This window comes from Limimaricola sp. G21655-S1, assembly GCF_027213785.1.
Lineage (GTDB): Bacteria > Pseudomonadota > Alphaproteobacteria > Rhodobacterales > Rhodobacteraceae > Limimaricola.
This window is the reverse complement of the sequence record NZ_JAPWGO010000020.1, coordinates 1-53,205: the sequence shown is the minus strand read 5'-3', so window position 1 is coordinate 53,205 and position 53,205 is coordinate 1. Positions and strand designations below refer to the sequence as shown.

Annotated in this window: 63 protein-coding genes (1 of these 63 only partly in view); 32 read left to right on the top strand and 31 right to left on the bottom strand. The window is 68.5% G+C overall.

The window, feature by feature from the left end; all coding sequences use genetic code 11:
- From soxZ to O4G76_RS16830, 5 genes are all read right to left on the bottom strand, one after another.
- Nucleotides 1–317, bottom strand: the 5' portion of a protein-coding gene (soxZ, locus tag O4G76_RS16850; RefSeq protein WP_085897779.1) for a thiosulfate oxidation carrier complex protein SoxZ. Its footprint begins 13 nt before the window's first position; 317 of the gene's 330 nt are visible here — the first part of the coding sequence; its start codon is at nucleotides 315–317; the stop codon falls past the left edge of the window.
- 23 nt (nucleotides 318–340) lie between these two features.
- Entirely contained in the window at nucleotides 341–763 is a 423-nt protein-coding gene (gene soxY / locus O4G76_RS16845; protein ID WP_269398411.1) for a thiosulfate oxidation carrier protein SoxY, read from the bottom strand.
- 23 nt (nucleotides 764–786) lie between these two features.
- Nucleotides 787–1,263 (bottom strand): sulfur oxidation c-type cytochrome SoxX, encoded by a 477-nt coding sequence (soxX, locus tag O4G76_RS16840; RefSeq protein WP_269398410.1) that lies wholly within the window; start codon nucleotides 1,261–1,263, stop codon nucleotides 787–789.
- A gap of 115 nt (nucleotides 1,264–1,378) precedes the next feature.
- Nucleotides 1,379–1,939: a thioredoxin family protein gene (locus O4G76_RS16835; RefSeq protein WP_269398409.1), complete on the bottom strand. Its 561-nt coding sequence runs from the start codon at nucleotides 1,937–1,939 to the stop codon at nucleotides 1,379–1,381.
- A gap of 12 nt (nucleotides 1,940–1,951) precedes the next feature.
- Nucleotides 1,952–2,692, bottom strand: coding sequence for a cytochrome c biogenesis CcdA family protein (locus tag O4G76_RS16830; RefSeq protein ID WP_269398408.1), 741 nt, complete (start codon nucleotides 2,690–2,692; stop codon nucleotides 1,952–1,954).
- A gap of 95 nt (nucleotides 2,693–2,787) precedes the next feature.
- On the opposite strand from O4G76_RS16830, the gene O4G76_RS16825 reads away from it, so the two are divergent.
- From O4G76_RS16825 to O4G76_RS16810, 4 genes are all read left to right on the top strand, one after another.
- Entirely contained in the window at nucleotides 2,788–3,171 is a 384-nt protein-coding gene (locus O4G76_RS16825; protein ID WP_269398407.1) for a thioredoxin family protein, read from the top strand.
- Nucleotides 3,172–3,260: 89 nt separating this feature from the next.
- Nucleotides 3,261–3,596 carry a helix-turn-helix transcriptional regulator gene (locus O4G76_RS16820; RefSeq protein ID WP_269398406.1) on the top strand — a complete coding sequence of 112 codons (336 nt, stop codon included), beginning with the start codon at nucleotides 3,261–3,263 and terminating at the stop codon, nucleotides 3,594–3,596.
- Between the two features lie 38 nt (nucleotides 3,597–3,634).
- Entirely contained in the window at nucleotides 3,635–4,681 is a 1,047-nt protein-coding gene (locus tag O4G76_RS16815) for a YeeE/YedE family protein (RefSeq protein WP_269398405.1), read from the top strand.
- Nucleotides 4,682–4,743: 62 nt separating this feature from the next.
- Entirely contained in the window at nucleotides 4,744–5,652 is a 909-nt protein-coding gene (locus tag O4G76_RS16810; protein ID WP_269398404.1) for an MBL fold metallo-hydrolase, read from the top strand.
- A 117-nt stretch (nucleotides 5,653–5,769) separates the two neighbouring features.
- Here the strand turns inward: O4G76_RS16810 and O4G76_RS16805 are convergent, their stop codons facing one another.
- Together O4G76_RS16805 and O4G76_RS16800 are read right to left on the bottom strand one after the other, a co-directional pair.
- Entirely contained in the window at nucleotides 5,770–6,246 is a 477-nt protein-coding gene (locus O4G76_RS16805; RefSeq protein WP_269398403.1) for a hypothetical protein, read from the bottom strand.
- Between the two features lie 199 nt (nucleotides 6,247–6,445).
- Nucleotides 6,446–7,393, bottom strand: a complete 948-nt coding sequence (locus O4G76_RS16800; RefSeq protein WP_269398402.1) for an L-threonylcarbamoyladenylate synthase — start codon at nucleotides 7,391–7,393, stop codon at nucleotides 6,446–6,448.
- A gap of 99 nt (nucleotides 7,394–7,492) precedes the next feature.
- Between O4G76_RS16800 and O4G76_RS16795 the strand changes: the two genes are divergently transcribed.
- The 5 genes from O4G76_RS16795 (at nucleotide 7,493) to O4G76_RS16775 (ending at nucleotide 12,476) form a co-directional block, all read left to right on the top strand.
- Nucleotides 7,493–9,190 (top strand): acyl-CoA dehydrogenase, encoded by a 1,698-nt coding sequence (locus tag O4G76_RS16795; RefSeq protein ID WP_269398401.1) that lies wholly within the window; start codon nucleotides 7,493–7,495, stop codon nucleotides 9,188–9,190.
- Between the two features lie 40 nt (nucleotides 9,191–9,230).
- Nucleotides 9,231–10,265, top strand: coding sequence for an MBL fold metallo-hydrolase (locus tag O4G76_RS16790; protein ID WP_269398400.1), 1,035 nt, complete (start codon nucleotides 9,231–9,233; stop codon nucleotides 10,263–10,265).
- On the top strand, nucleotides 10,262–11,224 hold the full coding sequence (gene dgcA, locus O4G76_RS16785) for an N-acetyl-D-Glu racemase DgcA (RefSeq protein ID WP_269398399.1): 963 nt from the start codon (nucleotides 10,262–10,264) through the stop codon (nucleotides 11,222–11,224). The genes O4G76_RS16790 and dgcA overlap by 4 nt, the downstream gene beginning before the upstream one ends.
- 61 nt (nucleotides 11,225–11,285) lie before the next feature.
- Entirely contained in the window at nucleotides 11,286–12,146 is an 861-nt protein-coding gene (locus O4G76_RS16780) for a D-amino-acid transaminase (protein WP_269398398.1), read from the top strand.
- Nucleotides 12,147–12,161: 15 nt separating this feature from the next.
- Complete coding sequence (locus O4G76_RS16775) at nucleotides 12,162–12,476, top strand: DnaJ family domain-containing protein (RefSeq protein ID WP_269398397.1); 315 nt, start codon at nucleotides 12,162–12,164, stop codon at nucleotides 12,474–12,476.
- Nucleotides 12,477–12,480: 4 nt separating this feature from the next.
- On the opposite strand, the gene O4G76_RS16770 is transcribed toward O4G76_RS16775, so the two are convergent.
- Together O4G76_RS16770 and O4G76_RS16765 are read right to left on the bottom strand one after the other, a co-directional pair.
- Entirely contained in the window at nucleotides 12,481–12,813 is a 333-nt protein-coding gene (locus tag O4G76_RS16770) for a DUF1244 domain-containing protein (protein WP_269398396.1), read from the bottom strand.
- Between the two features lie 8 nt (nucleotides 12,814–12,821).
- Nucleotides 12,822–13,565: an N-formylglutamate amidohydrolase gene (locus tag O4G76_RS16765; RefSeq protein WP_269398395.1), complete on the bottom strand. Its 744-nt coding sequence runs from the start codon at nucleotides 13,563–13,565 to the stop codon at nucleotides 12,822–12,824.
- 171 nt (nucleotides 13,566–13,736) lie between these two features.
- Between O4G76_RS16765 and pyk the strand changes: the two genes are divergently transcribed.
- From pyk to O4G76_RS16730, 7 genes are all read left to right on the top strand, one after another.
- Nucleotides 13,737–15,182, top strand: a complete 1,446-nt coding sequence (pyk, locus tag O4G76_RS16760) for a pyruvate kinase (protein WP_269398394.1) — start codon at nucleotides 13,737–13,739, stop codon at nucleotides 15,180–15,182.
- A 130-nt stretch (nucleotides 15,183–15,312) separates the two neighbouring features.
- Nucleotides 15,313–15,513, top strand: a complete 201-nt coding sequence (gene rpmI, locus O4G76_RS16755; RefSeq protein WP_085897762.1) for a 50S ribosomal protein L35 — start codon at nucleotides 15,313–15,315, stop codon at nucleotides 15,511–15,513.
- Nucleotides 15,514–15,525: 12 nt separating this feature from the next.
- Nucleotides 15,526–15,888 (top strand): 50S ribosomal protein L20, encoded by a 363-nt coding sequence (rplT, locus tag O4G76_RS16750; RefSeq protein WP_085897761.1) that lies wholly within the window; start codon nucleotides 15,526–15,528, stop codon nucleotides 15,886–15,888.
- A 109-nt stretch (nucleotides 15,889–15,997) separates the two neighbouring features.
- On the top strand, nucleotides 15,998–17,056 hold the full coding sequence (gene pheS / locus O4G76_RS16745; RefSeq protein ID WP_269398393.1) for a phenylalanine--tRNA ligase subunit alpha: 1,059 nt from the start codon (nucleotides 15,998–16,000) through the stop codon (nucleotides 17,054–17,056).
- A gap of 59 nt (nucleotides 17,057–17,115) precedes the next feature.
- A complete protein-coding gene (gene pheT, locus O4G76_RS16740; protein WP_269398392.1) occupies nucleotides 17,116–19,509 on the top strand; it encodes a phenylalanine--tRNA ligase subunit beta in 2,394 nt (797 codons plus the stop codon).
- Between the two features lie 159 nt (nucleotides 19,510–19,668).
- Nucleotides 19,669–20,106, top strand: a complete 438-nt coding sequence (gene mscL / locus O4G76_RS16735; RefSeq protein WP_269398391.1) for a large conductance mechanosensitive channel protein MscL — start codon at nucleotides 19,669–19,671, stop codon at nucleotides 20,104–20,106.
- Between the two features lie 92 nt (nucleotides 20,107–20,198).
- Nucleotides 20,199–20,732: an FMN-dependent NADH-azoreductase gene (locus O4G76_RS16730; protein ID WP_269398390.1), complete on the top strand. Its 534-nt coding sequence runs from the start codon at nucleotides 20,199–20,201 to the stop codon at nucleotides 20,730–20,732.
- Between the two features lie 72 nt (nucleotides 20,733–20,804).
- On the opposite strand, the gene O4G76_RS16725 is transcribed toward O4G76_RS16730, so the two are convergent.
- Both O4G76_RS16725 and ald read right to left on the bottom strand, forming a co-directional pair.
- On the bottom strand, nucleotides 20,805–21,257 hold the full coding sequence (locus tag O4G76_RS16725) for a ferritin-like domain-containing protein (protein ID WP_269398389.1): 453 nt from the start codon (nucleotides 21,255–21,257) through the stop codon (nucleotides 20,805–20,807).
- 76 nt (nucleotides 21,258–21,333) lie between these two features.
- Nucleotides 21,334–22,452: an alanine dehydrogenase gene (gene ald, locus O4G76_RS16720; RefSeq protein ID WP_085897755.1), complete on the bottom strand. Its 1,119-nt coding sequence runs from the start codon at nucleotides 22,450–22,452 to the stop codon at nucleotides 21,334–21,336.
- Nucleotides 22,453–22,580: 128 nt separating this feature from the next.
- On the opposite strand from ald, the gene O4G76_RS16715 reads away from it, so the two are divergent.
- On the top strand, nucleotides 22,581–23,042 hold the full coding sequence (locus O4G76_RS16715) for an Lrp/AsnC family transcriptional regulator (protein ID WP_269398388.1): 462 nt from the start codon (nucleotides 22,581–22,583) through the stop codon (nucleotides 23,040–23,042).
- Nucleotides 23,043–23,100: 58 nt separating this feature from the next.
- On the opposite strand, the gene O4G76_RS16710 is transcribed toward O4G76_RS16715, so the two are convergent.
- From O4G76_RS16710 to rpsU, 3 genes are all read right to left on the bottom strand, one after another.
- Nucleotides 23,101–23,631, bottom strand: coding sequence for a peroxiredoxin-like family protein (locus O4G76_RS16710; RefSeq protein WP_269398387.1), 531 nt, complete (start codon nucleotides 23,629–23,631; stop codon nucleotides 23,101–23,103).
- 98 nt (nucleotides 23,632–23,729) lie between these two features.
- A complete protein-coding gene (locus O4G76_RS16705) occupies nucleotides 23,730–24,056 on the bottom strand; it encodes a hypothetical protein (protein WP_269398386.1) in 327 nt (108 codons plus the stop codon).
- Nucleotides 24,057–24,182: 126 nt separating this feature from the next.
- A complete protein-coding gene (rpsU, locus tag O4G76_RS16700; protein ID WP_007255353.1) occupies nucleotides 24,183–24,389 on the bottom strand; it encodes a 30S ribosomal protein S21 in 207 nt (68 codons plus the stop codon).
- A gap of 105 nt (nucleotides 24,390–24,494) precedes the next feature.
- On the opposite strand from rpsU, the gene O4G76_RS16695 reads away from it, so the two are divergent.
- From O4G76_RS16695 to O4G76_RS16680, 4 genes are all read left to right on the top strand, one after another.
- Nucleotides 24,495–25,235, top strand: coding sequence for a COQ9 family protein (locus O4G76_RS16695; protein ID WP_269398385.1), 741 nt, complete (start codon nucleotides 24,495–24,497; stop codon nucleotides 25,233–25,235).
- Nucleotides 25,232–26,209 (top strand): NAD(P)H-quinone oxidoreductase, encoded by a 978-nt coding sequence (locus O4G76_RS16690; RefSeq protein ID WP_269398384.1) that lies wholly within the window; start codon nucleotides 25,232–25,234, stop codon nucleotides 26,207–26,209. The genes O4G76_RS16695 and O4G76_RS16690 overlap by 4 nt, the downstream gene beginning before the upstream one ends.
- A gap of 350 nt (nucleotides 26,210–26,559) precedes the next feature.
- Complete coding sequence (locus tag O4G76_RS16685) at nucleotides 26,560–27,321, top strand: electron transfer flavoprotein subunit beta/FixA family protein (protein ID WP_269398383.1); 762 nt, start codon at nucleotides 26,560–26,562, stop codon at nucleotides 27,319–27,321.
- Nucleotides 27,318–28,244: an electron transfer flavoprotein subunit alpha/FixB family protein gene (locus O4G76_RS16680; protein WP_269398382.1), complete on the top strand. Its 927-nt coding sequence runs from the start codon at nucleotides 27,318–27,320 to the stop codon at nucleotides 28,242–28,244. The genes O4G76_RS16685 and O4G76_RS16680 overlap by 4 nt, the downstream gene beginning before the upstream one ends.
- A gap of 134 nt (nucleotides 28,245–28,378) precedes the next feature.
- Here O4G76_RS16680 and O4G76_RS16675 read toward each other — a convergent pair whose 3' ends face one another.
- The 3 genes from O4G76_RS16675 to O4G76_RS16665 are packed head-to-tail and all read right to left on the bottom strand — an operon-like array spanning nucleotide 28,379 to nucleotide 31,453.
- On the bottom strand, nucleotides 28,379–29,911 hold the full coding sequence (locus O4G76_RS16675) for an ABC transporter permease (RefSeq protein WP_269398381.1): 1,533 nt from the start codon (nucleotides 29,909–29,911) through the stop codon (nucleotides 28,379–28,381).
- Complete coding sequence (locus O4G76_RS16670) at nucleotides 29,892–30,572, bottom strand: ATP-binding cassette domain-containing protein (RefSeq protein ID WP_269398380.1); 681 nt, start codon at nucleotides 30,570–30,572, stop codon at nucleotides 29,892–29,894. Before O4G76_RS16670 ends, O4G76_RS16675 begins: the two co-directional genes overlap by 20 nt.
- Complete coding sequence (locus O4G76_RS16665) at nucleotides 30,572–31,453, bottom strand: putative selenate ABC transporter substrate-binding protein (RefSeq protein ID WP_269398379.1); 882 nt, start codon at nucleotides 31,451–31,453, stop codon at nucleotides 30,572–30,574. Before O4G76_RS16665 ends, O4G76_RS16670 begins: the two co-directional genes overlap by 1 nt.
- 137 nt (nucleotides 31,454–31,590) lie before the next feature.
- On the opposite strand from O4G76_RS16665, the gene O4G76_RS16660 reads away from it, so the two are divergent.
- Nucleotides 31,591–32,583, top strand: a complete 993-nt coding sequence (locus O4G76_RS16660) for an aldo/keto reductase (protein ID WP_269398378.1) — start codon at nucleotides 31,591–31,593, stop codon at nucleotides 32,581–32,583.
- A gap of 57 nt (nucleotides 32,584–32,640) precedes the next feature.
- On the opposite strand, the gene O4G76_RS16655 is transcribed toward O4G76_RS16660, so the two are convergent.
- From O4G76_RS16655 to O4G76_RS16640, 4 genes are all read right to left on the bottom strand, one after another.
- Entirely contained in the window at nucleotides 32,641–33,324 is a 684-nt protein-coding gene (locus O4G76_RS16655) for a type 1 glutamine amidotransferase domain-containing protein (RefSeq protein ID WP_269398377.1), read from the bottom strand.
- A 35-nt stretch (nucleotides 33,325–33,359) separates the two neighbouring features.
- The gene (locus O4G76_RS16650; RefSeq protein ID WP_269398376.1) at nucleotides 33,360–34,388 is read right to left on the bottom strand and encodes an NADP-dependent oxidoreductase; all 1,029 of its coding nucleotides are present in this window, start codon (nucleotides 34,386–34,388) and stop codon (nucleotides 33,360–33,362) included.
- The gene (locus O4G76_RS16645) at nucleotides 34,388–34,975 is read right to left on the bottom strand and encodes a TetR/AcrR family transcriptional regulator (RefSeq protein ID WP_269398375.1); all 588 of its coding nucleotides are present in this window, start codon (nucleotides 34,973–34,975) and stop codon (nucleotides 34,388–34,390) included. Before O4G76_RS16645 ends, O4G76_RS16650 begins: the two co-directional genes overlap by 1 nt.
- Nucleotides 34,976–35,093: 118 nt before the next feature.
- Nucleotides 35,094–35,489, bottom strand: a complete 396-nt coding sequence (locus tag O4G76_RS16640; protein ID WP_269398374.1) for a VOC family protein — start codon at nucleotides 35,487–35,489, stop codon at nucleotides 35,094–35,096.
- Between the two features lie 215 nt (nucleotides 35,490–35,704).
- On the opposite strand from O4G76_RS16640, the gene O4G76_RS16635 reads away from it, so the two are divergent.
- Nucleotides 35,705–36,925 carry an MFS transporter gene (locus O4G76_RS16635; RefSeq protein ID WP_269398373.1) on the top strand — a complete coding sequence of 407 codons (1,221 nt, stop codon included), beginning with the start codon at nucleotides 35,705–35,707 and terminating at the stop codon, nucleotides 36,923–36,925.
- Nucleotides 36,926–36,940: 15 nt separating this feature from the next.
- Here O4G76_RS16635 and O4G76_RS16630 read toward each other — a convergent pair whose 3' ends face one another.
- From O4G76_RS16630 to motA, 5 genes are all read right to left on the bottom strand, one after another.
- Nucleotides 36,941–38,176 carry a saccharopine dehydrogenase family protein gene (locus O4G76_RS16630; RefSeq protein ID WP_269398372.1) on the bottom strand — a complete coding sequence of 412 codons (1,236 nt, stop codon included), beginning with the start codon at nucleotides 38,174–38,176 and terminating at the stop codon, nucleotides 36,941–36,943.
- 34 nt (nucleotides 38,177–38,210) lie between these two features.
- On the bottom strand, nucleotides 38,211–39,308 hold the full coding sequence (locus O4G76_RS16625; RefSeq protein ID WP_269398371.1) for a carboxynorspermidine decarboxylase: 1,098 nt from the start codon (nucleotides 39,306–39,308) through the stop codon (nucleotides 38,211–38,213).
- Between the two features lie 91 nt (nucleotides 39,309–39,399).
- The gene (locus tag O4G76_RS16620) at nucleotides 39,400–39,822 is read right to left on the bottom strand and encodes a hypothetical protein (RefSeq protein ID WP_269398370.1); all 423 of its coding nucleotides are present in this window, start codon (nucleotides 39,820–39,822) and stop codon (nucleotides 39,400–39,402) included.
- Nucleotides 39,812–40,036 (bottom strand): hypothetical protein, encoded by a 225-nt coding sequence (locus tag O4G76_RS16615; protein WP_269398369.1) that lies wholly within the window; start codon nucleotides 40,034–40,036, stop codon nucleotides 39,812–39,814. Before O4G76_RS16615 ends, O4G76_RS16620 begins: the two co-directional genes overlap by 11 nt.
- The gene (motA, locus tag O4G76_RS16610) at nucleotides 40,033–40,899 is read right to left on the bottom strand and encodes a flagellar motor stator protein MotA (protein ID WP_269398368.1); all 867 of its coding nucleotides are present in this window, start codon (nucleotides 40,897–40,899) and stop codon (nucleotides 40,033–40,035) included. Before motA ends, O4G76_RS16615 begins: the two co-directional genes overlap by 4 nt.
- 129 nt (nucleotides 40,900–41,028) lie before the next feature.
- On the opposite strand from motA, the gene O4G76_RS16605 reads away from it, so the two are divergent.
- The 7 genes from O4G76_RS16605 to O4G76_RS16575 all read left to right on the top strand — a co-directional run bounded on the left by O4G76_RS16605 (nucleotide 41,029) and on the right by O4G76_RS16575 (nucleotide 47,377).
- Nucleotides 41,029–42,081: a hypothetical protein gene (locus O4G76_RS16605; RefSeq protein WP_269398367.1), complete on the top strand. Its 1,053-nt coding sequence runs from the start codon at nucleotides 41,029–41,031 to the stop codon at nucleotides 42,079–42,081.
- Entirely contained in the window at nucleotides 42,078–42,326 is a 249-nt protein-coding gene (locus O4G76_RS16600; RefSeq protein WP_269398366.1) for a MucR family transcriptional regulator, read from the top strand. Before O4G76_RS16605 ends, O4G76_RS16600 begins: the two co-directional genes overlap by 4 nt.
- Nucleotides 42,327–42,459: 133 nt before the next feature.
- The gene (locus O4G76_RS16595) at nucleotides 42,460–42,915 is read left to right on the top strand and encodes a MucR family transcriptional regulator (RefSeq protein WP_269398365.1); all 456 of its coding nucleotides are present in this window, start codon (nucleotides 42,460–42,462) and stop codon (nucleotides 42,913–42,915) included.
- 107 nt (nucleotides 42,916–43,022) lie between these two features.
- A complete protein-coding gene (locus O4G76_RS16590) occupies nucleotides 43,023–44,006 on the top strand; it encodes a flagellar motor protein MotB (RefSeq protein WP_269398364.1) in 984 nt (327 codons plus the stop codon).
- A 227-nt stretch (nucleotides 44,007–44,233) separates the two neighbouring features.
- The gene (locus tag O4G76_RS16585; protein ID WP_269398363.1) at nucleotides 44,234–45,001 is read left to right on the top strand and encodes a hypothetical protein; all 768 of its coding nucleotides are present in this window, start codon (nucleotides 44,234–44,236) and stop codon (nucleotides 44,999–45,001) included.
- A gap of 8 nt (nucleotides 45,002–45,009) precedes the next feature.
- Entirely contained in the window at nucleotides 45,010–46,692 is a 1,683-nt protein-coding gene (locus O4G76_RS16580; RefSeq protein WP_269398362.1) for a flagellar hook-length control protein FliK, read from the top strand.
- Nucleotides 46,693–46,708: 16 nt separating this feature from the next.
- Nucleotides 46,709–47,377, top strand: coding sequence for a flagellar hook assembly protein FlgD (locus O4G76_RS16575; RefSeq protein ID WP_269398361.1), 669 nt, complete (start codon nucleotides 46,709–46,711; stop codon nucleotides 47,375–47,377).
- Nucleotides 47,378–47,429: 52 nt separating this feature from the next.
- On the opposite strand, the gene O4G76_RS16570 is transcribed toward O4G76_RS16575, so the two are convergent.
- From O4G76_RS16570 to flgF, 5 genes are all read right to left on the bottom strand, one after another.
- A complete protein-coding gene (locus O4G76_RS16570) occupies nucleotides 47,430–48,053 on the bottom strand; it encodes a hypothetical protein (protein ID WP_269398360.1) in 624 nt (207 codons plus the stop codon).
- Between the two features lie 62 nt (nucleotides 48,054–48,115).
- Nucleotides 48,116–48,892 carry a flagellar basal body L-ring protein FlgH gene (gene flgH / locus O4G76_RS16565; RefSeq protein WP_269398359.1) on the bottom strand — a complete coding sequence of 259 codons (777 nt, stop codon included), beginning with the start codon at nucleotides 48,890–48,892 and terminating at the stop codon, nucleotides 48,116–48,118.
- A complete protein-coding gene (gene flgA, locus O4G76_RS16560) occupies nucleotides 48,889–49,545 on the bottom strand; it encodes a flagellar basal body P-ring formation chaperone FlgA (RefSeq protein WP_269398358.1) in 657 nt (218 codons plus the stop codon). Before flgA ends, flgH begins: the two co-directional genes overlap by 4 nt.
- Nucleotides 49,545–50,330, bottom strand: a complete 786-nt coding sequence (flgG, locus tag O4G76_RS16555) for a flagellar basal-body rod protein FlgG (RefSeq protein WP_269398357.1) — start codon at nucleotides 50,328–50,330, stop codon at nucleotides 49,545–49,547. Before flgG ends, flgA begins: the two co-directional genes overlap by 1 nt.
- Before the next feature lie 35 nt (nucleotides 50,331–50,365).
- Nucleotides 50,366–51,112, bottom strand: a complete 747-nt coding sequence (flgF, locus tag O4G76_RS16550) for a flagellar basal-body rod protein FlgF (protein WP_269398356.1) — start codon at nucleotides 51,110–51,112, stop codon at nucleotides 50,366–50,368.
- Nucleotides 51,113–51,273: 161 nt separating this feature from the next.
- Between flgF and O4G76_RS16545 the strand changes: the two genes are divergently transcribed.
- Both O4G76_RS16545 and O4G76_RS16540 read left to right on the top strand, forming a co-directional pair.
- Entirely contained in the window at nucleotides 51,274–52,989 is a 1,716-nt protein-coding gene (locus tag O4G76_RS16545; RefSeq protein WP_269398355.1) for a hypothetical protein, read from the top strand.
- Nucleotides 52,990–53,083: 94 nt separating this feature from the next.
- The coding region (locus tag O4G76_RS16540; protein ID WP_269398432.1) for a flagellar basal body protein at nucleotides 53,084–53,205 on the top strand (122 nt) is incomplete at its 3' end.

Genomic DNA, 53,205 nt, shown 5'->3' with positions numbered 1-53,205 from the left:
ATCTCCTTGGTGTCCTCGTAGGTCGACCCGTCATCGTCGATCCAGGTGAAGGTGAAGGTCCCGCTCTCGGGCACCTTGGCCTGGAACTCGAAATACGGGTTGGTCGAGATCGCGGGCTCCATCGCCACGTCGATCACGGTCTCGCCGTTGAAGGTGCAGGTGAAGCGGTTGATGATCGAGCGCGGGATGAGGTTGCCCTCCTTGTCCTTGCGCTGTCCCGATTCCATCGGGTGGCTAATCAGGGTCTTGATGGTGATGACCTCTCCGGCGGCGGCTTCCTTGGGGACGCGGACGCGGGGGGTGACGTTCTCTGCCATGTCTCTTGCTCCTTGTCCCGAACTCAGCCGCCGCAGCCGCCGATGGTGACCTTCACCTCCTGCGCCGCGCGCGCGAAGCTGCCATCGGCCATCTTGGCGATGGCGACGACCTCCTGCGTGCCGGCGAGGCGGATCCGGGTCGAGGCCATCTGCGCGCCCGCCAGCGGGCCGAAATGGAACACGCCCACATCGGGGTTCGGGTTGCCGGTGGCCAGCAGGATGATCGACTCGGCGCCGGGGGCATCGACCTCGACCGGCACGGTGTTGCCGTTCTCGGCGATCTCGGGCGCGGTGAGGGTCAGCCCCTCGCCGGTGATCTCTGCGCCGCCGGTGAACTCGGCGATCAGCTCCTCGGTCGGCGTCGCGAGCGCCATGCGCCCGCCCAGCATCACCGAGAGGCCGCTGCCGGCCATGATGGCCAGCGTCTGTCTGCGTGAAAAGCTCATCTCTCTCCTCTCCTGCCGCGCGCTCACTCGTCGCGCAGCGTCATCAGGTAGGCCACCACGTCCTCGACCTGCTGCGCGGTAAGCAGCGGCGGCAGCGGTTCCTCGCCGGCCTTGCCGGTGAAGCCGTCGCCGGGACGGATGAAGCCTTCGGTCTTGTAAAAGGCGGGCATGATCGTCTCCGGGAAGGTCATCTTGGCGTTTGCCACGATCCCGCGGAGATCCGCCTCGGTCCAACGGTCGGCCGCTCCGTCGAGCGGGGGGCCGATCTCGCCATGGAATGGCACCTCCTCGAGTGCCCCCACCGCGTGGCAGGCGACGCAGTTGCCCAAGCCTCGATCGGCCATGACCTCGGCACCGGCCTTCGGGTCGCCGGGGCTGCCGCTCAGGGAGGTCTCGATGGCGCCGTATTCGCCGTAGGCCACCTCCTGCGGCGCGACCTCGGCCTGCGCGGCCGCGCCGATGAGCGCGAGCGCCACGGCAAGGGTGATTTGTCGCGACATAAGTCCTCCCTGCGGCATTTTGTCCTCCGAAGCGACGTTACTCCGGACCGGGTGTTCCAATCAACATCATATTTAATTTCTTGAATACGGCTCGATCCGGCGCAAGCCTAGGCCGCTATTCAGCTTGGTTTTCGAGCATTCGAGCGTGGTATTTCTGGAACGGCTCGTCGCCCGCATAGCCATGCTCCAACACCCAGCGCAGCAGGTTGCGGGTGGTCGCGGGGCCGAACGCGCCCGGCATGACCGCCACCGCCGACTCGGCCGCCGTGGTTTCCTGCGGCACCTCCTCGGGCAGGAACATCATGGTCGGCGTGAAGAGCAGGCCCCAGCGCGCGATCATCTCCTTTTCGGGCAGGACGGTGCCGTCGAGATCGGTCACTTCGAGATCGCCGAACATGTTGAGCTGCACCACGAAGTAGTCTTCGTCCAGGATCTGCGCGATCTCGGGCAGGACGAAGACCTCCTCGTGCATCTTGCGGCAGTAGATGCAGCCGCGCTGCTCCACGAGCAGCAGCAGCCGCTGCCCGGCGGCATTCGCCTCGGCGAGATCCTCGCGCAGGTCGAGAAAGGTCTGGCGCATCCAGGGCGCTTTGTGGAGCCCGTCATCGCCCATCTCCGCCATAACGGGCAGGGCGGAGAGGAAAAATAGCGCAAGCGCTTGGCGGAAGCGGATCATGACGGGCTCCTGTCATCCATAGCGGCTGAAGATGGGGAATTCATCGAGCATCCATTGCGCGATCAGGTTCACCGAATCGGTGGCGATCAGCAGTCCGAAGGCCACGAGCAGCGCCCCGGTCAGCTTCTCGACTGTGCCGAGATGGCGCCGGAACCGGCGCATGAGGCGGGTGAAGGGCGCAACGAAGACCGCAGCGAGCAGGAAGGGCAGAGTCATGCCGACTCCATAGGCCAGCAGCAGCCATGCGCCTTCGGCGGCGGTCTGGAGGCTGCCCGCGGTAAACAGGATCACGCCGAGCACGGGGCCCACGCAAGGCGTCCAGCCGAAGGCGAAGGCGAGCCCCATGACGAAGGCCCCCGCGAGGCCGATCTCACGCGCCGGTCCCGCCGCCCCGTCGAGGCGAAACTGCCGGTAGAGCAGGCCGATCGGCAGCAGACCCAGAAAATGCAGCCCCATCAGTACGATGATCCCGGCCGCGACCCAGCGCAGCAGGTCGAACCATTCACGCAGGAACTGCCCGGCGAAGGAGGCCGAGGCCCCGAGCGCCACGAAGACGGTGATGATCCCTGCGGAAAACAGCGCGGTGAAGAGCAGCGTCCGGCCGCGTCCGGGCGGGGTGCCACCCATCTCGGCCTGCCGGGCGCCGGTCCCGGCGAGATAGCCGAGATAGAAGGGCACCATCGGCAGGATGCAGGGAGACAGGAACGACAGCAGCCCCGCCAGCACCGCCCCGCCCAGCGTGACCTCGAACATGCCGCCTCCGATTGCCTATATCATATTGCAATACTATTATGGGATGGTGGCGGTCAGTCAATCGAGCGCCGTACCAGCTCCGATCGAGGATCTGCATGTCGCGCGTCGCAGCCCTTTGCCTCGGCCTGTTCATGGCCTTTCAGTCCGGTGCCGCCGCGGCGGCGCTGGAGCTTGTCATGGTCGAGCAGACCGGTTGCCCCTGGTGCGCGCGCTGGAACGACGAGATCGGGCCGATCTATCCCAAGACCGAGGAGGGCGAAGCGGCGCCCTTGCGCCGGATCGATATCGGCGAGCTGCCGAGCGGCATGGATCTCGACGGCAAGGTGGTTTTCACGCCCACCTTCCTGCTGGTCGAGGACGGGCGCGAGCTGGGCCGGATCGAGGGCTATCCGGGCGAAGATTTCTTCTGGGGTCTCTTGGCGCGTCTTCTGGGCGAGACGCCGGGCGCGACTTTGGTGCCTCAGGGCCGATCCAGATGACCACATCGCATTGTTATACGAGGCCCGAGGCCATAGATTTCTTGCCTGACATCGGGCGGAGCCGCTTCGCCGAAACGGAGAGCGCAGCGATGGCCCTGCCGAAGATCACCGAAGACATGAGCGAAGCCGACATGGACCTCATGATGCGCAACGCGCGCGAGGCCTCGGACTTTCTCAAGGCGCTGGGCCATGAGGGCCGGCTGATGATCCTGTGCCATCTGGTCACCGGCGAGAAATCGGTGACCGAACTCGAGCAGCTGCTCTCGGCCCGGCAGGCCGCCGTCTCGCAGCAACTTGCGCGGCTCAGGCTCGAAGGGCTGGTGACGCCGCGCCGCGAGGGAAAGATCATCTACTACAGCTTGACCGACGACAGGCCGCGCCGGATCATGGAGCTCGTCTACGAGCTGTTCTGCCGCTCGGGCTGACAGGCGCGCCGGGGAGGGCGCGCGGGGAGGATCACGATATGCTGGATTGGCTCGACGAGCCGACCGTCGCCGCGCTCATCGGCATGGGCAGCGGCGCGGTGCTGGGTGCGGCCGCGCGGCTGGGGCGCTTCTGCACGCTCGGCGCCATCGAGGACGCGCTCTATGGCGGCAGCCTTGGGCGGCTCAGGATGTGGGGCATCGCCATCGGCGTCGCGGTGATCGCGGCCTTCGGGCTGATGGCCGCGGGGCTGTTCGATCCGATGGACAGCTTCTATTTCGCCCAAGGCTGGAGCCTGCCGGGCGCGATCCTTGGCGGGCTGGTCTTCGGCTACGGCATGGCGCTGGCGGGCAATTGCGGCTACGGCGCGCTGGCGCGGCTGGGCGGCGGCGACATGCGCTCCTTCGTGATCGTGCTGGTCATGGGGCTCGCGGCATACGCGACCCTGTCCGGTCCGCTCTCCGGGCTTCGGGTCGCGCTCTTCGCACCGGGCGATGGGCCGACGCCGGGCATTGGACACTGGGTCTCGCAGGCCACCGGCCTGCCGCTCTGGACCTGCGGCGTGCTCTTCGGGCTGGCCATCCTCGCCCTGTCGCTTCGGAGCGGCGCGGCGCTGGGCCGTGGCGCGGTCTTCTGCGGCGCGTCGGTCGGGCTGGCCATTGCCATGGGATGGGCGGGCACCGCCTGGCTGTTCCGGACCGGGTTCGACGCGCTGCCCGTCGCATCCCACAGTTTCTCGGCGCCCTTGGGCGAAACCATGCTCTATACCATGACCTCGAGCGGCACGGCGCTGAGCTTTGGCGTGGGATCGGTGGTCGGCGTGCTGGCGGGCGCCTTCGCGGGCAGTCTCTGGAAAGGTCATTTCCGCTGGGAAGCCTGCGAGGATCCGCGCGAACTCAAGCGCCAGATCCTCGGCGCGGGGCTGATGGGCTGGGGCGCGGTGACGGCGGCGGGCTGCAGCATCGGCCAAGGCATCACCGCCTTCTCGGTCCTTGCGCTCAGTGCCCCGGTGACGCTGGCCGCAATCGCGCTGGGCGCCGCGATCGGGCTGCGGCAGTTGATCGACGGCTTCGTCATGGCCGAGTGATCCCCCTCGACGCTGCGACGATTCGCATGCAATGATGCGAATGTGTTTTTCGGGGAGGGAAGATGAGGATCACCAGACGCAGCGTGTTGCGTGGCGCGACGGGGCTCGGTGCCACCCTCGCCTTCGGCCGGGCCTGGGCCGCGACGGAGATGGATCTTGGCAATCTGCAGATCACGACGCTGAGCGACGGGCATCTGCAACTCCCCGAGAGTTTCCTGATCGGCGATCTGCCGCGGGACGAGGCGCGCGCGATCCTCGATGCGGCCGGCGTCGCGGCCGGGGGGTACGAGCCGCCCTGCAACGTGACGCTGCTGCGCTCGGGTGCGGATGTCGTTCTGTTCGACGCGGGCGCCGGTCCGGGCTTCATGCAAAGCACGGGGCGGCTGCCCGAGGCGCTCGCCGCTCTCGACCTCACGCCCGACGACATCACCCATGTCGTGTTCACCCATGGCCACCCGGATCATCTCTGGGGGGCGATCGACGATTTCGACGAACCGCTCTTCGTGAACGCGCGGCATCTCATCGGTCGGATCGAGCGCGATTACTGGACCGATCCCGAGACGCCGGAGTCGATCGGTGCCGAACGGCAGAGCTTCGCCGCAGGGGCCGCGCGCCGGATCGAACTGCTCGCAGATAGGCTGGAGACGTTCGAGGACGGGGACGAGGTGCTGCCCGGCGTCGTCGGGCGGGCCAGTTTCGGACATACGCCGGGGCACATGTCCTTCGAGATCGGCGGTGGCCGCGCGCTCGTTGCCGGTGACGCCATCGGTAACGCGCATCTGGCCCTCGCGCGCCCCGAATGGCCCATGCCCGCCGATCAGGAACCCGAGCAGGCCGCCCGGACTCGCCTGTCCCTGTTGCAGGAGTTGGCCGAGCGCGAGGTGCCATTGATCGGCTTCCACCTACCGGGGGGCGGAATCGGTCGCGTGGCAAAGAATGGCGACGAGTTCTCCTTCGTCTCGGAGATGTAGCCGCAGCCGGATCGCATGCGCCAGGCTCACGGCGGTGAGGAGCAGGTTTTCCCGAGGTCGCGTCGGGCAATACGTGTTGGTGCGCTGATCCTTTTCGTGTCGCCCTGATGGCGGGGCTCAGTCAGCCCGCTCAAGCGGCCGGCTCTCTCCGGTGACTGGGTTGATCAGCATTACGAGGTCGATGGCCTCCCGGTTTGGCGGTTCGTAGAGGCTCGCGACCCCGCAGCTGCCCAAGACCGTCTCGAGATCGGCCATGGCCATCTTGCTGCGACCCGGCGGCCTGCTGTCCGTGACGAGTTGCGGCAGCACCGTCAGGCGCCGCTCCGGTGAAATCCGGAGAACCACGGGCAGTGCGGTGGCATCGCGACCGCCGATCGGCGTTTCCGCCAGGCAGGATGCGACCCAGCGCCGGATCAGGCGCCATTCGCCGGGCCTGAGTTCGGCGTGTCCGGCGGCAGTTTCGTCGGCATCCCAAGGAGGCTGGACGATGGCGTTGCCCATGGCGGGAGAGGCCCGCCTCTTTGCCTCGGCATATCCGATGCTGGAGATCAGCGCAGCGCCGATCAGCGCCCCGCGAACGACATGACGTTTCATCACGGCCTCCTCAAGCGCAGCCACATGGCGCGCTCGTGAAACGATCAAAAATGAGTCGGGGATATTGGAGGCGATATTACGCTTGTAGCGCGATCCTGACCATGAAATTTCAACTGCTCGAAAGGTCTAGACCGGAGGGGTAATACCCATCACTGCCTTGGCCAAACTCAGCAGGTCGAAGGGCCCCGCCGATAGGTGATCAGTCTCGCGGGGCCGCGGCGCGGCGCAGCCGGTCGTTGATCGCGCGGCCCAGCCCGTGGTCGGGGATCGGCGCCACGGCAATCCGCTCCGCCCCCATCGCGTCGAGCCGGTGCAGGCAATCGAAGAGATTGGCCGCCGCCTCGACAAGGTCGCCCGAGCGCGACAGGTTCATGTCGGCTCCAAGGGCGCCGAAGCCGAGATAGGTCTCGCCCGGTTCGGTCTCGGTGGCATTCAGCCGCACCGTACCCTTCGGCGCGTAATGCGAGACGAGCTGCCCCGGCGAGACGGGGGCGGTGGCGGGCGCCACCGGGCCCAGCGCCAGCGGTGCGCCGAGGCAATCCTCGATCACCTCCGTCGGAAGCCCGCCGGCGCGCAGCAGCGCCGGGACCTCGCCGGTGCAGTCGATGATGGTCGATTCAAGCCCGACGCCGCAGGTCCCGCCGTCGAGCACCGCCTCGATTCGTCCGGCCAGTCCTGCCAGTACGTGGTTCGCGCTGGTCGGGCTGACCCGGCCGGAGGGATTGGCCGATGGTGCGGCGATCGGCAGCGCGGTTTCGCGCAGCAGCGCCTGCGCCAGCGGGTGATCGGGCACCCGCACCGCGAGCGTGTCGAGCCCGGCGGTTACCAGTTTCGAGATACCCGCATAGGGCCGGATCGGCAGCACCAGCGTCAGCGCGCCGGGCCAGAAGGTCGAGGCCAGCCGTCGCGCCGTGTCGCCCATGACGCAATAGGCCTCGACCGCCTCGGCATCGGGCAGGTGCACGATCAGCGGGTTGAAGCTGGGCCGTCCCTTGGCTTCGAAGATCCGCGCCACGGCGGCATCGTCGGTGGCGTCGCCACCCAGCCCATAGACCGTCTCGGTCGGAAACGACACGAGGCCGCCCCTGCGCAGCATCTCGGCGGCGCGCTTGAGGCCGGTCTCGTCGGGGTCGAGGTGTCGGGTCATGACGTGGCGTCCGGGCTTGCGAGGTCGGGGGGCGCCGTACCACGCTGTGCCGGCGACGGCGTCCGAAACCGGAATGCCACGCGCCGGAGGAGACCCGCAATGCCCTATCAAGCCCCTGTCGATGATTTTCGCTTTATTCTGGAGCACGTGATCGGTTTTTCCGACGTGGCTGCGACGGGGCGACACGCGGAAATGACCCCCGATGTCACCGATGCGATCCTCAACGAGGCGGGGCGCATGTGCGACGAGATCCTCGCGCCGCTGAACCGGGCCGGCGATCTCGAACCGGCGCGGCTCGAGAATGGCGTCGTGCGCACCTCGCCCGGCTATGCGGAGGGCTACCGGGCCATCGCCGAGGGCGGCTGGGTCGGCATGGCGGCGGGCCAGGCGCATGGCGGCATGGGGCTGCCGATGGCGCTCGTCACCTGCGTCAACGAGATGATGGGCGGCGCCTGCCTGGCGCTGCAGTTGAACCCGCTGATGACCCAAGCCGAGATCGAGGCGCTGGAAAGCCATGCGGGGCCGGATCTGCAGGCGCTCTATCTGCCCAAGCTGATCTCGGGCGAATGGTGCGGCACCATGAACCTGACCGAGCCGCAGGCGGGGTCGGATGTCGGCGCGCTGCGCAGCAAGGCCGAGCCGAACGGCGACGGCACCTACCGGATCACCGGCCAGAAGATCTACATCACCTGGGCCGACAACGATTTCTCGGACAACATCGTGCATATGGTGCTGGCCCGCCTTCCGGATGCGGCCGAGGGCACCAAGGGCATCAGCCTGTTCCTCGTCCCCAAGTTCCTCCCCGACGCCGATGGCCGGCCCGGCGAGGCCAATTCGCTGCGTGTCGTCAGCCTCGAGCACAAGCTCGGCATCCATGGCTCGCCCACGGCGGTGATGGAATATGACGGCGCCACCGGCTGGCTCGTCGGCGAAGCGCATGGTGGCATGGCGGCGATGTTCACGATGATGAACACCGCGCGGCTCGGGGTCGGCTCCCAGGCCGTGGGCGTGGCCGAGGCCGCGATGCAGGCGGCGCTGGCCTATGCGCAGGAACGTCGGCAGGGCAAGGTGGGCGGCACCGGCACGATCATCGAGCACGCCGATGTGCGGGCGATGCTGGCGCGGATGCGGGCCGAGACCTTCGCCGCCCGTGCGATCACGCTGGCCTGCGCCAAGGCGATCGATCTGGGCCGCGAGGGCGACGCGGCGGCCAAGGCCCGCGCGGCCCTGCTGACGCCCATCGCCAAGGCTTTCGGGACCGAAACCGGGATCAACGTCGCCGATCTCGGGATTCAGGTGCATGGCGGCATGGGCTTTATCGAGGAAACCGGCGCGGCGCAGTTCCTGCGCGACGCCCGGATCACAGCGATCTACGAGGGCACCAATGGCATCCAGGCGATGGATCTGGTCGGCCGCAAGATGATGGATGGCGGCGAGGCGGCCTTCGCGCTGATCGACGAGGTCCAGACCGGTGCCGAGGCGGCCCGCGACACGCTCCCCGATCTGGCCGAGCCGGTCTGGCAGGCGGCCGAGGCGATGCGCGAGGCGACCGAGCGGCTGGTGGGCCGCCCCCCGGCCGAGCGATTTGCGGGCGCCATGCCTTACTTGCGCGGTTTCGCGCGGCTGCTGGGCGCGCATTACCACCTGCGCGCGGCGCAGGCGGGAGAGGGCAGGCGCCGGCGTCTCGCCAGCTTCTACGTCGAACGGATGCTGCCCGAGCAGGCGGCACATCTGGCGGCGCTGCGCGCCGGTCCCGATTGCGTCATGGCGCTGGACGCTGAGGATCTGGTGGCCTGACCGGCTGGACGCGACGGCGCGGCTGCGCCATCACATGTCCATGACACGAGACATGCGCGCCCAGACTCCCTTTCCCGAACCGCCCGAGACCGGTACCGCGATCGAGGTCGCGCCCGGCGTCCTGTGGATGCAGCTGCCACTGCCTTGGGCGCTCAATCACGTGAACGCCTACGCGCTCGACGACGGCGATGGCTGGAGCGTGATCGACACCGGCCTCGACACCACGAAGATCCGTACGGTCTGGGAGGCGCTACTGTCCGGCCCGCTGGGGGGGCGGCCGCTGCGCCGCGTCGTGGTCACGCATCACCATCCTGACCATGTCGGTCTCGCGGGATGGCTCGCGACCAATGGGGCCGAACTCGTGATGCCGCGCACGGGCTACCTGCTGTCGCGGATGCTGCGCGCCGAGGAGCAGAGCCTGCCGCCACGCGAGGTGGTGGCGTTCTGGAGGCGCGCGGGCATGGATCCCGAGCTTCTGTCGCAGCGCCGTACCGAGCGGCCCTTCAACTTCACCGATTGGGTGGCGCCGCTGCCGCTCTCCTACACGCGCATCCGCGAAGGCGATGCGATCCACATGGGTGGGCGCGACTGGACCATCCGCATGGGCGAGGGCCACGCACCGGAACACGCGACCTTCTGGAGCGAGAGCGACGATCTGGTGATCGGCGGCGATCAGCTCCTGCCGGGCATCAGCCCGAATCTTGGCGTGCAGCCGACCGAGCCCGAGAACGACCCGGTGACCGACTGGATCGCCTCCTGCGAGCGGCTGGCCCGCGTCGCTCGGCCCGATCAGCTGGTGCTGCCGGGTCACAAGAAGCCCTATCGCGGTCTGCCCGAACGGCTGGCTCAGATGGCACAGGGCCATCGCGACGCGCTCGACCGGCTCGAGGCGCATCTCGCCGTGCCGCGATCGGGCGGCGATTGTTTCGCACCGCTGTTCCGTCGCGCCGTGACGCGCGACAGCTATGGTCTCGCACTCGCCGAGGCGTTGGGCCATCTCAACGCGCTGGTCGCGCAGGGACGGGCGACGCGGCGGATGGGCGATGACGGTGCCTGGCGTTGGAGTGCGGCATGATCGAGGTCTTCGAAGAAAGCTTTCCACTCGCGCGCGCCTTCACGATCAGCCGTGGTAGCCGCAGCGCGGCACAGGTGCTGAGCGTGCGGATTTGCCGAGATGGCCATGAAGGCAGGGGTGAATGCGTACCATATTCGCGCTATGGCGAAAGCCTCGCCAGCGTGCGCGCGCAAGTGGAGGGGCTTCCCGAGGGGATCGACCGGGCCGCATTGCAGGAGGCGCTGCCGCCCGGCGCCGCGCGCAACGCGGTCGACTGCGCCCTGTGGGACTTTGAGGCCAAGCGGGCAGGGGTGCCGGTCTGGAAGCTGGCCGGCCTGACGCCTCCCGCGCCGCTCGTCACCGCCTACACCCTGTCGCTCGAGGCGCCGGAGGCGATGGAGCGCCGGGCGCGCGAGGAGGCGCATCGGCCGATCCTCAAGATCAAGCTCGGCACGCCGGACGACATGCCCCGGCTCGAGGCGGTGCGGCGCGGCGCGGCGCAATCCACGATCATCGTCGATGCCAATGAGGGGTGGAACGCGGCGATCTATGCCGATCTCGCGCCGCACCTGCTGCGCCTCGGCGTGGCCTTGGTGGAACAGCCCCTTCCGGCGGGCGAGGACGACGCCCTCGCGGGCATCGACCGGCCCGTGCCGGTCTGCGCCGACGAGAGCTGCCACGCCCGCGCCTCGCTGCCCGGGCTGATGGGCAAGTACGACATGGCCAACATCAAGCTCGACAAGACCGGCGGCCTGACCGAGGCGTTGGCCCTGCGCGACGCGGCACGGGCCGCGGGTTACGGGGTGATGGTCGGCTGCATGGTCGGATCTTCGCTCGCCATGGCGCCGGCGCATCTGGTGGCGCAAGGGGCGGAGTTGGTCGATCTGGACGGGCCGCTGCTCTTGGCGCGCGACCGGGAGCCGCCGATGCGTCATGACGCGGCGGGGCTGCACCCGGCCGATCCGGCGCTCTGGGGCTGACCCTCTGGCGCAGCGCCTCACCTTGCGGCAGAAGGGGCATGAGAGCCAACAGGAGAGCGCCATGACCCGCACCGTCTATGTCAACGGGGAGTACCTGCCCGAGCACGAGGCGAAGGTTTCCGTCTTTGATCGCGGTTTCCTGATGGCCGATGGGGTCTACGAGGTTACTTCGGTGCTCGGCGGCAAGCTGATCGACTTCGAGGGCCACGCGACGCGGCTCGCGCGCTCGCTCGCCGAACTGCAGATCCGAAAGCCGATGGAGGATGAGGCGCTCCTTGAGATTCACCGCGAGCTGATTGCGCGCAACGGCATCGACGAGGGCATGATCTATCTCCAGATCACGCGTGGCGCGCCGAATGACCGGGATTTCGTGTTTCCGCCCGAGGAGACCGAACCGACCGTGGTGCTGTTCACCCAGTCCAAGCCCGGACTGGCCGAGAGCCCGGCGGCCAAGACCGGCATCAAGGTGATCTCGATCCCCGACATTCGTTGGGGCCGCCGGGACATCAAGACGGTGCAGCTGCTCTACCCCTCGATGGGCAAGATGATGGCCAAGGCGGCAGGCGCCGATGACGCCTGGATGGTCGAGGACGACCACGTCACCGAGGGCACCTCGAACAACGCCTATATCGTCAAGGGAAACACCATCATCACCCGCCAGCTGAGCCACGAGATACTGCATGGCATCACCCGCGCCGCCGTGCTGCGCTTTGCGCGCGAGGCGCAGATGAAGGTCGAGGAGCGCGCCTTCTCGATCGAGGAGGCCAAGCAGGCCGACGAGGCGTTCATCACCTCGGCCTCGACCTTCGTGATGCCGGTGGTTGAGATCGACGGGGCGGCGGTGGGGCAGGGCACGCCCGGCCCGGTGGCGGCAAGACTGCGCGAGATCTATATCGAGGAAAGCCGCAAGGCCGGAATCTGAGCCGGGAGCCATGACATGGACCATCCCCTGATCGACCACATCAGCCGGGTGATCGCCAAGGCCGAGCGCGAAGGCGCCTTCGACGACCTGCCGGGGGCCGGCAAGCCGATCCCCGACCTGCATGCGCCCGGCGACGCCGTGCTCGATCGTTTGATGCGGGAATCGGGTGCCAAGCCGCAGGCGGTGACCCTCAGGGCGCAGGTCGCCGAGGCACGGACCCGTCTTGCGGAAACGACTGGCGAGGCCGAGCGCCGCGATGCGATGCAGGCGCTCGCCGATCTGGAGATGCGGCTCTCGATCGAGATGGAGACGCTGCGGCGCTACGGCTGAGGGATCAGCCTTCGCTCGCCTCGTGTTTCTGCGCCGCGTCGAAAGCGGCGCGGCTCGCCTCGGTGGCCTCGGTCTGATGCTTGTCGCGCCATTCCTCGTAGGGCATGCCGTAATAGGCCTCGCGCGCCTCGTCCTTGGACATCTCGTGACCGCGCGCGGCCGCGGCCTCCTGCATCCAGCGCGACAGGCAATTGCGGCAGAAGCCCGCGAGATTCATCAGGTCGATGTTCTGCACATCGGTGCGCTCCTCCATCAGGTGCTGGCGCAGCCTGCGGAACGCCGCCGCCTCGATCTCGGTGCGGGTCGTCTCGTCGATCTCGTCCATCCGGCTCATCATCGCTCTCCTTACAGTCCCGTTTCGCGAAGTATGTCGGACAGGATCGGTGCCAAGCGGTCGGCCCAGGCGATCTGGCCCGCCTCTTCCTCGATCAGGTCGTTGCGCACCTCGATCAGCACGTTGGGGCGGCCGTGGGACAGCGCGTGCCGGTCGATGGAATCGCCGGGCAGGTGACCCGAATAGGGCTGGTTGTCCCCGACCGTCAGATCGTCCTCGTCGCGCAGCCGCGCGATCAGCGGATGCGCGAGGCGCGAATCGAGATGGCTGTGCAGCACCGCCACCTGCCATGGCCGGGGCGGGCGGCCCCGAAGCTGCGGCGTGTAGCTGTGGATCGCCACGATCACCGGGTGATCGCGCCGCGCCGCGAGGTCGGCATAGGCGGCATGGTAGGGGCGATGCAGCCGCGCCAGTCGCTCCTCGGTCTCCTCGGGCCCCGCATGGCGATTGCCGGGGATGATCGAGCCGTCATAGAGCTTCATCAAGAGCGTCGGGTCGTCCTCGCCCCGGTTGGGGTCGATCACCAGCCGCGAGAATTTCGAAAGGATCGCCGGCGCGTCGAGCCGTTCGGCCAAGGCCTCGGTGAGCCCGGCAGCGCCCACGTCCCAGGCGATGTGGCGCGCCATGTCCGAGGCGGGCAGGCCGAGATCGCCGCCCGAGACCCAGTCGGGCACGTGGTTGCTGGCATGGTCGCAGGTGACGAGCCAGCGGGAGCGGCGCTCTTCGCCGACGGTGCGGTAGGCTTCCGAAGTCATGAAATCTGGTGTTCTCCACGGTCGTTCGCTCGGGTGTCGCACGGGCAGTTGTGACGCGGGCCGTTTTGCGCAATAACGACGCCGAACCGGCTCTGGTAGCGGTAACGGACCTGTCCGCCGCCCGACCGAACACTTATCGCGTCCATGGGGACAGTCGAGAGGATCCTTCTGATGAAGCGTCATCGCAATGTGAAAATCGTGGCCACCCTCGGGCCGGCATCGAGCACCTACGAGGTGATCCGCGCCCTGGTCGAGGCCGGGGCCGACGTGTTCCGCCTGAACATGAGCCACGGTGCGCATGACGAGATCCGCGCCCGCCACGCCATCATCCGCCAGGTCGAGCAGGACCTGGACACGCCGATCGGCATCCTCGCCGACCTGCAGGGGCCGAAGCTGCGCGTCGGCACCTTCGCCAACGGCGCCGAGGAACTGGCCGAGGGGGCCGATTTCCGGCTCGACCTCGACGAGACCGAGGGCGACGCGACCCGCGTGCGGCTGCCGCACAAGGAGATCTTCGACGCGCTGGAGCCCGGTGCCTCGCTCTTGGTCAATGACGGCAAGATCCGGCTCAAGGTCAAGGAGTGCGGCGCCGACTTCGCCGATTGCGAGGTCGTGGTCGGCGGCACCATCTCCAACCGCAAGGGCGTGAACGTGCCCGACGTGGTGCTGCCGCTGGCGGCGCTGTCGGAAAAGGACCGCAAGGACCTCGAATTCGTCTGCGAACTGGGCGTCGACTGGCTGGCGCTGAGCTTCGTGCAGCGCGCCGCCGACGTGGAAGAGGCGCGCACCCTGTGCAAGGGCCGCGCCGCGATCCTGTCGAAGATCGAGAAGCCCGCCGCTGTGAAGGCCTTCGACGAGATCCTCGCGGTCTCCGACGGCATCATGGTTGCGCGCGGCGATCTCGGCGTCGAACTCCCCGTCCAGAACGTGCCGCCGATCCAGAAGCGCCTCGTGCGCCGCTGCCGCGCCGCGGCCAAGCCGGTGATCGTCGCGACGCAGATGCTCGAATCGATGATCGAGAGCCCGATGCCGACCCGCGCCGAGGTCTCGGACGTCGCCACCGCGATCTACGAGGGCGCCGATGCGATCATGCTCTCGGCCGAATCGGCGGCCGGCCAGTACCCGATCCAGGCGGTCGCCACGATGGACAACGTCGCCCACGAGGTGGAGACCGACGGCACCTATCGCGAGATCATCGAAAGCTCGCGCAAGGTCGCGCACAACTCGGTCGCCGACGGCATCGTCGCCGCCGCGCGCGAGATCGCCGAGACCACCAACGTCAAGGCGATCTGCTGCTTCTCGCAATCCGGCACCACCGCCTCGCTGGTGGCGCGCGAGCGGCCGCGCGTGCCGATCCTGGCGCTGACCTCGATCCGCAACACCGCACGACGGCTGTGCCTGACCTGGGGCACGAACTGCGTCGTCACCGGCGAGGTCGACCGCTTCAAGATGGCCGTGGTCAACGCCGCGCGCTGCGCCCGCGAGCAGGGGCTGGCCACCGAGCGCGACATGATCGTCGTGACCGCGGGCGTGCCCTTCAACACGCCGGGCACCACCAACATCCTGCGCGTCGCGCCCTGCGATGAGCGGCTGATCTTCAGCGCCGATCCCGAATGAGGGCAGGGGGCGACGCGCCCCCTTGCCATGATCCCGCGCGCCGCCTATACGGCGCGCTCACCCCGTTCGTCCGGCCTTCTTGGCATGCCGAGGCGAACGGTCCCACCACCGTTCCGGAAGGGAGATGGAAATGCCCAAGATGAAGACGAAGTCGAGCTGCAAGAAGCGGTTCAAGGTGACGGCCTCGGGCCGGATCAAGGCCGGCCAGGCGGGCAAGCGCCACGGCATGATCAAGCGCACCACGAAGTTCATCCGTGACGCACGTGGCACCACTGTTCTGGCCAAGGCTGATGAGAAGATCATCAAGCCGATGATGCCCTACGCGCGCTAAGGAGACCTTGATATGAGCCGCACCAAAGGTGGTACCGTCACCCATCGTCGCCACAAGAAGATTCTTGACCAGGCGAAAGGCTATTACGACCGTCGTAGCCGGACCTTCAAGGTCGCCAAGCAGGCCGTCGACAAGGCCAACCAGTACGCGACCCGCGACCGCAAGACCCGCAAGCGGAACTTCCGCGCCCTGTGGATCCAGCGGATCAACGCCGGTGTCCGGGCCCATGACGAGCAGATGACCTATTCGCGCTTCATCAACGGCCTTGCCCTCGCCGGCATCGAGGTGGACCGCAAGGTCCTCGCCGATCTCGCGGTGCACGAGCCCGAGGCGTTCAACGCGATCGTCGACAAGGCGCGCGCCGCTCTGGCCTGAGGCCAAGCGATAGACTGAATGGAAGCCGCGCCGCCCCCTTACGGGCCGCGCGGCTTCTTGCGTTTCGGGACCGGCCTGCTAGTCCGGTCCGGCAGAAAAGGGTGACGACATGGACGATCTTCGGGACAGGTATCTGGGGCTGATCGCCGAGGCCGGCGACGAGGCCGGAATCGAGGATCTGCGCGTGCGCGCGCTGGGCAAGAAGGGCGAGATTTCCGGCCTGATGAAGACGCTGGGCGGCATGACCCCCGAGGAGCGTCAGGAGAAGGGGCCGAAGCTCAATGCGCTCAAGGACGAGATCGCCAGCGCGCTGGCCGCGCGCAAGGCGTCGCTCGCCGATGCCGCGCTCGAGAAGCGGCTCGCGGCCGAGTGGCTCGACGTGACGCTGCCAGCGCGGCCGACGCGCACCGGCACGATCCACCCGATCAGCCAGGTGACCGAGGAGATCGTCGCGATCTTCGCCGATATGGGCTTCTCGGCCGCCGAGGGTCCGCAGATCGAGAGCGACTGGTACAATTTCGACGCGCTCAACATTCCCGGTCACCACCCGGCCCGGGCCGAGATGGACACCTTTTACACGCACCGCGCCGAGGGCGATAACCGCCCGCCGCACGTGCTCAGGACCCACACCTCTCCGGTGCAGATCCGCTCGATGGAAGAGAACGGCGCGCCCATTCGCATCATCTGCCCGGGCCGCGTCTATCGCGCCGATTACGACCAGACCCACACGCCGATGTTCCATCAGGTCGAGGGCCTCGCCATCGGCACGGACATCACCATGGCGAACCTCAAATGGGTGCTGGAGGAGTTCCTCTCGGCCTTCTTCGGCAAGCCGGTCAAGACCCGCTTCCGGGCCTCGCACTTCCCCTTCACCGAACCCTCGGCAGAGGTCGACATCCAGTGCTCGTGGCAGGACGGCACCGTGAAGGTGGGCGAGGGCGACGACTGGCTCGAGGTGCTGGGTTCCGGCATGGTGCACCCCAAGGTGCTGAAGAACGCCAAGATCGACCCCGAGAAGTATCAGGGCTTCGCCTTCGGCCTCGGTATCGACCGTCTGGCGATGCTGAAATACGGCATCCCCGACCTGCGGGCCTTTTTTGAATCGGACCTGCGCTGGCTGAAGCATTACGGCTTCGCGGCGCTCGACGTGCCGACGCTCAGGGGCTGAGCATGATCCACTTTCATCACGGCCTGCGCGCCAATCTCGACCAGTAAGGGGCAAAGACAATGAAATTCACCCTCTCCTGGCTCAAGGACCATCTCGACACCACCGCGACCGTGGACGAGATCGCCGAGGCGCTGACCGATCTCGGACTCGAGGTCGAAGGCATCGAGAACCCCGCCGCCGCGCTCAAGGACTTCGTTCTCGGCCGCGTGGTCTCGGCCGAACGTCATCCCGACGCCGACAAGCTGCAGATCTGCCGCGTCAACCTGCCCGGCGGCGAGGACCAGATCATCTGCGGCGCCCCGAATGCCCGCCAAGGCATCACCGTCGTCGTCGCGCGCCCTGGCACCTATGTGCCCGGGCCCGACTTCACCATCGGCGTCGGCAAGATCCGCGGCGTCGAGAGCCATGGCATGATGTGCTCCGAGCGAGAGCTGGGGCTCGGCGACGCGCATGAGGGCATCATCGAGCTGCCCTCGGGCGAGGTGGGCCAGAGCTTCGCCGACTGGCTGGCCGAGAACGACCCCTCGAAGGTCGACCCGGTGATCGAGATCGCGATCACGCCGAACCGCGGTGACGCGCTCGGCATCCGCGGCATCGCGCGCGATCTTTCGGCGCGCGGCATCGGCAAGCTGAAGCCGCTCGAGGTCAACGCGGTGCAGGGCGGCTATGACTGCCCGATCGGTGTCGAGATCGCGCCCGACACCCGCGACGGCTGCCCGATCTTCGCGGGCCGTCTCATCCGCGGCGTGAAGAACGGCCCCTCGCCCGAGTGGATGCAGGACCGGCTGCGCGCCATCGGCCTGCGACCGATCAGCTTCCTCGTCGACGTGACCAACTACGTCACCTACGACCTGAACCGGCCGCTGCACGTCTTTGACGCCGACAAGGTCGCGGGCAACCTGCGGGTGCATCGCGCCAAGGGGGGCGAAAGCTTCGCCGCGCTCGACGAGAAGAGCTACACGCTCGATCACGGCATGATCGTCATCTCCGACGACAACGGCGTCGAGAGCCTCGCGGGCATCATGGGCGGCATGGATACCAGCGTGACCGAGGAGACCACCAACGTCTTCGTCGAGAGCGCGCTGTGGAACCCGGTGCAGATCGCGCTGACGGGCCGGGCGCTGCGCATCCATTCCGATGCGCGCCAGCGCTTCGAGCGCGGCATCGACACCGATTTCGTGACCACCGGGCTGCAGATCGCGGTACGGATGATCGTCGATCACGCGGGCGGCGAGGCGTCGAAAATGGCGATCGCGGGCGCGACGCCCGACAACAGCCGCGCCTATCGCTTCGATCCCAAGGCAGTGACGAAGCTCGTCGGCATGGACATCCCCGTGAAGGAGCAGCGCCAGACGCTCGATCGGCTCGGCTTCCGGCTCGACGACGGGATGGCGCATGTGCCGGCTTGGCGCTCGGACATTCAGGGCGAGGCGGATCTCGTGGAGGAGGTCGCGCGCGTGGCCTCGTTGTCGAAGCTCAAGGGCGTGCCGCTGCCGCGCCCCGAGGGCGTGGCCCAGCCGGTGCTGACGCCGATGCAGGCGCGGCTGACGAAGGCGCGGCGCACCACGGCGGCGCTCGGCTACGACGAGTGCGTCACCTACAGCTTCATCGATGCCGAGGCGGCGGCGCTCTTCGGTGGCGGCTCGGATGCGACCCGGCTCGAAAACCCGATCTCGTCCGAGATGAGCCACATGCGCCCCGACCTGCTGCCGGGCCTGTTGCGCGCCGCCGCGCGCAACCAGGCGCGAGGCACCAGCGATCTGGCGCTGTTCGAGGCCGGGCATGTCTTCTGGGGCGGCGAGCCGGGCGAGCAGCGGCTGGCCGTGGCCGGCCTGCTGACCGGGCGCACCGGACCGAAGGACGTGCATGGCGCGTCGCGACCCGTGGACCTCTTCGACGCCAAGGCCGATGCCGAGGCGGTGCTGGCCGCGATGGGCGCGCCCGCCAAGGTGCAGATCCTGCGCGGTGCCGAGGGCTGGTGGCATCCGGGCCGCCATGGCCGGATCTGCCTCGGGCCCAAGAAGGTGCTCGGCGTGTTCGGCGAGCTGCACCCCAAGGTGCTCGCCACGCTCGACGTGAAGGGCCCGGCGGTCGCCTTCGTGCTGTTCCCCGAGGAGGTGCCGCTGCCGCGCCAGAACGGCAATGCGCGCCCGGCCTTCACGCCGCCCGCATTGCAGCCCGTCGAGCGCGACTTCGCCTTCGTGGTCGATGCGCAGGTCGAGGCGCTGACGCTGGTCAACGCCGCGGCCGGCGCGGACAAGGCGCTGATCGCGGAGGTGCGGGTCTTCGACCAGTTCCAGGGCGGCTCTCTGGGCGAGGGGCGCAAGTCGGTGGCCATCACGGTGCGGCTACAGCCGACCGACAAGACCCTCACCGAGAAGGAGATCGAGGCGGTGGGCGCGAAGATCGTCGAGAAGGTGGCGAAAGCCACCGGGGGCGAGTTGCGCGGCTGAGCGCCGGTGACCGATATGACAGAAAGGGGGGCGGACCGACGGGTCCGCCCCTTTTTTTCGTGGCCTGAGGGCCGCGTCCTGCCCACCTTCGCGTCCCCAAGGATGCGCCGCGCCTCCGCGCTGCGCTAGGTAGGGGCCAAACCCATACAGGAGACCCCGATGATCAAGGAATTCCGCAACTTCATCGCCAAGGGCAACGTGATGGACCTCGCGGTCGGCATCATCATCGGCGCCGCCTTCACCGCCATCGTCCAGAGCCTCGTGCACGATCTGATCAACCCGGTGATCGGCCTGATCCTCGGCGGCATCGATTTCACCTCGATGTATATCGTGCTCTCGGGCGACGTGCCGCCGGGCAGCTCGCTCGAAATTGCGCGCGAGAGCGGTGCCGCCGTCTTCGCCTATGGCGCCTTCCTGACGGCGGTGATCAACTTTCTCATCATCGCCTGGGTGGTGTTCCTGCTGGTCAAGGCGGTGAACCGAATCAAGGACGCCGCTGTCGAAAAGGGCGAGCCGGTGCCCGCCGCGCCGAAAGGTCCGACTCAGGAACAGCTGCTGACCGATATTCGCGATCTCCTGAAGACGCGGGGCGTTTGAAGAACGGCGCAGCTCATGTGCGGGGATGCGGGGTTCACGAGGCGATGGTGCGCGATTACGTGGGCGTCATCTCCAATCGAGGACGCCTTTCCATGACCATCCTGCACATCGACAGCTCCATTCTCGGCGAGAACTCGGTCTCGCGCGATCTCACGGCGGCCATCGTGGCCGAGCTCACCGCCAAGGGGGGCGAGACCGTGCTGCGCCGCGATCTCGCCGATCCCGAAACGGAGGCCGCCTTCGACGGCGACCCGGTGGAGCAGCTGCTCTCGGCCGACACGCTGGTGATCGGCGCGCCGATGTACAACTTCGCGATCCCGCACCAGCTCAAGGCCTGGATCGACAGCGTCGCGGTGGCCGGCAAGACCTTTCAGTACACCGCCGAAGGTCCGCAGGGCCTCGCCGGTGGCCGCCGCGCCATCGTGGTCTATGCCTCGGGTGGCGTGCATGACGGCACGACCGATTTCGTCGAGCCCTATTTGCGGCAGGTTCTGGGCTTCATCGGCATCACCGACGTGACGGTGCTGCGGGTCGAAGGCGTGGCGATCTCGCCCGAGGCGCGCGCCAAGGCGATCAACGACGCCCGCGCCAAGGTGCCGGCGATCGTCGAGGCACGCGCCGCTTGATCCTTCACCATCCGGAAGTAACACGGCCGGCGCGATGCGCCGGCCGTGTTCCGTGAGCGGGGGGCAAATGCCTCAGGCGGCTTTTGCCGCCTGATCCATCCAGTCCTTGTGCCGGCGCTCGTCCGCGAGACCGCGCTGGAACAGGTCCTTGTCGGCGGCAGGCACGGCCGCGTTGTCCACCGCGTGCTGATAGGCGCTGATCGTGTCGATCTCGTTGGTCGCCATGGCCTTGAGGATCGCGCCGTCGCCGCCAACCATGTCGGCGAGCTTGATCTTGCCGGTGGTCAGCAGCTCCTTCATGTCGCCTTCACCCGGCACCTTCGCGCCGACGCGCCCGGCGAGGGCGGTGAGATCGGACAGATGGCGCAGGTGATCCTGCCGGAACTCCTCGACCTTCGCTTTGTGCGCGGCGTTCTCCAGCCGCTCGATCGTGGTCTCGTAGGCGGCGATGGCGTCGTGCTCGAGAAGAATGAAGTTCTCGACCAGCTTGGCCATGTCGCTCGACGTACCGATGGTGGTCACCATGGGTCTTCCTCCGCAATGTGGGGTTGCAGTGGAAAACCGAGTGCCGCACCGGAGGGTTCCGGTGCGGCTTCGCACCTCAGCGGCGAAGCGCCTCCTGCGCCGAGATCGCCTCGCGGCCCAGCCCCTCGCCGACGGCGAGGTTGGTGATCAGGCCCTGATGCACGTTGAGCCCCTCGGCCAGATGCGCATCGTCGAGGCAGGCCTGCTTCCAGCCCTTGTCGGCGATCGCGAGCACGAAGGGCATGGTGGCGTTGCCCAGCGCCAGCGTCGAGGTGCGGGCCACCGCGCCGGGCATGTTGGCGACGCAGTAATGCATGATGCCATCGACCTCGTAGATCGGATCCTCGTGGGTCGTGGCCTTCGAGGTCTCGAAGCAGCCGCCCTGGTCGATCGCCACATCGACGATGGCGGCGCCGGGCTTCATGGTCGAGAGCTGCTCGCGGGTGACGAGCTTGGGCGCGGCGGCGCCGGGCACCAGCACCGCGCCGATCACCAGATCGGCCTGCGCCACGGCATCGGCGGTGGCGCCGACGCTGGAATAGACGGTGCGGAACTCGCGGCCATAGACGTCGTCGAGATAGCGCATCCGCGGCAGCGACTTGTCGAGCACGGTGACGCGCGCGCCCATGCCGGCGGCGATCTTCGCGGCTTGGGTGCCGACGACGCCGCCACCGATCACCACGACATTGGCCGGGCCGACGCCGGGCACGCCGCCCAGCAGCACGCCGCGCCCGCCATTGGCCTTCTGCAGCGTCCAGGCGCCGACCTGCGGCGCGAGACGTCCCGCCACCTCGGACATCGGCGCCAGCAGCGGCAGGCCGCCATTGCGATCGGTCACGGTCTCGTAGGCGATGCAGGTCGCGCCCGAGTTCACCAGATCCTCGGTCTGCGCCGGGTCGGGAGCGAGGTGGAGATAGGTGAAGAGGATCTGGCCCTCGCGCAGCATGCGGCGTTCGGGGGCCTGCGGCTCCTTCACCTTCACGATCATCTCGGCGGTGGCGAAGACCTCTTCGGCGCTGTCGGCGATGGCCGCACCGGCGGCGCGGTAGTCGTCATCGCTGAAGCCCGAGCCGATGCCGGCGCCGGATTGCATGGTGACCTTGTGACCATTGGCCACCGCCTCGCGCGCGGCGTTGGGGGTAAGGCCGACGCGGAATTCCTGCGGCTTGATTTCGGTGGGGCAGCCGATGTGCATGAGATGTCCTCCTTGTTTCCTCCATGTTGCCACCCCCGACTTGCAATTGCCGACGAGTTCGTGGCCTGATCATGCGATACTATAGAAGATTTTCGCGTATTTACCGCGATACATCGAAGGATCTTGCATTGAGCGTGATCGACCGCATCGACCGTGCCATTCTCGCCGCCTTGCAGGCCGATGGTCGGCTATCGAACGCGCAGCTGTCCGAGAAGGTGAATCTTTCGCCTTCGGCCTGTCACCGCCGGGTCCGGGCGCTCGAGCAGTCGGGGCTGATCCGGGGCTATGTCGCGCTTCTCGATCCGCGTGGCATGGGGCGGCCGGTCACCGTCTTCGTCGAGATCACGCTTTCGGGGCAGGCCGACGAGTTGCTCGACGCTTTCGAGGCGGCAGTGGCACGGATCCCCGACGTGCTGGAATGTCACCTGATGGCGGGCACCGCGGATTACCTGCTGAAGGTGGTGGCGCGCGACAGCGAGGATTTCGCGCAGATCCACCGCCGGCATCTGGCACGGCTGCCGGGGGTGCAGACGATGCAGTCGAGCTTCGCGCTCAGGACGGTGCGCCAGACCACGGCGATCCCGACGTGACGACGCCGCCCCGGAAGAGGGGCGGCGTGTCCGGTCACAGCAGGTTCGCAAAGCCGGGTCAGGCGGCCATCTTGGTGCCCCGGATCGGGTAGTCGTTGTCTCGGATGAATTTCAGCCCGCTCAGCAGCCCTTCGAGATCGGGACGCGAGAAGGGCGCGTTCGAGATATCGGCGATATGCACCGTGCCCTTGTCATTGATGACGAAGATGGCCGGTTCGGCGAAGGGGCGATCCGTCTCCTGCGGGGAGCGCGGCTCGGAGACGTAGAGCCCGAGCTCCAGCATTTGCGGCACGCTGAGATCGTAGGCCACGGGAGCCGAGGTGCCGGTCTCGTCGACGAAGGCACGGGCCTTCTCCTTGGGATCGCCCGACACCAGCACGACGTCGATGCCAGCCTTATGGTATTCGGACAGGAGCGGCTCCAGCCCGGAGACGTATTTGTGGCAGATCGGGCAGTGCTTGCCGCGATAGACCACGACCATCTGCCAGTCGCGCCCCTCGAGCGGCTTGCCCAAGGTTATTTCGCCGCCGCCGAGGCGGGGCAGGGTGATCTCGGGAAGAACGGCGTCGGGGGTCGGTTTGCCAGCCATGTTGCCTCCTTGGCGCAATGAAATACGCCCCGACAACGCGAGTTGACCACGAAGGGTCCCGGGTTCACGCGAAGGCGACCGAAGGTGATCGGCCCGGATCAGTGGGCATTGAGTTCCGGTAGGGCAATCTCCACCACCCGCCGGGCAAAACCGGCCATGCCGCCCGGCCCCGAGGCGCGATCCTTGAGGTGAATCGTCAGATCCGGTCGCCGCGACGCGATCACCCCGATCAGGTCGCCCCGGATTCGATCGTCGAGCCCGGCGCCGATCACCACGCAGGCGATGGCGGGCTCGGTATCGAGCTGCCGCTCGACCTCTTCGCGATCATGCGCGCCGAGCCATTCGACCGGCAGATCCTCGAGCGCGTGGGCCACGTTTTCGACCACGCCGGGCAGTCGCCCGACCAGCAAGATGACAGGCTTCATCGCTTCCTCCCTGGCAAGCATCGCCAGTCTACAGCGATTTCGCCGTGGCGGGCGATCCGGGCACGAAAAAACCCCCGGAGCCGTCGCCTCGGGGGTTTCAACGATAGAAAGCTTGCACTCGGGATCTCAGAGGAGACCTTCGCGCTGGGCCTTCTTGCGGGCGAGTTTGCGCTGACGCCGGATGGCCTCGGCCTTCTCGCGCGCTTTTTTCTCGGAGGGCTTCTCGAAATGCTGCTTGAGCTTCATCTCGCGGAACACACCCTCGCGCTGCAACTTCTTCTTCAGAGCCCGGAGGGCCTGATCGACGTTGTTGTCGCGAACGCTGACCTGCATGTGGTTTTCACCACCTTTCTAAGCTGGAGTTTCAAGATTGCAGGAAGCGGCCATATAGCAAAGCCCCGGCCGCTTGTCTAGGCTGGGGATGGAAGGGAGACGCCAATGACCAACCCATATTTCGACGGGACCGATCCCGATGCGTCGGAGACGGGGCGCGCGGATGATCCCGAGATCGCCCGGCTGCTCGATGCGATCCTGCCGCATGTCGCCTTCGACGGCTGGTCCGAGGCCGCGTTCCGCGCCGCCGCGCATGAGACTGGCATGACCGTGCCGCAAGCCCATGCGCTGTGCCCGCGCGGCGCCATCGACCTCGCCGTGGCGCTGCATGATGCGGGTGACCGCGCGATGGTCGAGGCGGTCCGGGCCGCCGATCTGACGGCGATGCGCTACCGCGACCGGGTCGCCTTCGCGCTGCGCGCCCGAATCGAGGCGGTGCGCGACAAGGAGGCGCTGCGCCGCGCCACAGCGCTCTTCGCGCTGCCGCATCACGCGGCCGAGGGCTCGCGCCTGCTGTGGCGCACCGCCGACGCGATCTGGACCGCGTTGGGCGACGCCTCCGACGACGTGAACTGGTACACCAAGCGCGCGACGCTCTCGGGGGTCTGGGCCTCGGTGGTGCTGTACTGGCTCGGCGATGACAGCCTCGATCACCAGGCGACGTGGTCCTTCATCGACCGGCGCATCGATGACGTGATGCGCATCGAGAGCGCCAAGGCCCGCGCCAACAAGTCGGTGCTGCTCAAGCCATTGACCGGGGCGCTGTCCTTCCTGTTCTCCGGCGTGCACGCGCCGCATCACAAGCCGCCGATGGATCTGCCCGGGCATTGGAGCCCGCGTCGATGACCATGCGCGCCGTCGAGATCACCCGCCCCGGCGGGCCCGAAGTCCTGCGCGAGACGACCCGTCCGCGCCCCGAACCGCAGCATGGCGAGGTCCTGATCGACGTGGCCTTCGCCGGGGTGAACCGCCCCGACGCGTTGCAGCGCGCGGGGGCCTATGCCCCGCCGCCAGATGCCTCGGACCTGCCGGGGCTGGAGGTGTCGGGCCATGTTGCGGCGATCGGGCCGGGCGTCACGCAATGGGCCGTGGGCGACACGGTCTGCGCGCTGACGCCGGGGGGCGGTTATGCCGAGGCGGTGGTCGCGCCTGCCTCGCATTGCCTGCCGGTGCCGCGCGGCATGGGCCTCAGGCAGGCGGCGTGTCTGCCCGAAACCTTCTTCACCGTCTGGTCCAACGTCTTCATGCGCGGCGGGCTGAAGGGCGGCGAGCGGTTCCTCGTTCATGGCGGCTCCTCGGGGATCGGCACGACGGCGATCCAGCTCGCGCATGCCTTCGGCGCCCGGGTCTTCGCCACCGCCGGATCCGAGGAGAAATGCGTGGCCTGCGCGCGTCTCGGTGCCGAGCGGGCCATCAACTACCGCGAAACGGATTTCGTCGAGGCGATGCGCGCCGAGGGCGGGGCCGACCTGATCCTCGACATGGTCGGCGGCGACTATGTCGCGCGCAATCTCAAGGCGCTCGCTGATGACGGGCGGCTGGTGCAGATCGCCTTCCTGCAGGGGCCGAAGATGGAGCTGAACCTCGCGCCGCTGATGATGCGCCGCCTGACCATCACCGGCTCGACCTTGCGGCCGCAATCGGTGGCGGCAAAGGCGGCGATCGCCACCGATCTGCGTGCCAAGGTCTGGCCGCTGCTCGATGCCGGGCGCGTCGCTTCGGTGATGGACAGCACCTTTCCGCTGGCCGAAGCGGCGGCGGCGCATGCGCGGATGGAAAGCTCGGCCCATATCGGCAAGATCGTGCTCGAGGTCGGTTGAATTCACCTTTTGGCTACGCAACCGCAGGGCCGGGATCCGCGTTTGACGGCATCCTCTGACAGGAAAGGATGCCATCATGGCCGACAAGGGGAAGCCGCAGGACACCAAGGGCGCCGGCAAGCCCGGCAGCCACGCCGAAAAACCCAAGCCCAAGGGCAAGTAGGCACGCGAGGGCGATCGTATCCGCCCTTTCTATCCCAGGGATGCATGACCCGGCCCGCGGCGCGCCCGCGGGCCGTTGACGTGCGCGTAACGCGACGTAGCCCTTTGCCGAATGGTCGGTTTGACCCTGTTGCCCGTGCAAATGCCGCGCTACCAATTCCGCGAAAGTCCGAAAGGAGTGGGTGGAGATGAAGATCCTAGTCCCCGTGAAGCGGGTGATCGACTACAACGTGAAGGTCCGTGTGAAGTCGGACGGCACGGGGGTCGACCTGGCGAACGTGAAGATGTCGATGAACCCGTTCGACGAGATCGCGGTCGAGGAGGCGATCCGTCTGAAGGAGGCGGGCGTGGCCACCGAGGTGGTGGCGGTGTCGATCGGCGTGAAGCAGGCGCAGGAGACGCTCCGGACGGCGCTGGCGATGGGCGCGGACCGGGCGATCCTGGTGGTCGCGGCCGAGGCCCCCGACCAGGATATCGAGCCGCTGGCGGTGGCGAAGATCCTCGCCAAGCTGGTCGAGGAGGAGCAGCCCCAGCTGGTGCTCTGCGGCAAGCAGGCGATCGACAACGACATGAACGCCACCGGCCAGATGCTGTCGGCGCTCTTGGGCTGGTCCCAGGCCACCTTCGCCTCCGAGGTGAAGATCGAGGGCGAAGAGGCGCAGGTGACGCGCGAGGTCGATGGCGGGTTGCAGACGATCTCGGTGAAGCTGCCGGCGATCGTCTCGGTGGACCTGCGGCTGAACGAGCCGCGCTACGCCTCGCTGCCCAACATCATGAAGGCCAAGAAGAAGCCGCTCGACGAGAAGACGGCGGCGGATTTCGGCGTCGATGTCAGCCCGCGGCTCGAGGTGGTGAAGACCGCCGAGCCGCCGGCGCGCAAGGCGGGGATGATGGTCGGCTCGGTCGATGAGCTGGTCGAGAAACTCAAGGATCTGGGGGTCGTGGGATGAGCGTGCTGCTTCTGGCCGAGGTCACGGACGGCGAACTGAACCGTGACGCCACCGCCCGCGCCGTTTCGGCGGTGCGGGCCCTGGGCGAGGTGACGCTCCTGTGCGTCGGCGCATCGGCGAAGGAGGCGGCCACCGCCGCCGCGACGATTCAAGGCGTGGCCCGGGTGCTCTGCGCCGAGGATGCGCTCTATTCGCACCGGCTGGCCGAGCCGGTCGCGGCGCTGGTGGCGCAGCTGGCCGAAGGCCACGAGGTGATCGCCGCGCCCGCCACCACGGACGCCAAGAACATCATGCCGCGGGTCGCGGCGCTCTTGGACGTGATGATCATCCCCGATGTGCTGGCGCTGCATGGCGACGGTTCGTTCGACCGCCCGGTCTATGCCGGCAACGCGGTGCAGACGGTGAAGTCGCGCGACGCCACCAAGGTCATCACCATCCGCACCACCGGCTTCGAGCCGGCGGCCGACGGTGGGTCGGCCCCGGTCGAGGACGTGGCGCCGGCCGCCGATCCGGGCCTGTCCTCCTGGGTCGAGGACAAGCTGGCCGAGAGCGACCGGCCCGAGCTGACCTCCGCCGGCATCGTGGTGTCGGGCGGCCGCGGCGTCGGCTCGCAGGAGAACTTCGCGCTGATCGAGACGCTGGCCGACAAGCTCGGTGCCGCCGTCGGCGCGTCGCGCGCCGCGGTGGATTCGGGCTTCGCGCCGAACGACTGGCAGGTCGGTCAGACCGGCAAGGTGGTGGCGCCCGCGCTCTACGTCGCGGTCGGCATCTCGGGCGCGATCCAGCATCTCGCGGGGATGAAGGATTCGAAGGTGATCGTGGCGATCAACAAGGACGAGGAGGCGCCGATCTTCCAGGTCGCCGATTACGGCCTCGTCGCCGACCTGTTCACCGCGCTGCCCGAGCTCACCGAGAAGCTCTGAGCCTCGTCCCCCCGACCAAGGGGCCCGGCGCGCCTTCTCCGCGCCGGGCCCGCCCGCCGGCCACTTTGTTCCACAAATACGCAAACCCCGCCGCCAGCCCCCAGCCCCGCCGCCAGACCAAAAGCCGCAAGGCCTCAGGCCGCCTCCGCGGTCTCCGGCTCGGCCCGGCGCATGCCCGGCGCAGAGAGCCGCATCCGCGACCTGATCCAGCCGGAGAACGCGTCGATCCCGAGGGTCAGCAGCGCCGAGACCACGAGCAGCATCACCGCGCGATCGGTGCGCAGCTCCTGCACGGCCGCATCGACGTAGAAGCCGAGCGTCGCGATCCCCAGAAGACCGAGGATGGCGCTGTCCCGGACGATGATCTCCCAGCGATAAAGGCATAGTGCGAAGAAGTTGCCCGACATGCGCGGCAGCAGCTCCCAGGCGGCCAGTCGCAGCCCGCGCGGGGCATCGGGCCTGAGGCGCGCGGTCAGGGCGTCACCCTGGCGCCCCATCAGATGCGCGATGATCGCGCCGTTGTGCAGGCCGAGCGCGAGGATCGCGGGGATCATCGAGGGGCCGGTCACCTGCAGGATCAGGAAGGCCAGCATGTAGTCGGGGATCGATCGCGACAGCACCAGCGACAGGTGCCCCAGCAGCGCTCCGGCCCGCCCGGCCACACGGCGCACGATCAGCGGGAAGCCCGCCACGGCCACCGCCGCGGCCAGGGCAAGCGCCAGCTGCGACAGGACAAGCGTGGCGGCCACCCCCGGCAGCGCCTGTTCGCCCAGCAGCCGGGACAGCCAAGGCCAGAGACCCGCCCAATCGCCCATGCGGAGCGGGGCCGGTACGGCATCGGAAAGAAAGCGCAGGAGTGCGCCGTCGCCCATCGGCGGCGCCGGGTGGCGCGCCAGAAGCCATGCGCCCGCAACGAGCCAAAGCGGCGCCAGCCGCAGCCGCATCCAGTAGCGGATCGGCAGGATGAGCGCGAGGTAGACGGCCAGCGCCGCCGCCGCCGCGCCGTACTGCGCCTGCCGGAAATCGGTTTCAAGCAGGTAGCCCAGCGTCGGCAGCCCCACGAAGCCCAGCACCGCCGAGGAGCGCAGCCCGCATTCGAGCCGGTAGAGCGTGTAGGCGCCCAGTTCGGGCAGCGCCAGCGGCAGCCGGCTCCACAACAGGCGCGACAGCGGCGGCGTGCGGCGCGGCAGCGCGCGGGTGGCGGCGGGATCGGCCTCGGCAAGATACTCGGCAAAGACCTTGGCGAAGATGCCGGCATAGGGCAGCGCGATGGCCAGTACCCCTGTGAGCGGGCCGAGACCGGTGACGCCCAGCAGCAGGAGCGCCCAGAACAGCTCGTGCACCGAGCGGATCAGGATGCAGAAACATCGCAGCGGCGCGAAGCCGTAGCCGAGGCTGAGAACGAAGCCGGCCAGCGCCCCGGCGAAGACGCCGCAGACCGCGAAGGCCACAGTGAGGGCCGCGGCGTAGGCCAGCGCGGCGGGATCTCCGAAATCGGGCGCGGCGAGACCCGCGCCGATCCGGCGCAGCGTCAGCCACGGATCGGGGCGGGCAAGATCGAGATCGGCGAAGATCAGGGCGATCAGCGTCGCGATACCGAAACCCGCCAGCACCTGGCCGGCCCGCAACCGGCGGTTCGGTTTCGGCTCAAGCGGCGTAGAGCGCATGGAGCTCGGGCAGGGTAAGGTCGCGCGTCGACCGGTCGAGCGTGACTTGGCCGCCGCGGATACCGATGATCCGGGTGCCGATGGCGAGCGCGCGCTCGGGGTCGTGCAGCGCCAGCACCATGGTCGGGAAGCGCTGCGCAAGCGCGTCGAGCAGGTCGCCGGACTGGCGTGGATCGACGGCCGAAACCGGCTCGTCGGCGATCAGCGCGTCACCGCCGCGCATCAGCGCACGGGCCAGCGCGGTGCGCTGCCGTTGCCCGCCCGACAGCGCCCCAACGCGGCGCCGTTCGAGCCCCGCGAGGCCGACCCGCTCCACGAAGGGGGCGACGCGGGCGCGTTCGCGGGCGGGGGGATGCAGCAGTACCCGCAGCCCGTAGGCGGCCGAGTGGTCGTCGAGCCCGCCCATCCAGACGTTGTGAAACACCGAGAGCTGCGGCACCAGCCCGGGATCCTGCGGCACGAGGGCGAGGCGCGGCGCCGGGCGCGCCGCCTCGAGCTTGAGGCGGATCGCGTTCAGCAGGGTGCTCTTGCCGGAGCCCGAGCGCCCGAGGAGCACCAGCCGCTCGCCGCGCGCCAGCGACAGGTTCAACCCCTCGAGCACGGCCGCCCCGTCCCAGGAGAGCGTTTCGCCCTCGAAGCGCAGGAGCGACGCGGCGGTCATCAGTCGATCAGGTCGAGCTGCTGGGCGGTGTCCTCAATCGCGTCGTAAAGCGCGTCCTCGGCGGCGATGAAGCCGGTTCTGGGGAAGCTTTCGAGCAGCGCGGGATCGTCGATGGCGATGATCGCCTCCTGCACGCGCTCGGCGAAACCGTCGTCCCAGCGCTCGTCCACGTCGCCGCGGATCGTCCAGTTGTAATCGGGATAGGGCGGGGTGCGCCAGATCACCTTGGTGGTCTCCACCTCGGGGGCGCCCTCTGCGACCGCCTGCTCGTAGACGGTGTAGTTCAGCGCGCCGACGTCATATGCGCCGGAGGCCACGAGCCGCAGCGTCTGGCCGTGATCGCCCGAGAAGCCGACATCCGAGAAGAAGTCGCGCGGGTCCTCGCCGGTGATCCGGCGCAGGTGGAATTCGGGCATCAGGCGTCCCGAGGTCGAGCCCTGCGAGCCGAAGGTGAAGCTCAGCCCTTCGAGGCCCTCGGGAAAGCTGCCATCCTCGGGCTCGGTCAGCGGGGTGCCGGTGTTAGCGATGAAATAGGTGACGAAGCTCTGATCCTCGGCGCCCTGCGCGATGGCATGGCTGCCGGGCACCAGCCGCCGTGCCTGCACGCCGGAGAGGCCGCCGAACCAGGCCAGCTGGATCTGGTCGTTGCGAAAGGCGGTGACGGAGGCGGCGTAGTCCTTGACCGGGACGTATTCGACCGGCACGCCGAGCGTGGCCTCGAGATAGTCGGCGACCTTGCCGAACCGCTCCTGAAGCTTGGTCTCGTCATTGTCGGGGATGGCCGAGAAATAGAGCGTCGGCACGTCCTGGGCCGCGGCGGGGAGCGCGGCGAGGATGGCGATGGCCGCGGCAAAGGCCCGGCGGGTCGTGGTCAGGGGCATGGCAGGTCTCCGTGTGGATCGCAGCCCTTCTAGGCGAAGATGCGCGCGAGGCAAGCGCCGAGCGGGCTGGGCGCCGCGTCGTGGCGGTCTAGTATCGAGGCAAGCGCGGCCGCGCCGCCATAAGGGGAGACGACAAGATGAGCATGGCGAGCAGGGTTTTCGGGCGCACCGGCGTCCCGGTGAGCGAGATCGGCTTCGGCGCGTGGGCGATCGGCGGCACCTGGGGCGAGGTGAGCGAGGCGGACGCCAAGGCGGCGCTGCACGCCGCGCTCGATGCGGGCGTCGACTTCATCGACACGGCGGATGTCTATGGCGACGGCCGGTCCGAGCGGATCATCGGCGAGGTGATCGCCGCGCGGGGCGGCGAAAGGCCCTTCGTGGCGACCAAGCTCGGCCGCAGGCTCGATCCGCATCTGGCCGAAGGCTACACGGCGCAGGCGATGGAGGGCTTCGTCGATCGCAGCCTGAAGAATCTCGGCACCGACACGCTCGACCTCGTACAGCTGCATTGCCCGCCCACGGAGGTCTATTACCGGCCGGAAGTGTTCGGGGCGCTCGACGATCTGGTGTCGCGCGGCAAGATCCGCCGCTATGGCGTCTCGGTCGAGAAGGTCGAGGAGGGGCTGAAGGCGATCGAGTACGACAACGTCGACTCGGTGCAGATCATCTACAACATGTTCCGGCAGCGCCCGGCGGAGCTGTTCCTGCCGGAGGCAAGGCGGCGCCACAAGGCGGTGATCGCACGGGTACCGTTGGCCTCGGGGCTGCTGACGGGGAAGATGCTGCCCGACACGGATTTCGCCCCGGACGATCATCGCCATTTCAACCGCGACGGCGCGGCCTTCGACAAGGGCGAGACCTTTGCGGGCGTGCCCTATGACGTGGCGCTGGAGGCGGTCGAGGCGCTGCGGCTGCTGCTGCCGGCCGAGGCGGTGATGGCGCAGGTGGCGCTGCGCTGGATCCTGATGCAGGAGGCGGTGACGGTGGTGATCCCGGGCGCCAAGACGCCCGAGCAGGCCAACTCCAACGCCGCCGCCAGCGGGCTGCCGGTGCTGCCCGAGGATCTGATGGCCGGGGTGCGCGAGATCTACGAGACGCGCATCCGGCCGCATGTGCATCATCGCTGGTGATGCGAATAGGCCCGCCCGCAATCCGCGGACGGGCCTTCCTGCGAGACTGGCCGGGGATCAGTCCTCGATCAGCGCCAGCAGCTTCTTCGCGGCCTCTTCCGAGGATGCCGGATTCTGGCCGGTGACGAGCTTGCCGTCGACCAGCACGTAGGGCGCCCAATCCTCGCCCTTGGCGTATTCCGCGCCCTTCTCCTTGAGCATGTCCTCCAGCAGGAAGGGCACGACATCGGTCAGGCCCACACCCTCTTCCTCGCCATTGGTGAAGCCGGTGACGCGGCGGCCCTTCACCAGCGGCTCTCCGGCCTCGGTCTGGGTATGCCGGAACACGGCCGGGGCGTGGCAGACGGCGCCGAGCGGGCGGTCGCCATTCACGAAGGTCTCGATGATGCGACGGCTGTCGGCATTCTCGGCGAGATCCCACATCGGGCCATGGCCGCCGGGATAGAACACGGCGTCGTATTGCGTGGGATAGATCTCGTCGAGACGCGTGGTATTCGCGAGTTGCTCCTGTGCCTCCGCGTCTTCCTTGAACCGGCGGGTCGCATCGGTCTGGAAGTCCTCCGCGTCGCTCTTGGGGTCGAGCGGCGGCTGGCCGCCCTGCGGCGAGGCCAGCGTGATCTCGGCACCCGCATCCTTGAAGACGTAGTAGGGGGCGGCGAACTCTTCCAGCCAGAAGCCGGTCTTCTCGCCGGTGTCGCCGAGGCGGTCATGCGAGGTGAGGATCATCAGGATCTTGGGCATTTGGTCTTTCCTTTGCACTTCGGGGGCGATGTCGTTCAGGCGACGCGGATCACGCGCTTGCCGAAGGCCTCGCCGCGCAGCAGGCCAACGAAGGCCGAGGGCGCCTGTTCCAGACCCTCGATCATCTCCTCGCGGTAGGCGATCTTTCCGCCCGCGACCCAGCCGCCCATCTCCTTGGCGAATTCGGGGTAGAGATGGCCGAAATCGTCGAAGATGATGAAGCCGCGCATGGTGATCCGCTTGCGCAGCATCTGCCCCATGAGCCAGTTCATCCGGTCCGGCCCCTCGGGCAGCGCGGTGGCGTTGTATTGCGAGATCAGCCCGCAGAGCGGGATGCGCGCGCTGGTGTTGAGACGCGGCAGCACGGCGTCGAACACCGCGCCGCCGACATTCTCGAAATAGACGTCGACGCCCTCGGGGGTCTCGCGCGCGAGATCATCGGCGAAGCTCCCGGCCTTGTAATCGACGCAGGCGTCGAAGCCCAATGTCTCGACCGCGTGGCGGCACTTCTCGGGCCCGCCCGCGACGCCCACGGCGCGCAGACCCTGCAGCTTGGCGATCTGGCCCACGGTCGAGCCGACGGGCCCGGTCGCGCCGCCGACTACCAGCGTCTCGCCCGGCTTCGGCTTGCCGATCTCGCGCAGACCCGCCCATGCGGTGAAGCCCGGCATGCCCAGCACACCCAGCGCCCAGGAGGGGTTGGGCATGTCAGCGGGCAGCTTGTTGAGGCCGGTGCCGTCCGAGACGGCGTAGTCCTGCCAGCCCGAGAAGCTCACCACGCGGTCGCCCTCGGCGAAGTTCGGGTTGTTGGACCTGGCCACCCGCGCCACCGTGCCGCCGACCATCGGCTGGCCGATCTCCACCGGGGCCGCGTAGGAGGGCGCGTCGCTCATTCGGCCGCGCATGTAGGGGTCCAGCGACAGGAACTCGGTCGCCAGCAGCACCTCGCCCTGTTTCGGCTCGGGCACCGGGACGGTCTCGAGCCGCAGCGTATTCTCGTTCGGCTCGCCCTTGGGGCGTTCGGCGAGAACCCAGCGGCGGTTGGTGTCGGGGGATTGGGGCATCAAGCGTGTCCTTTGTTGTCGAGAAGCGCCGCCGTGGCGGTCATGGCGCCGTCATAGGGGATGGTGTCGCGCGACAGCGCGCCCATCAGGCTCGCGCCGAGCCAGATCTGGTAGAGCGTGGTGGCGAGCATGTGCGGGTCGGGATGCGCGGGCAGCGAGCCGTCACCGGCCCCCTCGCGGATCACCGCCGCGAGACGGGCGATGATGGCCGAGACGCCACGATCCAGAACGTCCCGCATGCCGGGAGACAGTTCGGCCACCTCGGCCGAGAGCTTCACCACGAGGCAGCGCGCCTCGTAGGCCTCGCCCGACTGGCGCATGCGCCAGCCCTCGAAATAGGCCATGAGCCGCGCGCGGGCATCCTTGTCCGGCGCGCCGAGCGTTGCCGACAGATCCTCGGCATAGCCGTCCACGAAGCTGTCGAGCAGGGCGCAGCCGAAGGCCTCCTTCGACTTGAAGAAGTGGTAGAAGCTGCCCTTGGGCACGCCGGCCTCGCGCAAAAGCTCGGAGAGCCCGACGCCGGTATAGCCGTGCCGTGCCACGAGGGCGCGTCCGGTGGCGAGGATGTGCTGTCGCGTGTCGGTCATGCTCGGCAGATGGGCTTGATTAGACCGGTCGTCTAGTGGCGCGGCTCCGATGCGTCGGATGACTTGGCGTCAGCGTTGGGGAGTTGCCGGGGCGGCGCGGGGCCGCCCCGGGGCGGGGTCACTGGTTCGCGAAGCGACCCTTGCGGGCCAACACCTCGATCTCGTAGCCATCTGGGTCCGCCACGAAGAAGAACCGCGCGACGGTCTCGCCATCGGGCGCGAAATCCTTGATGTCGCGCGGCTGATGGCCGGCTTCGGCGAGCCGCTGGTGCAGCGCTTCCAGATCGTCCTCGAGGAAGGCGAGGTGACCGTATCCGTCACCGAGATCGTAGGTCTTGTCGCCCTTGTTCACGGTTAACTCCAGCTCGAAGCCGCTTTCGGGGTTGCCGAGGTAGATCAGCGAGAAGCTCTCGAAATCGAGCCGATCGGCGATTTCGAGGCCGAACAACTCGTAGAAGGCCAGCGAGCGGGCCTCGTCGCGAACGCGGATCATGGAGTGGATCATCTTGGGCATGGGGCGTCCTTTCCTCGAATGGGTCGCCGCCCGGATGCCCAAACCGAGCCTTGGGGTCCAGCCCCCCTCTCGACACGCGCACCGCGCCGGGGGAGTGTCGCGGCAATGACGAGGGACGGCATGACGACACGATACGAGGACTGTGGCAGCTACGGAATGAAATGGTCCATTTCGTTCTGCGGGGACGGATGCCGGGGCAATTTCCGGGGGATCGCGTGACCGCCGCCCTCGCACCGGGGCGCTGGCGCGCGCTGGCGCTGATCTGCGCCGGCGTGGTCTGCGCGATGACGAGCTGGTTCTCGGCGACGGCGATCCTGCCGGATCTGGTACGCGATTGGGGGATCGGCCCCGGCGCGCAGGCTTGGCTCACCAACGCGGTGCAACTGGGCTTCGTGGCGGGCGCGGTGGGGGCGAGCCTCGTCAACCTGCCCGACATCGTGGCGTTGCCACGGCTGATGGCGGTCTCGGCGCTGGTCGCGGCGCTTGCCAATGCGGTGCTGCTTCTGGAGCCGGGAGCCGGGGCGGCGATCGCGGCGCGCGCGCTCACCGGGGCGGCGCTGGCGGGGGTCTATCCGCCGGCGATCAAGCTGATGGCGACATGGTTCATGCGCGGGCGCGGGCTGGCGCTCGGTTTCCTGATCGGGGCGCTGACGCTCGGCTCCTCGATGCCGCATCTGCTGCGCGCCCTGACCGAAGGGCTCGACTGGCGCGCCGTGGTGATCGGCACGACGGCGGCCACCGGCCTTGCCGCCGCGCTGTTCGGGCTGGGGCTGGCCGAGGGGCCGCATGGCTTCGGCCGCGCCACCTTCGATCCGCGCCAGAGCCTTGCGGCGCTGCGCAACCGCGGCGTCATGCTCGCCAATCTCGGCTATTTCGGCCACATGTGGGAGCTCTATGCCATGTGGGCGTGGTTCCTCACCTTCGCCACGGCGGCAGAGGCGGAATTGTTCCCATTTCCAACGGGTTCCGCGTCGATGCTCACCTTCCTCGTGGTGGCGTCGGGAGCCTTGGGTTGCGTGCTCGCGGGGGCGCTGTCGGACCGGATAGGCCGGTGCGCGACCACGGCCCTGATGATGGGGCTTTCGGGGGCCTCGGCGCTGGTGATCGGCTTCGCCTTCGACGGGCCGGGCTGGCTTCTGGCGCTGGTGGCGCTGGTCTGGGGGGTGACGATCGTGGCCGACAGCGCCCAGTTCTCGGCCGCCGTGACCGAACTGGCCGAGCCGCGCTTCGTCGGTACCGCCGTGACGCTGCAACTCGGGATCGGCTTCGCGCTGACGGTGCTGGCGATCCAGATCATGCCGTGGGTGGCCGGGGCCATGGGCGGCTGGCGCTGGGCGTTCCTGGTGCTTGTGCCGGGGCCGGTGATCGGGGCGGCCGCGATGCTGTGGCTGCGCCGCCTGCCCGAGGCGGCGCAGCTTGCAGGCGGGCGGCGCTAGCGCCGCCCTGACCGGTCAGTAGAGCTTCTCGTCGGTGCCATCCTTGCGCACCCAGGTGCCGAGGCCGATCTGGCCCAGCACCTTGAGGAAAGGCTTGGGGTCCATTTCCTCGACATTGCGCATCTCGCGCGCGTCCCATTCGCCGGTGGCGATCAGCATCGCGGCGGCGACGGGCGGCACGCCCGCGGTGTAGGAGATGCCCTGGCTGCTCACTTCCTCGTAGGCCTCCTTGTGGTCGGCCACGTTGTAGACGAAGACCTCGACCTCCTCGCCGCCCTTGGTGCCCTTCACCAGATCGCCGATGCAGGTCTTGCCGGTGTAGTCGGGCGCGAGGCTCGACGGATCGGGCAGGCAGGCCTTCACCACCTTGAGCGGCACGACCTCCTGGCCCTCGGCGAGCTTCACCGGCTGCTCGGACAGGAGGCCGATGTTCTTCAGCACGGTGAAGACGTTGATGTAGTGCTCGCCGAAGCCCATCCAGAACCGCACATCGGCGTGGGGGTAGTTGGTCGCGAGCGAATGCACCTCGTCATGGCCCGACATGTAGGCGCGCTGGGTGCCGACGACCGGCAGGTCCCAATCGCGGCCGACCTCGAACATCTCGTTCTCCTGCCACGCGCCGTCCTGCCAGGAATAGACCGTGCCGGTGAACTCGCGGAAGTTGATCTCCGGGTCAAAATTGGTCGCGAAGTACTTGCCATGGGAGCCGGCGTTGATGTCGACGATGTCGATGGACTTCACCTCGTCCATGTACTCGTCGATGGCGAAACGGGCATAGGCGTTGACCACGCCCGGATCGAAGCCCGCACCGAGGATCGCGGTGATGCCCTTTTCGGCGCAGCGCTCCTTCCGCTTCCACTCGTAATTGCCGTACCAGGGCGGCGTCTCGCAGATCTTGTCGGGCTCTTCGTGGATCGCGGTGTCGATATAGGCGACGCCGGTCTCGATGCAGGCCTCGAGCACATGCATGTTCACGAAGGCCGAGGCGACGTTGATGACGATCTGCGCGCCGGTCTGTTCGATCAGCGCGGCCACCGCCTTGCTGTCGGTCGCGTCCACGGCATGGGCCGCGAGGGCGCCGTCGGTCTTGTGGGCCCCCTTTTCACGGACGCTGGCGAGGATCGCCTCGCATTTCGCCTTCGTGCGCGAGGCGATGTGGATGTCTCCGAGCAGGTCGGCGTTCTGCGCGCATTTATGCGCCACGACCTGGGCGACGCCACCGGCGCCGATGATGAGGACGTTCTTCTTCAAGACCCTCGAGCCTCCTTTCGTGTTATGCCGCGCCTCAGGACAGGGCGGCTTCGAAGTCACCATAGCCGAATTCGCGCACGGACCTAACCGTGCCGTCGAGTTCGCGCACCGCGATGGCGGGCATGCGCACGCCGTTGAACCAGTTCTTCTTGACCATCGTGTAACCCGCCGCGTCCCGGATCGAGACGCGGTCGCCGGGTTTCAGCGGCTCTTCGAAGCGGAATTCGCCGAAGATGTCGCCCGCGAGGCAGGAGTTGCCACAGACCATCCACTCGTGATCGCCGGTGTTCGGCGCGACCTTGGCGCTCTCGCGGTAGATCAGCAGGTCGAGCATGTGCGCCTCGATCGAGCTGTCGACAATGGCGAGGTTCTTGCCGTTGTCGAGCGTGTCGAGGACGGTCAGCTCCAGCGTGGTGGAGTTGGTGATCGCCGCCTCGCCGGGCTCCAGATAGACCTGCACGCCGTGGGTCTCGGAGAAGCGCTTGAGCCGTTCCGCCAGCTTTTCCAGCGGGTAGCCCGCGCCGGTGAAGTGGATGCCGCCGCCGAGGCTGATCCACTCCATGCGGCCGATCAGGTGGCCGAAGCGGTCTTCGATCTGGCCCAGCATCGCGTCGAAACGGTCGAAATCGGCGTTCTCGCAGTTGTTGTGGAACATGAAGCCCGAAACCCGGTCGCAGACCGCCTCGATCCGCGCGGGATCATGCTCGCCCAGCCGCGAAAAGGGCCGGGCCGGGTCGGCGATGTCGAAGCTCGACGAGCTGATGCCGGGGTTCACGCGCAGCCCGCGCACGTGATCCTTCGCCGCCTCGCCGAACCGCTCGAGCTGGCCGATCGTGTTGAAGATGATCTTGTCGGAATTGGCCAGCACCTCGGCGATGTCGGCCTCGTCCCAGGCGACCGAATAGGCATGGGTCTCGCCCGGGAAATGCGTGCGCCCGAGCTTCACCTCGAAGGGCGACGACGAGGTGGTGCCATCCATGTATTCGCTCATCAGGTCGAACACCGACCACGAGGCGAAACATTTCAGCGCCAGCAGCGACTTGGCCCCCGAAAGCTCGCGCAGCTTGGCGATCTTCTCAAGGTTCGGCAGCAGCGCCTGCTTGTCGATGAGATAATAGGGGGTACGCAGCATCTCGGGGCTCCCTCGCGTGTCGGGCCACGTGCGGGTGGCGCGAGGGGCATATAGACATGCGCCGCGGCAGGCTCAACAGGAGCCGTGGGGTTCAGCCCTCGCGGCCCCAGCGCAGCAGCACCATCTCGTCGGTCTCCGCGGCCTCGCGCGCGGCGCGGTCCCGGGCGGCGCGCAGCTTCGCGCGGGCGGCCACCGTGGCGACCGTCTTCATCTCGCGAAATCCCTCGCGCATCGCCGCCTCGAGCGCCTCGGCCTGCGGTTCCAGCGCCGCGCGCGCCCGGTCGAGCGCGCCGATCTGCGCGCGGGCGTCGCGGATGTAGTCCCCGACATAGGGGGCGGTCTCGATGCTCGTGATGCGACCGTCGCGGGCCAGCGCTTGCGCCGTTTCGGCGCTTTGTCGTTCCAGCTCGGCCATGCGATCGCGCAGGGCGCCGAGCTCCACCGCGCGGGCTTCGATCTCGACCCGGTGCAGCCGCTCGATCAGCCCCAGCGCCCGGTCGCGCCTACTGGCCACCGCGCGCGGCCTCCAGCGCCACCAGCGCCTCGCGCATCCGCGCCAGGATCTCGGGCGGAAAGGCGTTGACGTGCTCGGGCGGCTCTAAGGAGTAGGGGGTTGGCGCAAGGCCCGTCGCGGCCTCGGCCGGGTTCTCTTCCTCCGCCGGCTCTGCCGAACCTGCCGCGATGGCGGGACCGGCCAGCAGGGCGGCGATGAGAGCCAGGCGGATCATGCCGCCGGAAGCTCCTTCTGCGCGGCCTCGACGCGGTAGAAGTCGGGCTGCTTGGAGGTGGGAATGTTGCCACGTCCGATCTCGACGCAGATGTTCGGCGGGTGGTTGGCGACCATCGCGACGAAGATGTCACGGATGATCATGTAGAAGGCGCCGTCCTCGTCCTCGATCTGCTTCAGCCGGTTGGAGACCGGCTGCACCATGCAATAGGCGAGGAACACGCCGAGGAAGGTGCCCACGAGCGCGCCGCCGATCATCTTGCCCAGCACCTCGGGCGGCTGATCGATCGAGGACATGGTCTTGATCACGCCCAGAACGGCGGCGACGATGCCGATCGCGGGCAGGCCGTCGGCCATGGTCTGGATCGCGCCGGCCGCGCCCAGTGCCTCGTGGTGGTGCTTCTTGATCTTGCGGTTGATGACGTCCTCGGTCTGGTACTTGTCGTCGAACTGCATCGCCAGCATCCGGAAGCTGTCGGTGATCAGCTCGGTCGCGAAGTGGTCCTTGAGGATCGTCGGGTAGCGCTGGAAGATCGGGCTGTCCTTGGGGGTCTCGATATGCTCATCGAGCGCGAGAATGCCCTTCTGCTTGTAGAGCCGCGCCAGCTCGTACATCAGGTTCAGGAGCGCCTCGTAGTCGGAGGCCTTCCATTTCGGCCCCTTGAGCACCTTGATCAGGCCGCTGAACGAGCTCTTGATGACGGTCATCGAGTTGGCGATCACGAAGGCGCCGAGCGCCGCGCCGCCGATCATCATGCCCTCGTAGGGCAGGGCGTAGAGCACGATGTCCATCTTGCCGCCCGACAGCATGAATCCGCCGAAGACCAGTCCGAAAACCATGCCAAGTCCGAGGATTAGGGTCATCGCAGCTCTCCGAAACCTTGCGCCCGCGACACAGCATCGCGTGTTTCCGCTTAAATCGGATAAGGATAATTGACACCAATTCAAGCATAAACAAGGATAGTTCCCAAGATTGCCGCAGTGGTGTTTGAAATGAGCAGCGTCGAGACACTTGCCTATTTCCTCGAAGAGGACAGCCTTCGCGGCGTGATGCGCGATTGGCCCGAAGGCATGCAGCTGATGGTGCGGCTCGACGGTGCGGGACGCTGCGAATTGATGGTGCATCACCGCGACGAGGCGGGACGCGTGCTCGAGGTTCTGCGCGAAAGCCTCGGCGAGGCGGCGGAGACGCTGGCCGTGGTGCCGCCGGTCGAGGGATTTGCCTCGCGCCGGGTGCGGTTTTCAGAGGAGCAGCAGCTCCTGGCGCTCGCCGCCTCGACCGACGGGCTGAGCGAGAGCGCGCAGGATTACGCGATCAACTACCGTTTCGCGCGCGAGGAAGGGCTCGACCCCGAGGCGGTGATTGGACGCGACGCGCGCCGTTTCGCCGAGGAGATCGAGAGCGACCTGCCGCAGGTGAGCGAGCGTCGCAGCGCCCGCCGTGCGCCGCAGCCCGAGCCAGAGCCACGGCTGTTCCCCGAGGGGTTCGAGGCCGCCGACGATCCGGCGCGGCGCGAATGCGCGCTGGTTTCGGCGCATCTGCACGGGCAGGGCGCGCGGGTGCGGCTGACGCTCGAACCGGAGGCGGCACAAGGCAACGAGATGCCGGTGACGGTGGGCAATGTCGGCCACAGCATCGATTTCGGCTGCTTCGTGCTGCCGCGCGGGGCGCTGGCGGACTGGCAGCCCGGAACACCCTTGGTGATCGACATGCCGCAAGAGCAGTTCCCCGAGGCCTGGGCCGCCCGGTTCCGCCGCCAGACCCACAACGCGCAGGTGTCGATCACCGCGGGCGGGATCTTCGTACGGCCGCTGTTGCCGGCTCTGGCGGCGCCGCCCGAGGCGCCGATGGTGCAGGTCGAGGAGGGCTGGAGCCTTGGCCGGCCGCTGCGCGCGGCGCTGGTGCTGGCCGGCATGGTGCTGGTCGGCGGCTCGCTTATGGTGAGCTGGAGCCCCTTCTCGGTCTCCGAGGAGGTGGCGGGCGCGCTGCAACCGGCGCGGGCCGGGCTGGCGGCTCTGGCCGGCGTATCCGAGGCGGCGCGGTGAGTCCCGCGCCCGAGCGCGGCGAGCGAAGCCCGGCCGTGCCGATCGAGGCCAGCGTGACGCCCGATTACATCATCTGCCTCGAAACCGGGCGCAAGCTGGTGCTCTTGCGCCGGCACCTGCGCGAAACCCTGCATCTGACCCCCGAGGAGTACCGCTCGCGGTGGGGTTTGCCGCCCGAATACCCGATGGCGGCGCCGAACTATCGGTGTCGGCGACATACCGCCAAGAATGCAGGGAGTCGTTGATTATTCTTGAGGCACGTGCAAGGATAGAGAAAGACCCGTCGAAGAATTCGACTTGCTGCATTTCGGCGGACCGACCTGCGACCACTGTCGGGCAGAGCCGAGCGGCGCGCGCTCCCTGAAAGAGAGGGTGGAAATGACCAGATCGAATTCGAAAACCGAGCTTCTGAGCGCCATCGTGGCCTCCTATGCGGCGCGGCCGGATGTGGGATCGGACGATATCGTGGCCCTCGTCGCGAAGCTGAGCCACGAGCTGGGCCTCGATGAGGATGCCAATGGCGATGGCGGTCGGCCCGAAGCTTCGCCCGCCGGGTCCGGGACCATGACCCCGGCCATCCCGGTCTCGCGGGCGGTGACCCAGGACAAGGTGTTCTGCTTGTGCTGCGGCAAGGGGTTCAAGATGCTCAAGCGGCATCTCGGCGCCGAGCATGGCATGACCGAGGCCGAGTACCGCGCCGCCTTCGGCCTGCCCGAGGAGATGCCGCTGGTCGCGCCGAGCTATTCAGAGCGCAAGGCGAATTACGCCCGCAAGGTCGGCTTCGGCCGTTACAGCCGCGACGCGCAGCGCCAGAGCGGCGAATCCGTCGGCTGAGCGACGTCCGCCCTATCGTTTCCCCATATCAGGATTAGCCACGCGGCGCGCCATTGGCGCCGCGTCATCGCAACGCGCGCCACGGGCCGCGGGCAGGAGAACAGCGCATGGCCGCCGGTCAGACCATCATCATCAAGAAAGTCGAGGACGACGGCCATCATGACCACCATGGCGGTGGCTGGAAGGTGGCCTATGCCGACTTCATGACGGCGATGATGGCGTTCTTCCTGCTGCTGTGGATCCTGGCCGCCAGCGAGGAAGAGACGCTGGAAGGGCTGGCGGAATATTTCACGCCCTCGCTGTCGGCGGTGAGTGACGGCGGCGCGGCGGGGCTGCTGAGCGGCCAGATCGTCGAGATGGCGGGCGACGTGGCGGCCTCGGACGGTGTGCCGCCGAACGATGCGCCGGAGCTGCCGGATTTCGGCACGGAAAGCCCGCTCGAGGTGTTCGACAGCCGACTGCGCGACAAGGCGCCCGAGGTGGTGGTCGAATACCTGCCCGCCGAGGCCGCGCCGCCCAGCGCCGAAGAGATCGAGACGCGGCAGATGGCGCGGGCCGCCGCCGAGATGCAGGAACGGGTGGAGCGCCGCGACGCGGAGCTCGACGCCATCGAGGCCGAGATCGCCGAGCGGATCGCGGCGACGCCGGCGCTGTCGGATATCGGCGACAATCTGCGGCTCGACCGGACGCCCGAGGGGCTGCTCGTGCAGATTCTCGACGAGGAGGAGCGCCCGATGTTCGCCACCGGGTCGGCCCGGATCGTGCCGCAGACCCAGGCCCTGATCGAAATCGTGAGCGAAACGATCGGCGACATGCCCCAGCCGCTGGCGATCACCGGCCACACGGATTCGCTGCCCTTTGTGCGTCAGGATGGCTATGGCAACTGGGAGTTGTCCTCGGACCGCGCGAACGCCACGCGCCGGGCGCTGATCGACAGCGGCTTTCCGGCCGAGCGGATCAGCCGGGTCACCGGCCTCGCCGACACGGCCCCGCTCTATGCGGACCGGCCCGAAGCCCCGCAAAACAGGCGGATCGGGCTGCTGCTCGAATACCCCGAGCCCGGCATCGCGGCCGTCGGCCGGCCCCGCTGAGCGCGAGTCCTTCGCGCCACATGGCTGCGGCATAAAGATCACGATCATGGCGCTCGGGGGGCAGCGACGAAATGGGTGCCCCAATTCGGCCTCAATTTGCTATCAATCTGAACATGCCCCGAAAGGCAGCGCGGACAGGCCCGCGTCGGGGTGACGAAAAGCGTCGGACGAACCGCAAAGCGGCGTTCGGCGGGGCAATTACCAGACCTGGACAACAGGGCGGATCGATGCAGAGCAGTGACCTTCTCGAAGCCATCTGGCGGGGCGATGTCGCCTGCGCGGGCGACAGTGACACCGAGGCCCGTTTCGGCCTCATTCTCGATGCGATGCTGCCGATGCGGCGCGTGGCCCTGCAGCGGGGCGACGGGCTTGGCGGGCAGGTGATGTCCGAGCAGGCCGAGCTGATGCCGGCCCTCGCGCTCGGCGACGTCATCGAGGAAGAGCTTGAGCTCGTCGCGCCCTACGGCGCGCTGGTGGTGATCCTCGATCGGGCCGCGCTGCGGCCGGGCGCGGGCGATGCCGCGCGCTCGCAGCTCGCTGGCCGGCTGGTCGGCGAGCTGCTGGTCGACGCGGTGCAGCGCGGCGTGTTCCCGGTCGAGCAGGAAACCGATGCGCTCTACCTGCTGGCGCAGGCCTATGACGCCTTCGCGGCCAGCCCGCGGATGCAGCGCCTCGGCCTCGTGGCGGCGCCGTTCCGGGCCGGGCTCGCGGCGGTGCTGGCCAGCTTCTGGACCGGTGGCGCGGTGCGGGGCTCGGAGCCCGACATGCTGCTCGGCGGACCGCTCTTTCTGGCCAGCCCGCGGTTGCGCGACTATCTCGGCGCGCTCGATGCCAGCTTCAGCGCGCCGGCCATCGAACTGGCGGTGCCGGATCTGATCGGTTTCGCACATGGCGCCCGCAGCCATGATGACTGGCTGCGCGCGATCGGCACCCGCATCGGCGCCGTGCTGGGCCGCGCGACGGCGGCGCAGGATCAGGCCGCGGGCGATAGCTGACGACCCCCATGGCCCTGTTTCCGACCCCCCTGACGCAGAACGCAGCCTCCTCGGGGACGGCGCATGGCGCGGCGATGCGGCGTGGCACGGCGGGCGATCCCGGCGCCTTCGAGGCGATGCTCGCGTCGAGCCGCGACACGGGCGCGCCATCGCGCCCGGCCGCCCCGCCTTCGGCGCCGCCATATGAGCGGCTGTTCGAAGCGGCGGCGAAGCTGATGGAGAAGGGGGCGGCATCGCTTGGCGAGGCGGGCGAGGACCCCGTCGCACGCGCGGCCAGCCTCTCGGAGACGGGTGCAGCGCTGCGCGACCTGTTCGCGGATTTCGACGCGGCGCATGGCACCGACATCTCGGCACGCCTCGACGAGCTCTCCGGTGCCGAAGACATGGTTGTTGCCTCTGACGACATGATCACCGGGCTGTCGGTCATCCTGTCCGAGCTGTCCGGCAAACCCATGGGTGATCTCGCGACCACTTTGCCCGCATGGTCGGCCGTCCCGGCTACCACGTTCGGTGCCGAAGGGTGGAATCAGGTTTCAGGTGCGGCCGCCGCACAGGCGTCGGTCCGGTCCGCCGCGCCAGTCCCATCCGCGCCAGCCCCATCCACGCCAGTGCCGGTATCACCCTTCGTCGAGACGGGTCACGTCTCTCTGCGCCCCACCGATGCGACCTTGGCTGGCGATGCGCGAATGGGGCCGACCGCCGCTTCGGCAGGCGCGGAGACCGCGATGCCGCAACAGATGCGGATCGGTGCCACGCCGGGCGGGCAAATCGCCATGCCTTCGACCCAGGCCGTAAGCATGGGGCAGGTGACGCTCCCCGCGGAGCAACTGCCCGCGCAGGCTGGCCGAGCCGCGATGCAGACGGTTCAGGCGACAGCCATTGCGCCCCTCGCGAACGGGCAGCCGACCATGCCCGCCGCGCCTTCCCGGCAGGCGGTCCCGACAGCCGGCCCGGCTCCGGCGCGCGGCATTCCCGGCCCGCGCCTGGCAACGCAGGGCGACCAGGTCGCTTCGGCCCCGGACGCCACCGAAGCGACAGGGCATGACGCCGAAACCTTGGCGAGCGTCGAGGCCGCAACACCGTCGCGGCGTGGCTTCGCGGCCCTGCTCGGCGAGGCACTGGCGCAGCAGGCGAAGATCGGGCCGGAAGGGGCCGAGCCGACACTCCGCGAGCCGATGACCGTTGAGGCGGCGCAGCCGGCCCCCAGAACGCTGGATGCCGGTGTCACGTCGCGCGCCCCGATGGAGGCTCAGGCTCCACCGCCGCCGCCGGCCGCACCGCAGCTGGCGAGCGGCTTCTCGCGCGCGGTCGCGGGCCAGATCCGGAATGCCACCCTGAACGACGGCGTGACGCGGATCTCGCTGACGCCCGGCGGGATCGGCGAGATCGAGATCGACCTCACCCAGGAGGACGGGCAGCTCCGCGTCGTGATCCGCGCCGAGAACCAAGGCGTCCTGCAGGCACTGCGCGGCGACCGCGAAGGCCTTGCCGCGCTGTTGGGCAACGAGGGGGCCGGTTTCGACGAGAGCCAGCTCAGCTTCGAATCCTTCGATCGCGGCAACGGCGGGGATCGCGGCGATGGCCGCCCGACGGCCGTTCCGGCGATCGAGAACGATGCCGAGGCCGAGCCCGTCGCGGGTCCCGCCACGCCATCCGGAGGCGGCGCAGGCCGCCTCGACATGTTGACCTGAATCTCCGGAGCCCGTCATGGAAACGCTGTCCCCGATCAACGCCGCGAGCGCGAGCGCGTCCACGAAGGCCACGACCTCGCGCGAGAAGCTCAACACCGACTACCAGAGCTTCCTGACGCTGCTGATCGCGCAGGTGTCGAACCAGGACCCGCTGGAACCGATGGACTCCACCGCCTTCGTGTCGCAGCTCGCGCAGCTGACGCAGGTCGAGCAGTCGATCACCACGAACGAGACGCTGGAGCGGATCGAGACCCAACTCGGTGACAGCGGCACCCGCAGCGACATCATGCTGCTCGGGCGCGAGGTTCTGGCGCCGAGCGACCTGATCACCCTGCGCGACGGCGAGGCGCGGTTCTCCTACCAGCTCAGCGGCGAGGCCACGCAGGTCTCCGCCCGCATCCTCGGCGAGGACGGGACCGAGCTGCGCCGGATCGACGGTCTGCCCGCCGGCAACGGGGTGCGGCACGAGGTGGTCTGGGACGGGCGCGATCCCGACGGGCTGCCGGTGCCCGCCGGCACCTTCCAGGTCGAGATCGTCGCGCTCGATGCCGAGGACGAGTCGGTGTTTCACACCACCTATGCCAGCGGCCAGGTCGAGCGCGTGGCCTTCCGCGATGGCTGGCCGATCCTCGAGCTCGACACCGGGGCGGAAATCTCCCCCGACAGCCTGATCAGCGTTCAGTAATACTTCGGATCGGGTTTACCCGTGCGGCCCTCGGGCCGCTCGGGGAGCGGTCTCAATGCGTGACCTGTGCCGTGGCGGGCAGGGTTTCGGCGCGCGGGATGTCCTGCCGCGCCACGTCCTGCTTGAACATGTTGGGGAACAGCACCTCCTCAACCGGCATGCCGATCGCCTTGAGATCGGCCAGCACGCGCTTTGACAGCGCCTCGGTGTCGATCGCGGGCCCCGCCATGGCGGGCGTCGTGGCCGCCTCGGTGAGGGACGCGAGGACCGCGTCGCGCATCCTCAGCATGGTTTCGGGGGTCTCCTCGACCTTTGCCACCAGCGCCGCCTCGGGCATCGCCAGCGCGATGTCGGCGACCACATAGGTGATGCTGCGCGGCTTCAGCACCGGCACGGTCAGCCGGCCGATCTCCAGGAGCGGCACGGCCTCGGCCTCGGGCTCCGCATGAGCGGCCTTGGAGATCTCTTCCGCATGGGCGCCGGCCTCGGGATCGACGGGGGCGGGCGGGATGCCCAGCGCCTCGTAATCGCCGGGGCGGCCGGGCGCGGCATCGGTGAGCGTCGTCGGCTCGGCCGAGGCCACGAGGGTCTCGGTGGGGACGAGGAACATCCCCGCGCCGTAGCCGCCCACGAGGCAGGCCAGCGGCACGGAGATCATCAGGATCGTGGATTTCATCGGACCATCGCGTGCGTTGCGTTCGGTCCCTTGTCGCCCGGTATCGTGGCGGTGGTTGCGCCTCAGTAGGGCAAGATGATGTCCATTGCATCCTCGCCATAGCCGCGCTCCTGGGTGCGCGACAGCTGGCCGCGTCCGCCATAGGTGATGCGCGCCTCGGCGATCTTCTCGTAGGGGATGGTGTTGTCCATCTGGATGTCCTGCGGCCGGATGATCCCCGCGACCCGCAGCTCGCGCAGCTCCTGGTTCACCTTGACCTCCTGCCGCCCGGCGATGACGAGGTTGCCGTTGGGCAGCATCTGCACCACCAGCGCCGCCACCTTCAGCTCGATCGATTCGTTGCGGGTGATCGAGCCCGAGCCCGACACGTCGGTGGTCGAGCCGATATCGACGATGTCGCCCTGGGGCAGGTCCTCGGGGCCGACGCCCGGGAGGATCTTGTCGATCTGGGTGCCGTAGCCGAACAGCGTCGGGAAGGCGATCGTGCTCTGGCCGTCGCGCGAGCGCTGCCCGGCGTTCCGGAGCTGCGCGCGGTCGTCGATGCGGATGTCCACGGTGAGGATGTCGCCCACCTGGCTCGCCCTCTGGTCGGCGAAGAAGCCGCCCGAGCCGCCGCGTTCCCACAGCGAGGCCGCCTCGGCGCGCTGGTAGACGCGCGGGGGCGCCGGGGGCGGCATCGGCACCGAAACCGAGGCCGCCTCGGGCACGGTGAGCGGGTTCACGGCGATCGCAGTGGTCTGCGGATCGCGGTCGAAGCGGTCGCGCACCCCGCCGCAGCCGGAGACGAGCGCCGCCCCCAGCAACAGGACGGGCAGGGGACGCAGATGGGTGCGGCTCAACGGGAGACCTCCACGATGCCCTCGGCGGCGGCGATGCCGGTGAGGGTGGTGTTGCTTGACGTGTTGACGATACGGACTTCCTGTCCGCGATGCGCGTCCGACAGCGCCCGGCCGGGCGCCTTGAGCCGCAGCGCGCCGTCGGTGAAGCTGATGCTGACCTCGTCTCCGCGTTCGATCACCAGCGGCTGCATCACCGACTGCACCATCACCGGGCGGCCCTCGGGCAGCATCCGGCGCACCTGCATGCCGATCACGCCGTCGGGGTCGATCACCGCATAGGGCCCGAGCCGGGCCTGTGGCAGCCGCATCTCGGTCAGGTCGCCCGCGGACACGATGTCGCCGGGCATCAGCCGGCGGTTGGGCACCGGCAGCGGGATCATCACCGAGGCGAGGCCGCTGACCCGGTGCAGCCCGCCGACATCGTCGATGGCGTTGGCGACGAAGCGTCCGGAGGCCGGGTCCATCCAGAACTCGGCGATCAGTGCAGCCTCGCTCGGCGGGCTGCCGGCAAAGCCGATCTCGAACTCGGCCCGCTCGGGAAGCTGCGGCCCGAGATGGTCGCGCGCGCGCTCCTCCACCAGCACCGGCAAGGGCGCGGCGGCGGCGGCCAGAGGTGCCGCAAGCGCGAGGAGGAGTAGAGCGGCGCGGCGCATCACTTGATCTGGTTGGCGGCGGTCATCATCTCGTTGGCGGTCTCCAGCGACTTGGAGTTCATCTCGTAGGCCCGCTGCGCCGAGATCAGGTCGGTGATCTGCTGGATGATGTTGACGTTCGAGTTCTCGAGATAGCCCTGCCGCAGGATGCCCAGACCGGCATCGCCCGGATTGGCGGGAACCGCGTCGCCTGAGGCGGTGGTCGCCTGCAACAGGTTGCCGCCGAGCTGGCGCATCCCCGCCTCGTTGGTGAAGGTCGCCATGGTGATCTGGCCCAGCTCCACAGGGACCGGGTCCTCGCCGACGAAGGCCATGACCACGCCCTGCTCGGAGATCTCCACCTGGGTGGTGTTCTCCGGCACGACGATGCCGGGATCGAGCTCGTAGCCCTGCATGGTGACGAGCTGGCCCTCGGCCGAAAGCTGGAACGCGCCGTCGCGGGTATAGGCCTGACCGCCATCGGGCAGGTTCACCGTGAAGAAGCCGCGCCCGTCGATCGCGAGGTCGAGCTGGTTCTCGGTCGCCATCAGCCCGCCCTGGGTGTTGAGCCGCACCGTGCCCGCCGTCTCGACGCCGAAGCCGATATCGACGCCCGTCGGGCGCATCGTGCCGGCCTCGGAGGTGAGCGCGCCCTCGCGCCGGACCGTCTCGTAGATCAGGTCCTGGAACGCCGCGCGGCTCGACTTGAAGCCGGTGGTGTTGGCGTTGGCGATATTGTTCGAGATGACGTCCACATTGGTCTGCTGCGCGAGCATGCCGGTGGCGGCAATTCCGAGGGCTTTCATGGTCGGGCTCCTGTGTCGGGTCCGTGAAAAGGGGGTCAGGCCGTCTTGCCGATGCGGCGCAGCATGTCGCGCATCAGGTCGTCCTCGCTGTTCACCAGCTTGAGCGCGCGCTCATAGGCCTGCTGGATCGCCATCAGCCGGGTCATCTCGACCACCGGCTGCACGTTGCTGGCCTCGACCGCGCCCTGAACGACGCGGGTGGCGTCTGTGGCGGGACGGGCGGTGTCGCCGGCCTCGGGGGGCACGAACATGCCCGCGCCGATCCGTTCATAGGCCTGCAGATCGGGCAGGTCGAACAGGCCGACGCGACCGATCACGCCGTTGGCCAGAGAGGAGATCGTGCCGTCCTGCGAAATCGTGACATCGCCGCCGAGATCGGGGGGCAGGGCGATCGGCGCGCCGCCGGGATCGAGCACCTTGGCGCCCGACAGGGTCACCAGCGCGCCGTTCGGGTCGAGCGCGAAGCGGCCGTCGCGGCCATAGGCGGTGCGCCCATCTGTTTCATAAGCGAACCAGCCATCGCCCTGCAGCGCCAGGTCGAGCGGGTTGCCGGTCTGGCTCATCGCGCCCTGGTTCGGGTCCATGTAGGAGCCCTGGTCGATCAGGAAATCGGTTTCGCGGGTCTCCTCGGTGCCGGTCTCGCGCAGCATGTAGCTGTCGAAGACCACGCGCTCGCCCTTGAAACCGGCGGTGTTGGCGTTGGCGATGTTGTTGGCGGTCACGTCGAGCGCGTTGCGCATCGCCGTCGCGAGGGACAGCGAAACATAGGTGCTGTTGTCCATCCCGGCCTGTCTCCCGATTCCCACGATTCCCGGTGCTTGCGCCCCGTAGCTCGGACTGTTGTTGCGCCGTTCAGGAATTCGATCAAGGATAGTGCCTATCAATTCATGGGGTCGTGGCGGATTTGCCAAGATTACTGAGCATATGTCTGGGGCTGTCCCTGATGGGACATGCCGCCGCGGCCGATCCGGCGCCGCGGGGGGCAAGCTCTGTCGACTATGTCGATCGCCGCGCCGCGCTGGTCGCGGGGCTGGCCGAGGCGGAGACCGCCGGGGCCCGCGCCGACCTGCTGCTCGACCTTGCCGCGCTCTCGGTGAGCCATGCGCTCGCGCCCGAGGCGCTTTCCTTCCTGTCGGGCCTGCCCGACGACGAGGGCGCGGCAGCCCTCGATCCGGCCCGCGCCGCGCGGCGCGACCGGATCGCGCTCGCCGCCTGGGGGGTGTCGGGCGACGCCACGCCGGCGCCTCTGCCCGCGCGCTCGCAGCTCGAGGCCGCCGATCACTGGTCGCAGCGACCGCTATGGCGGGCGCTGTCCCATGCGCGCGAGGGCGACGTGGCGGCCGCGGCCGAGGATCTGACGCTGGCGGAGGAGGTACTCGCCGCGCTGCCGCCGGCCCTCGCCGCGGCGCTGCTGCCCGAATTGCTGGAAACCGCGATCGAGGCCGGGCTTTGGGATGCCGCGCATGCGCTGGCGCAGCGCTTCGACAGTCACCCGGAGCTGCGCGGCGGCAGCGCCTACAGGTTCCTTCTGGGCCGCGCGGCGCAGGCCGGGGGCAACCCGGTCATGGCCTTCGACAGCTACGCGATGGCCGCAGGCGGCAGCGATGTCTGGGCGCAGCGGGCGCGGTTGGCGCTGATCGATCTGGGGCGCGCCACCGACACGCTGGCGCCCGAGGACGCGGCCCAGCTCTTGCGGCAGAGCTGGCGCTCCTGGCGCGGCGACGCGCTGGAGGTGGCCACGCTGGAGCGGCTGGCCGAGGTCGAATATGGCCGGGGCGACACCGAAGCCGCGATCGCCGCGCTGACCGAGGTGCTGCGCCGTCACCCGCAGAGCGACGCGGCCCGCAATTCCGGCGACCGGCTCGACGAGATGGTCGCGGATCTCTACGCGCAAGGCGCATCCGGCGACCTGCCGATCGCCGAGTTCGTGGCGGCGCATCGGCGGCTTTCGCCCGAACTGGTGTTCCGCCCGGGCTTCGCGGCGCAGGCGGAACTCCTGGCCGGGAGGCTCTACGAGATCGGCGCCACCGATGCGGCGGCGCGCGAATACGCCGCGATCCGCGACCAGCTCGCGGTGATGCGCGACCTCGGGCTCGAAGAGGTGCCGCCCGCACGGTTCGACGCCCTGCGGCTGGCGCAGGCCGAGGCGCTGCTGCGCGGCGGCCAGACCGAGGCGGCGGCGCAGGCGCTGGGGACCGCCCCGGCCTCGGTGCCGGAACTGCGTGACCGTCTGGCGCTGCTGCGCGCGCGGCTTTCGAGCGCCGAGGGCGACGGGGCGGCGGTGATCGCCACGCGGATGGAAATTCCCTCGGAAGGCTACCTGCGGCTGCGTGCGGCGGCGCTGTTCGAGCGCGGTGAATGGGCGGCGGCGCGCGATGCCTATGCCAGCCTGTGGCGCGATCTGGGCCCCGGGCTAGGCACGTCGGAGGCAATTCGCCTGCTGCTCGCGGCGCATCGCGCCGGCGATGCGGAACTGGTGGCGGAACTGCTGGAGCGGCTGCCCGATCTCGCGGCCAGTCCGGAGCTTGCGGCGGTGGCGCGCTCGCTCGCGCCGGTCGCGCCGCTGTCGCTGCCGATCGGTCAAAAATCCGCCACGGATCGGATGCAGGGTGCGGACGCAGCCCTGCGCCGTCTCGAAACCATCGTGGGGGATGGCTGATGACCACCACCGCCCATTCCCGGCCCCGGCCGGAGCAACGACCGGACCCGGACCGATGCGTCCGCGGCGGCAACAGTAAGGAAGGACAGGCAGGATGAGTATTTCCTACGCGATGCAAACCGGCGTGAGCGGGTTGCGGGCCAATTCCACGGCGGTGGGCCGGATCTCGGAGAACATCGCCAACGCCAACACCGACGGCTACCGGCGCAGCTTCGT

Coding starts and splice junctions, on each gene's coding strand:
- O4G76_RS16775 (WP_269398397.1), top strand. CDS start 12,162: ATGGACCATCCCCTGATCGACCACATCAGCCGGGTGATCGCCAAGGCC.
- O4G76_RS16595 (WP_269398365.1), top strand. CDS start 42,460: ATGACCAGATCGAATTCGAAAACCGAGCTTCTGAGCGCCATCGTGGCC.
- flgG (WP_269398357.1), bottom strand. CDS start 50,330: ATGAAAGCCCTCGGAATTGCCGCCACCGGCATGCTCGCGCAGCAGACC.
- O4G76_RS16780 (WP_269398398.1), top strand. CDS start 11,286: ATGACCCGCACCGTCTATGTCAACGGGGAGTACCTGCCCGAGCACGAG.
- O4G76_RS16655 (WP_269398377.1), bottom strand. CDS start 33,324: ATGCCCAAGATCCTGATGATCCTCACCTCGCATGACCGCCTCGGCGAC.
- ald (WP_085897755.1), bottom strand. CDS start 22,452: ATGCACATCGGCTGCCCCACCGAAATCAAGCCGCAGGAATTCCGCGTC.
- O4G76_RS16765 (WP_269398395.1), bottom strand. CDS start 13,565: ATGACTTCGGAAGCCTACCGCACCGTCGGCGAAGAGCGCCGCTCCCGC.
- rplT (WP_085897761.1), top strand. CDS start 15,526: ATGAGCCGCACCAAAGGTGGTACCGTCACCCATCGTCGCCACAAGAAG.
- O4G76_RS16795 (WP_269398401.1), top strand. CDS start 7,493: ATGCCCTATCAAGCCCCTGTCGATGATTTTCGCTTTATTCTGGAGCAC.
- O4G76_RS16585 (WP_269398363.1), top strand. CDS start 44,234: ATGCAGAGCAGTGACCTTCTCGAAGCCATCTGGCGGGGCGATGTCGCC.
- O4G76_RS16710 (WP_269398387.1), bottom strand. CDS start 23,631: ATGGCTGGCAAACCGACCCCCGACGCCGTTCTTCCCGAGATCACCCTG.
- pyk (WP_269398394.1), top strand. CDS start 13,737: ATGAAGCGTCATCGCAATGTGAAAATCGTGGCCACCCTCGGGCCGGCA.
- rpsU (WP_007255353.1), bottom strand. CDS start 24,389: ATGCAGGTCAGCGTTCGCGACAACAACGTCGATCAGGCCCTCCGGGCT.
- O4G76_RS16685 (WP_269398383.1), top strand. CDS start 26,560: ATGAAGATCCTAGTCCCCGTGAAGCGGGTGATCGACTACAACGTGAAG.
- O4G76_RS16605 (WP_269398367.1), top strand. CDS start 41,029: ATGAGCAGCGTCGAGACACTTGCCTATTTCCTCGAAGAGGACAGCCTT.
- flgA (WP_269398358.1), bottom strand. CDS start 49,545: ATGCGCCGCGCCGCTCTACTCCTCCTCGCGCTTGCGGCACCTCTGGCC.
- mscL (WP_269398391.1), top strand. CDS start 19,669: ATGATCAAGGAATTCCGCAACTTCATCGCCAAGGGCAACGTGATGGAC.
- pheT (WP_269398392.1), top strand. CDS start 17,116: ATGAAATTCACCCTCTCCTGGCTCAAGGACCATCTCGACACCACCGCG.
- O4G76_RS16575 (WP_269398361.1), top strand. CDS start 46,709: ATGGAAACGCTGTCCCCGATCAACGCCGCGAGCGCGAGCGCGTCCACG.
- O4G76_RS16650 (WP_269398376.1), bottom strand. CDS start 34,388: ATGCCCCAATCCCCCGACACCAACCGCCGCTGGGTTCTCGCCGAACGC.
- soxY (WP_269398411.1), bottom strand. CDS start 763: ATGAGCTTTTCACGCAGACAGACGCTGGCCATCATGGCCGGCAGCGGC.
- O4G76_RS16570 (WP_269398360.1), bottom strand. CDS start 48,053: ATGAAATCCACGATCCTGATGATCTCCGTGCCGCTGGCCTGCCTCGTG.
- O4G76_RS16675 (WP_269398381.1), bottom strand. CDS start 29,911: ATGCGCTCTACGCCGCTTGAGCCGAAACCGAACCGCCGGTTGCGGGCC.
- O4G76_RS16545 (WP_269398355.1), top strand. CDS start 51,274: ATGGGACATGCCGCCGCGGCCGATCCGGCGCCGCGGGGGGCAAGCTCT.
- O4G76_RS16680 (WP_269398382.1), top strand. CDS start 27,318: ATGAGCGTGCTGCTTCTGGCCGAGGTCACGGACGGCGAACTGAACCGT.
- pheS (WP_269398393.1), top strand. CDS start 15,998: ATGGACGATCTTCGGGACAGGTATCTGGGGCTGATCGCCGAGGCCGGC.
- O4G76_RS16830 (WP_269398408.1), bottom strand. CDS start 2,692: ATGTTCGAGGTCACGCTGGGCGGGGCGGTGCTGGCGGGGCTGCTGTCG.
- O4G76_RS16790 (WP_269398400.1), top strand. CDS start 9,231: ATGACACGAGACATGCGCGCCCAGACTCCCTTTCCCGAACCGCCCGAG.
- O4G76_RS16835 (WP_269398409.1), bottom strand. CDS start 1,939: ATGATCCGCTTCCGCCAAGCGCTTGCGCTATTTTTCCTCTCCGCCCTG.
- O4G76_RS16670 (WP_269398380.1), bottom strand. CDS start 30,572: ATGACCGCCGCGTCGCTCCTGCGCTTCGAGGGCGAAACGCTCTCCTGG.
- O4G76_RS16825 (WP_269398407.1), top strand. CDS start 2,788: ATGTCGCGCGTCGCAGCCCTTTGCCTCGGCCTGTTCATGGCCTTTCAG.
- O4G76_RS16580 (WP_269398362.1), top strand. CDS start 45,010: ATGGCCCTGTTTCCGACCCCCCTGACGCAGAACGCAGCCTCCTCGGGG.
- O4G76_RS16660 (WP_269398378.1), top strand. CDS start 31,591: ATGAGCATGGCGAGCAGGGTTTTCGGGCGCACCGGCGTCCCGGTGAGC.
- O4G76_RS16730 (WP_269398390.1), top strand. CDS start 20,199: ATGACCATCCTGCACATCGACAGCTCCATTCTCGGCGAGAACTCGGTC.
- O4G76_RS16645 (WP_269398375.1), bottom strand. CDS start 34,975: ATGACCGACACGCGACAGCACATCCTCGCCACCGGACGCGCCCTCGTG.
- O4G76_RS16665 (WP_269398379.1), bottom strand. CDS start 31,453: ATGCCCCTGACCACGACCCGCCGGGCCTTTGCCGCGGCCATCGCCATC.
- O4G76_RS16695 (WP_269398385.1), top strand. CDS start 24,495: ATGACCAACCCATATTTCGACGGGACCGATCCCGATGCGTCGGAGACG.
- O4G76_RS16590 (WP_269398364.1), top strand. CDS start 43,023: ATGGCCGCCGGTCAGACCATCATCATCAAGAAAGTCGAGGACGACGGC.
- rpmI (WP_085897762.1), top strand. CDS start 15,313: ATGCCCAAGATGAAGACGAAGTCGAGCTGCAAGAAGCGGTTCAAGGTG.
- motA (WP_269398368.1), bottom strand. CDS start 40,899: ATGACCCTAATCCTCGGACTTGGCATGGTTTTCGGACTGGTCTTCGGC.
- O4G76_RS16800 (WP_269398402.1), bottom strand. CDS start 7,393: ATGACCCGACACCTCGACCCCGACGAGACCGGCCTCAAGCGCGCCGCC.
- O4G76_RS16810 (WP_269398404.1), top strand. CDS start 4,744: ATGAGGATCACCAGACGCAGCGTGTTGCGTGGCGCGACGGGGCTCGGT.
- O4G76_RS16725 (WP_269398389.1), bottom strand. CDS start 21,257: ATGGTGACCACCATCGGTACGTCGAGCGACATGGCCAAGCTGGTCGAG.
- O4G76_RS16640 (WP_269398374.1), bottom strand. CDS start 35,489: ATGCCCAAGATGATCCACTCCATGATCCGCGTTCGCGACGAGGCCCGC.
- O4G76_RS16615 (WP_269398369.1), bottom strand. CDS start 40,036: ATGATCCGCCTGGCTCTCATCGCCGCCCTGCTGGCCGGTCCCGCCATC.
- O4G76_RS16625 (WP_269398371.1), bottom strand. CDS start 39,308: ATGCTGCGTACCCCCTATTATCTCATCGACAAGCAGGCGCTGCTGCCG.
- flgF (WP_269398356.1), bottom strand. CDS start 51,112: ATGGACAACAGCACCTATGTTTCGCTGTCCCTCGCGACGGCGATGCGC.
- O4G76_RS16815 (WP_269398405.1), top strand. CDS start 3,635: ATGCTGGATTGGCTCGACGAGCCGACCGTCGCCGCGCTCATCGGCATG.
- dgcA (WP_269398399.1), top strand. CDS start 10,262: ATGATCGAGGTCTTCGAAGAAAGCTTTCCACTCGCGCGCGCCTTCACG.
- O4G76_RS16705 (WP_269398386.1), bottom strand. CDS start 24,056: ATGAAGCCTGTCATCTTGCTGGTCGGGCGACTGCCCGGCGTGGTCGAA.
- O4G76_RS16770 (WP_269398396.1), bottom strand. CDS start 12,813: ATGATGAGCCGGATGGACGAGATCGACGAGACGACCCGCACCGAGATC.
- O4G76_RS16805 (WP_269398403.1), bottom strand. CDS start 6,246: ATGAAACGTCATGTCGTTCGCGGGGCGCTGATCGGCGCTGCGCTGATC.
- O4G76_RS16820 (WP_269398406.1), top strand. CDS start 3,261: ATGGCCCTGCCGAAGATCACCGAAGACATGAGCGAAGCCGACATGGAC.
- soxX (WP_269398410.1), bottom strand. CDS start 1,263: ATGTCGCGACAAATCACCCTTGCCGTGGCGCTCGCGCTCATCGGCGCG.
- O4G76_RS16690 (WP_269398384.1), top strand. CDS start 25,232: ATGACCATGCGCGCCGTCGAGATCACCCGCCCCGGCGGGCCCGAAGTC.